Genomic DNA, 57,671 nt, shown 5'->3' on the forward strand with positions numbered 1-57,671 from the left:
CCCGCGAACCTCATGAGGTGCTGTCCAGCGCCTGATGGCATGATCGATGCGTGATCAGTGAACGCGGCCGCTCCAGTGCGAAGCGGTATGTCCTGTTCGATGTCGATGGCACGTTGATGGATGCCGTGGACAATCAGCGCCTGGTCTGGCGTACGTGGGCAGAGCGGTACGGACTCGACCCTGACGAGGTCCACCGAGTGGCGCTGCGGACACGGCCGACGGAGACGTTCGCGCAGGTTGCCCCGGATCGGGACCCGCGCGAGTGCTTGGCCGCACTGCACGAGTTGGAGGACGAAGATGTCCGGACCGGCACATACGCTGCTTTCGACGGTGCCTCGGAACTGCTGAACGCCTTGGAGCCCGGGTGCTGGGCGTTTGTGACCTCGAACTACGAGCACCGGGTACGTGGACGGTTCGCACGGACGGGCTTGCCGGTGCCGAAGGTCGTCGTGGATGCGGCCGCCGTCGCGGACGGCAAGCCGTCGCCCGTGCCGTACCTGCAGGCAGCCGCGCAACTCGGTGCCGAACCGGAGAACTGTCTGGTCATCGAGGACGCCCTCTCGGGGGTGCAGTCCGGGCTGCGCGCCGGGATGACGGTGTGGGGCGTCAACACCCCCGCGGCGGTCGATGGCGTGCATCTTCACTTCAGCAGTCTGCGGGAGGCGGCCCCGAAGATCCTTGCCTTCGCGTCCGGGGCCGATCCCGACCGGCTGGAGGCCCCGGCCACAGTGGAATGATCTTCCTGTGGCTGGTGTGATCACGGTGTCGCAGCCGTCGTCGATGTTCCCTCCACCGGGTTGAACCCGCGCTGCGCCGGCAAGTTGATGACCATGGGCGCATGGTTCCGGACGCGCCGCGGCACGGATCGCCCTGGAGCCTGCCGTCGGAAGACCGAGCGCTGCTGGTGGCTGCCGATCGGCGCACGAACTTGACGCTGCGCCAACCCACGACGCCGTTCGGCGTCACCGAGTCCGCCGCCGCCGAAATCGTCGCGCCCGTCATCGCGTGGAACGCCGGCTCATCCCCGGAGACACAAGTACTCCGGCCCGGCCCCCGACAACCGGGACATCAAGATCCAGACATGTGCGACGCGGTCGGAGCCCACCGTCTACGCGTACGTGGTGTGCCCGGCGGCAGTCGGGTTGCTGCGGAGCGGGCCGGACGGGACGGCGTGGGCGAGAAATGGATGGCCGGGGGCGCGCCGGACCCGGCAGGATGCGTCGTATGACGCTGCCGACCCCCGAGCTGCACACCGCCCGTCTGCGGCTGCGGCCGTTCACCGACGCCGACGCGGCGCCGCTGTACGCGCTGCACAGCAGCGCTCACGTGCTGCGTTACTGGGATTCACCGCCGTGGACCGAACCGGCCCGTGCCCAGCGCTTCCTCACGACCTGCCGGACCATCGAGGAGGAGGGCACAGGAGCGCGGGTCGCCGTCGACCGCGCCTGCGACTGGGTGTTCATCGGCTGGTGCGGCCTGACCAGTTGGAACCCGGACTTCCGCAGCGCGTCCCTCGGCTACGTCTTCGACGCCGCCGCATGGGGCCACGGCTATGCCACGGAGACCGCGCACGCCGTCCTGCGGTGGGCGTTCGACACCCTCAACCTGAACCGCGTCCAAGCCGAGACGGACACCCGCAACCTGGCGTCCGCCCGGGTCCTGGAGAAACTCGGCTTCGCCCGCGAAGGCACCCTCCGCGAGGACTGCGTCGTCAACGGCGACGTCTCCGACTCCTGGGTCTTCGGCCTCCTCCGCCGGGAATGGCACCCGACGGCCACACCGACGGCCGACCGCCGGACGGTGTCTGATCGCTCCACCTCGCCGACGACCTGACGATCATGGTCACCACGTACCGAGGACCCGGACGGCTACGCCCTCACTCCCAGGACGGCGAGGGTGTAGCCGCCGAAACGACCTTGGCGGGCTGTTGGCGCGCAACGTACGTCCGTCCCCACCGACTCAGGGTCCGGTATGCCCTCGCCTCCGCCATGGGCCGCGGTTGAACCTGCGATCCACCGGCCGTGCCGGAGGCGGTGATCGGTCCGGACGTGGTCGAGGAATCCGCGGTCGCACTCACCGTGGCCCGGCAGTTCTGAAGCAGGCCCTCGGCCGGCCTGCGGTCTCTTTCAAGTAGTACAGCAGTGCGCCGGTCCACTGAGGGGAGTGTTCCTGGCGCCCCGCGCTCCGCCGTTCAGGTGGATCCGGAAAGGGCCGTATTGACTTCTCTGATGGGATCGAAGCCCGGTGATCACAGCCGGGCACATCCCCTCAGGAGGGCAGTTCGTGTCTCACGGCCAGCACCACCAAGTCCGGCTGATCTGTGCGCCGGCAGCAGCCACCCTCGGCACCGACAGTCACCTTTCCGGGGACCGGCACCTGTCATCGCGTGGGCCCGGGCAGGTCTTCATGATGGGCGACAACCCCAGGCTGCCCGTGATGCCCGCAGAGCCGACTCTGGCCGACTTCTTCCAACTCAGGCTCATGCTCGATCCATTCACCACCCGGCACATGCTGCAAAGCGCCCGCCGAGCCCGTCTGCAGGGCATGGACGACAAGATCGTGCTGGCCTGCCTGCTCCACGACATCTCCGTAGCCGGGCTGCTGCGCAGCCAGCACGGGCACTGGGGCGCGCAACTCGTTGAACCGTACGTGGATCCGGAGGTGGCCTGGGCCATCCGCCAGCACGAGATCCTGCGCTACTTCCCCGACGAGAGCGTCGGCTACGGCTATCCCGAGGCGTACGACGACTTCTTCGGCGTCGAGTACCAGCCCCCCGCCCACACCCAGGCCGCCTTCCTCGCCGCCCGCAAGCACCGCTGGTACATGTCCGCGCGGATCGTCACCATCAATGACGTCTACACCTTCGACCCCGACGAGGACGTCGACTTCCAGGAGTTCGAAGACATCGTCGGCCGCCATTTCCGCCAGCCCGCTGACGGCCTCGGCTTCGACGACTCGCCCGTCGCACACATGTGGCGCACCATGATCTGGCCCAACAACTTCCTGTGACCCGGTCGCATGGCACGTTCAGCGCGTTGTCTTCGTGGCCGTTGATCCGAGCGCTGCCCGCACATCACCCTCGCGAGGCGCCGCCTCCGGCCCCCGCAGCCGCTCGTGGAGCGAAGCACTCATGGAGGGAAGGGGCCCGGCACCTGCCCACAGGAGGCATACGGCGGGATCAGGGCCCCCCAGGAGGTCACGGTATGCGACTCACCCCGGCGGTGTACGTCTCCGGCTCTGCCTTCCCAGACGCCTTCGCAGTCGCCTTCGAGGACCCGTCCGGGGAAGTGCCGACCGCCGGTCCGTTGGTGCGGACGAGGTCGGTGGTGAGGGCGACGAGGCGGTCGACGACCCCGGGGGCGATGTGGTGGCCCATGCCGGGGATCTCCGTGTGGCGCGCACCGCTTATCGCCGCCGCCGTCGCGCGGCCACCGCTGCAGTGGACGACGAGGTCGGCGTCCCCGTGGACGACCAGGGTCGGCGCGGTGACCCGGCGCACCTGTGCGGTACGGTCGCCGGACGCCTGGATGGCGCTCAACTGGCGGGCGGTACCGACGACGGCCATGGCGCCGTCGCCGCGGTCCCACTTGCCGGCGGCCCAGGCCCGTTCCACGGCCTCGTCGGGCGGGAAGACGGTCGAGCCGATGTGGCGCATCAGGGCGAGGTGGCTGTCGACGGCCTCTTCGCGGGTGCGCGGCGGCCGGCTCCTCAGCCGCATCAGCGTCGTCGACAGGGCGGTCTGCCCGACTCCCCTCTGTCCGGTGGTCGAGAAGAGCGACGTGAGGGTGGCGACCCGGTCGGGATGCTGGGCGGCGACGGTCTGCGCGATCATCCCGCCCATCGACATGCCGAACAGGTTCGCACGCTCGATGCCGAGGTGGTCGAGCAGCCCGAGGGTGTCGGCCGCCATGTCGGCGATGCGGTAGGAGTCCGGCCGCGGCCGGGCACGCAGCAGCTGGAGTTTGGTCGGGGGCGGTGTCGCGATCCGGCTGGACCGGCCGACGTCCCGGTTGTCGAACCGGATCACCCGGAAGCCGTTCGCGATGAAGGCGTCGACCATAGTCCGGGGCCAGGAGGTGAGGTCCAGTCCCAGACCGGCGATGAGCACCAGCGGGGTCCCGGCGCCGGGTCCGTCGATCCTGTAGCAGATCCGGGGCCCGTCCGGCAGGTCCACGAAGCGGTCCTCGGACGCGTCGGACGCGTCCTGGGGTGTGATGGATGCCGGCTCCCGGCGGGATCCACCGGGGCCGGAGAAGACCAGGGCCGGGTCGGCCACGCCGCCATGGCGCAGGAGCTCGACGTCGGCGGCGTACTCCATGGGGGTCACCCAGGGGGCGGTGGTGCCCTGGCGGGGCAGACGGAGCACGGCGCGCTGGATGTAGCCGGCGGCGAAGTCGAGGAGCGGCCGGGTGGGCATGGCCGGGTCAGGTGTACGGGGTCGGCAGACGGTGTGGCCGTGGGTGTCCATGTGGGCCAGCAGGCGGCAGAAGTGCTCGCAGAGCAGGCCGACCTTGAGGGTCCACGACGAGTTGAGGTAGCCCATGACGTAGGCGAAGTTGGGCACGCCCGACAGCATCATGCCCTTGTAGGAGACCGTGTCCGGCAGGGACACCGGCTCGCCGTCGACGGTGAGGCTGATGCCCCCGAAGGGCTGCAGGTTCAGGCCGGTGGCGGTGACGATGATGTCGGCCGGCAGCGTCCGCCCGGATTCCAGTCGCACGCCGTGCTCGGTGAACGCGGCGATCCGGTCGGTGACGACGGAGGCCTTGCCCGCGCTGATGGCGGTGAACAGGTCACCGTCCGGGGCGACGCAGAGTCGCTGCTCCCACGGGTTGTACGGCGGGCTGAAGTGCTTGTCGACGGGGTAGCCCTCGGGCAGTCGCTTGGCGTTGGCCCGGTGGATGATCCGGCGGGCCGCCTTGGGGTGCTGCTTGCAGAACCGCCAGACCCTGCGCTGTCGGACGACATTCTTGCGCCGGGCGAGGGCGGCGCCGCGCTCGTCCCCGAGGACTGCCCTGAGGGCGTTGGCCACCTTGTCCCGCTTCGGGTACGGGAGGACGTAGGTCGGCGTCCGCTGGAGCATGGTCACGTGCTCGGCGGTGGCGGCCATGGCGGGTACCAAGGTGATCGCGGTGGCGCCGCTGCCGATGACGACCACGCGCTTACCCGCGTGGTCGAGGTCCTCCGGCCACTTCTGCGGGTGCACGATCGGGCCGGTGAACCGTTCCTGCTCCTCGAAGCGCGGAGTGAAGCCCTCGTCGTACCGGTAGTAGCCGCCGGCGCAGAACAGCCAGCCCGCCGTCAGCCGCACCGGCTCGCCGGTGTCCGTACGCACGGCGTCGACGGTCCACCGGGCGTCCGCCGAGGACCATGCCGCGCGGATAACCTTGTGGTGGTAGCGGATCGTGGCGTCGAGCCCGTTCTCGGTCACCGTCTCGCGCAGGTAGGCCAGGATCCGCGGCGCGGAAGCGATGGCTTCCTTGTCGCGCCAGGGCTTGAACGCGTAGGCGAAGGTGTGCAGGTCGGAGTCCGAACGGACGCCGGGGTACCGGAACAGGTCCCAGGTACCGCCGGGCGCGCCCCTGGCCTCCAGGATCCCGAAGCTCTTCGTGGGCAGTTCCGTCTTGATGTATCGACCGGCCCCGATTCCGGAGATGCCGGCGCCGACGATGAGGACGTCGAGGTGCTCGGGATGCGTGGATGTCATGGCTGCTCCTGCAGGCCTGGGTGGGAGGTGGCGCGGCCCGGTCCGCGGCGTACGCGCGGCAACGGGCCGGTGCCCCGGTCGGTGACCGGCCAACAGCGGAGGGTGTCGGACCGGTGGGTGCACCGGCAGTGGATTCCGACGGGTGTGGCAGCGGGTTCACTCCTCGTACGTGGCTTCGTGGACCACACTCACCGCATTCCGCCCGCCCCGGTATCCCCCAAAGCGCCTCAACCAATCGGTCGACCTCACACCCCGGGAACCGCCGCCGGGGCGGAACGGCGGGCTGTGCAGGCCGGTGCCGACGATCTCCTCCAGGACCTGCTCACCCATCGCACCGAACGAGCGGCGCGACGCGACGCACGCACCCCCTCGACACGCTGCGGGCAGCCGTCCCTGGCTCATCGGCGACTGCCGTACCGCTGCGCTGGACCTCGCGGACCTGACTCCGACGTCGTTACGGCATCGATGCCCGGTGGGAGGCTCCGTCCTGTCGACGGCTTCGGCAGCTGCCCTATCGGACCCGGGTGGCAAATGCTGATGCGGTGCGAAAGAGGTGCCGTGGGCTCTCCTGTGGTGCTGGGTATCGACGCCTGCGGAGCACCAGCACGAGGCCCCGCAGGGCGCGCCGCTGCTGCCGCTGGATGCCGGGGCAGCCCGCGGCCGACCACCCCGGAGCCGCGTCGTCCCGGGGCCACCGCCGATGGCGGTGCGTCAGACGGTCCAAGTGCTCATTTCCACCCGGAGGGTCCCATCCTCCAGGGGCCAGGCGTTGATCGAGGTGGCATCCGCGATGTGCCGTCTGACGATGCCCTTGGAATCCGGCGGCGTGTCGTCGGCGGGCATGTCGATATCCGCGCACAGGTCGGCCACAGGGGTGCAGGGGCGGAGCGGCGGCGCTGTGGGGTAGGAGGCCCGGAGCCAGGCGTCGAAGTCCGCGCGCGGGATGCGGAACTCGGCTCCGTACTGGATGCCCAGCCACTGACCGTGCAGACATTCGGCGTTGCGCGCGGAGGCGGGCAGCGGCTGGGCAGCGGCGAACCGCGTGGCATCGCCGCAGGGAACGCGCATGGTCCCCTTGGCGAGTTGAACAGCGCCGTGGACGAACCACACACCGGCGCCGAGAACACCCAGGACCACAACACCGACGACGCTCCAGATCGTCACGGGCCGTCGCAGGACGCGTTTCAGGCGGCCCGCCGGCGCTGATCCGGTTGCGGTCGTCACTTCGGTCATGATGGCGCAGCTCCTCGCATGATGCTCCCCGCAGGTGCGGGTGATCCAATTGAACAAGTTCAGTATGAACGCGTTCAATATAGCCCCACTTCGCCACCCCCTGAACCCAACTGGCGCCCGCGTCTGCCGGGTTCGCTGCCCGGATCCGCATCCACAGCCGTGATCGGCGAGGTGGAGCCGAAGGCGCGCAGGCGCCGCGACGGAGCCCGGGGAACGGCTTCCGGCTGATCGGGGGGAGGACGTCACGGCGCCCCCACGTGGCCTCGAACCGGGCGCCGACCCACGGGCGTCCGGGGTAGGCCAGGGTCGGGTGCTCGGCGGCCTGGCGGGCCTGCTCCAGCCCGGTGGGCGCCGCGCCGCACGCCTGCGCCGCAAGCGGCGGCCGGCTCGGTGAGCGGCCAGGCCGTCACCCGGTGGGCACCAGCCCCGGCTGTGTCGCGGGGAATCTCAGCTGCGGTGGCGGACGCGGCGGGGCTAGCGTGGTGCCCTTTGGGAGTGGGAGGGGATCGCGGTGCTGGTCATGCCCGGGCGGCGGACGTCGACGATGGAATTGTTGGCCGTGGAGGCGGCGGGCCGTGGGATGTCGGTCAGGGCTGCTGAGGAGCCCGACCTGGCGGGCCCGGCGTACTGGTACGGCGGGCCGGTCGCGGGTGCCGGGCTGGCGGGCCGGCTCGCGTTCGCACTGCTGGAGCCCACGGACAACTGGCTCGCCGAGCTGCCGGAGGAGTTCATCGGCCGCCGGATTCGGGCTGCGACAGTGGCGGACGCGTGGGCGCTCGACCGGCCGACGTTCGTCAAACCTCCCCGTGACAAGTCCTTTCCCCCCGCCGTCCACACCGATGGTTCGCGGCTGCCGTCCGACCTGGACCCGGCACTGCCGGTGCTGCTGTCCGAGGTGGTGACCTTCGCCGCGGAGTACCGGCTGTTCCTGTTGGACGGCCGGATCGCTGCGGCGAGCCGGTACGCGGTCTTCGGCCGGCTCGACCCCCGTCCGCTCGGTACGGAACTGGCGGAACGGGTGGTCGCAGCGGAGATCACGGAGTTCACCGACCGCCTGGTCGCCGAGGTCGGCCACACGTTGCCGAGCGCCGTCGTCGTCGACGTCGGGCAGTTGCTCGACCCGTACCGCCCGGGCCACCGCTGGGCCGTGGTGGAGGCCAACATGGCGTGGTTCTCGCACGCCTACGCCGCCGACCCGGCACGGGTGCTGGACGTGGTCCTGCGGGCGGCGGGCCCCCGCGAGCATGTGCAGCCTCGGGACCTGGCCTTCGAACGGCACTGACCCACACCGCTCGACCCCGAGCTCGCCGTGGTCAGCCCGGATTCCAGGAACCGGAACTTCCATTCGTGCCAGGTCGCCCACCAGCGAACAAACCCGGTCCCGGTGATCACTCGTCCGGGTGTTCCCGGGACGGCGGAGCGGTCTTCGGCGAGGTTGGCCCAGGCTTCGGAGCAGTGGGCAGGGCTTCGGAGCAGTGGGCAAGGCTTCGTAGACGCGGTCCAGGAGGCGCCGGTGGAGCGTGTGCCGGCCGTGGGTTCGTTCGACCGCCCACCGTTTCTGCTGAGGTTTTCAGGGCGGGGTCGGTGGTGTGAGGGTAAGGCGGCGGCCAAGTGGGTGTTGAGAGGCGAGGCTATGCACGGCGTGCTTCCTGCCACACGTGTCGACTCAGCCCCTGGCTGTCCAGCCAAGTCCGCAGGGCGATGATGTCGCCGAGGTCCATCAGAGCGGGATCGACGGTCGTGCGCAGCTGGTACTGCACACCTGAGTCGAGCAGGAGCCGTAGGCTGCGTCCCGCGGGTGAGTACGCGTTGCGTGCGCCCGTGATCCTTGCGTAGGTGTCCGGGTGGGCCTTGACGTCGAAGCCCACCCAATCGAGGAGCCCCGCGGACAGCAGTTCCTCGAAGCGGCGGGGGTAGGCGCCACCGGTGTGCAGGCCCACGGCGAAGCCCATGTCCCGGGCTGCGCGGGCCGCGTCGGCGATGCGTGCTTGGAGCAGGGGTTCGCCGCCGGAGAGCACGATGCCGTCGAGGAGACCGCGGCGGCGGGCCAGGTGGTCGGTCACGGTGGGCCAGGTGATCTTCGGCGGCGCCTGGGCGTCGAGCAGTTCGGGGTTGTGGCAGTAGCCGCAGCGTCAGGGGCAGCCCTGGCAGAAGACGGTGGTGACGAGGCGTCCCGGCCAGTCGCAGGTCGACAGTCGGGACCAGCCGCCGATGCGGATCACGCGGGGGTTGCCGAGGTGGCGCCTCAGCCGAAGTTCAGCGAGTCCCGGTCCCCTCGCGGATTTCGAACAGGGGCAGCACACCCGTCATATCCAGCAGCCGCCGCAGCTGACTCGGCAGCGGGCCGGCAAGCACCAGCGGACGGGCGTGGCGCAGACGCACCAGGACGCCGAGGAACGCGGAGTCCGCGAATGCCAGCTCGGCGACGTCGACGACCAGGAGCTCGGCGCCCGCGGCCTCGCGGTCGCAGGCGTCCGCGAGCAGGCCGACCGAGTCCAGGTCGAACTCGCCCGAGCACACCACCCTGCACGCGCCGTCCGACTCGAACCGCACTTCCACCGTGGGTGACTCCATCACCGACCCCCTTCATCAGGATTGCCTTGCCCGACCGTACGTCGTCACCGGCCGAAGCGGTAGAAAGCCCGGCGCCGGAAGGCCGCTCGGTACTGAATGCCGCGGCCGGTCCGCCCCCGTACAGGACGGCAAGCCTCCCCCGGCGGGAGAGAGGGACGCCACCCCGGCGGAGCGGTGAAACACATCGGTCGGGGTGGGCCGACGGCCGGAGCGAGGCCGTGCAGCCCTGAGGGCCGCCTCCCGGCTCCGGGAGGCGGCCCTCGGTCGGCCGGGCCTACGATCGGGCCGCCGGCCGCCTTTGGATGCGCGCGCAGCGTGAAGCGCGTGCCGCGATGAGCATCGTGGGGGTTGCGAGTGTGGTCGTCAGCCCGGGCACTGCAGGCCGGTCCGGGCGGACTGCACCGCGGTGTTCAGCATCTCGGCCTGCGGCTTCAGCTTGGTGGCGGCCTCGGTGCCGGTGGTGTTGTCCGGCAGGTCGTCCCAGGTCTTCTTCAGACCGTCCGCCGCGGACTTCACGGCGTCCTTCTGGGCCGCTTCCCAGGTGGCCGTGGACTTCCCGACCGTGTCCCAGCCTTCCTTGACGTCGTCGTACGCGTCCTTGACCTGGTCCTTCGTCGCCGAGGCCGGATCCAGACCGGACAACGCCGTCGCGTCGGAACGGAGCTTGTTCAGGTCGGTGCACAACTGCACAGCCGCTTCACTGGAGTTGGGGCTCGGATCGACCGCGAAGGCGGGAGCAGCCGCGCCGGCGGACAGGAGCAGCGCTGCGGCCGCGCTCACGAAAGTACGCGGAACGTGCCTCATGGGGTTTCCCCTCGTTCGGGATTCCTCGGGTCGTCCCCGCCCCTGACATCCCCGAGCTTCCGGCACACCACGCTGACACAGCCCACCGGACCCCGCAATCCGCGACTGCCACACCCTCGCAGTTGCATGGCCCGCGCGAGAGGAGCAGGAGTCGCTCGCCTCCGCGGGTGCCGTTGCCGGGGCGTCGGAAACCGACCCGGGCGGTCGCCGAACGGCCCGGAAGCGGCATGCACGCCCATTCTGCGCTCCACCGAACGGGTGAAGTCCGACCGGCAGGGGGGTCAATCCGCCACCGCACGATCGCCGCTGTCGGCGGGAACGGTGGGCACGACCGCGCCCACGCCTCGGTCAGCGCTCACAGCAGGAAATTCAGCTCGCTGTTCACCCACCGTGTGCCCCTGCGCCTGATGGTCGCGATGCGTTTCGAGGCGGCGCGGCGGGGTCTCGTCGGTGGCAGCAGCGGCCGGTTCTCCGCCGCGGAGGGCGGAAGGCCGACCCTGCGGCCAGGTTTGGTATCGAAGTGGTCACGGTCGGTGTTCGGGACGTTCGGGTGGGCACGTGAGCGTCATGTCCGTCGTCCACGCTCGTCTCCGGATCCCCTTCGTGCGTCTCGCTCACGCGGTCGTGGTGTCGTCACCAGCGGCCGGGCGCAGACGGCGCGCGGGTGTCGGCACACGGCTGCGGCGCAGGATTCGCGCCCATCGTGACATCGAGATCTTGTCGGCTCGGATCCCGGGCTCCGCGGGTGGCTCGGGCGTTGTCGATTGCCTGCTGCTGGTTCAGGTCCGCAGGGTCGTGGGGCAGATTCACTACCGGGCCTGCGTCGATTGCGGTGTAGGCGTCATCACTGCTGTGGACCTTGACGACCCCTACCATTCACACAGGCCGTATTTCCACAGTCGCGCCCTCTCCCACCTGCGATTCCGCCATCCTCAGTTCGCGTGGCACAACACCACGACCGAACGCAGGACGCGCCGCCTTTTCCCCCGCGTCAGCGCTTTGGCACCTCTCCCCAGCAGCGAGTGCGTCCACCCGGCTCCATAGCCCTCGCTCAGGGGCGGTGTGGGACACGGGCCTTCCGGTGGCGGTGTCGGTCCCTGTGTGCCGGGCGGTGTGGGTCGACCCGCGAGCCGGAACCGAGGCGACTCTCGAAGCGCCGGCGGAGGCCGTCGCCCGCTTCCGGGCGGTCCGGCCGGTGGGGCGTCGAGCCTGGTCGGCGCGGATGCGGTCGGCCCGAACCGCTCGCGGTCACGGTGGGCGTTGCCCACCCAGCGCGGCTGCGCACGTCCGGGTTTCACCCGGTCGGCGCACAGCCGCAGAGCGTCGAAGCGCTTTGCGGGGGCATACGAGGAGCGTCGCCCACCCCGCCGTTTTCCAAGATTGGATCCTGTGGACGCCCCTTCTCGCTCGGGCTCGGCCCGCCGCGATGCCTGCTGGTCCACCGTCGCCCGCCAGTACCTCCCCCACGAGGCTGAGGCGCGGACTGTCCCGGTGACCTTCACCTACCGGCGCAGCGACCCCCTGTGCGTCCGCGCCGTCTTCCACTGTCCCCAGGGCAACGACGTCTCCTGGATCCTGGGACGCGACCTGTTGGCCGGCGCCACCCGCACACTCACCGGCAACAGCGATGTCATCGGCTGGCCCGACCCCGTCGACAGCCGACTGTGGCTGCGCCTGGGACCCGCACCGGAGCACGCCCTTCTCAGCCTCGATCTGCAGCAGTTGACCGAATGGCTGCAGATCACCTACGTCCTCCTCCCGTCCGGCTCCGAGGAGGACCACCTGGATTGGACGCCCATCCACGAGCTCCTGGACCGCTGAGAAACCGGCGCGTCACCGGCGATCGCTTGGTCGTCCAGGTCGTTGGTCGGTTCGTCCAGGAGTAGAAGTTCCGGTTGGGACGCGAGCGTGGCGGCCAGTGCCAAGCGGGCTCGTTCTCCGCCGGACAGGGTGTCGAGCGAACGGTCCTGATCCAGGTGTGGCAGGCCGAGGCCGTGGAGCGCGATGCCCACGCGGGTATCGGCCTGGCCTGCTGCCGTCAGGTCGTGTCCGACGGGCGCCGGTTGCGTTCAGCCGAGGAAGCGTTTGATCCTGGGAAACTTCGCGGTGGTGTCGACGTAGTACTTGCGGACCAGCGGGCCGAAGCCCGTGTCCCCCTCGCCGAGAATCATCGCCTTGATGACCCCCAGGCTCTTCGCCGCCGTGAACTCCTCCGGCTTCGTCTCGGGCTCACCCGCGACCAGCGCCTTCCACGCCTCCCGGGACTTCGTCGTGGCGCTGACGTCCGGGTCCAGGCCCAAGTAGTAGACGGTCCCGTCGTCTTCCTTCCCGACTGCCAGGAAGACGATCACGTGAAATCCGGTGGTGAAATGACTCTCCGCCCCGCCCACGTGATCGGCCGGACCGTTGACATACACGGCACGGCCCGCCTTGAGGGCCTTGTCGATGCCGGCCCACGCGGCCGGGGCGCTGATCACCGACCCGAGGTCGGCGGGCGTGAAGAGCCCGCCCTCCGCAGGGCTCAGCAGCGTGCCGACCGACTTGGCTCGCACCTTGCAGTCGGAGTCCATCATGTTCTTGAACGTGGAATCGACCGGCATCTGGAGCCAGCACGCGAGGCGCTTGAGGCCGGTGCTGCCCTCCGTCGCGGCCACCTTCGTCGCGATCCGGTCCCTGATGTCCTTGAGCGACGGCTCGGGCTTGTCGCCGGCCTGAACGTACGCCTGCTCGATCACGACGCATCCCCCCGGATCCGGGCCCCTCGGCCCCCTGTGACGCACGGAGCGTACCCGGAAAGGAGCGGACCGTGAAGACCGCAGGCGCCCAACTCCACTTCATGGCAACGCTGTTGAGGGGATCCGCCATCGAATGCGTGGCTGCCGACAGCACGTGATGGGGAGAGTCGAACGAGGTGGAGCGGATCGTGACGGACCGGGACCCGACCGGGACCCCCGGCCCAGCAGCACGCTCCGGGCGACGCGACGCCACGTGACGTGACGCGACGGCACGTGACGTGACGCGTCGGCCGGGCCGGATCAGGTCGTCGACGCGAGCAATGCGCTGTGGAGGATCACCGGTCGCCAGGACATCCTGGTCGCCGCGCTAACCCGTACGGAGTGTAGTCACCCATCACCCGTAGCCCCCCGGCGGCGTTGGCGGCGGTAGGCGTGACGAGCGGTGTAGGAAGAACGGGAATGTTCATCGTGAGCCGCGAGTGATGGTGAGGTGCGGGTGTGAACGAGTTGCCTGCCGATCTGCAGTCCCTGGCCCGCGAGGCGTACGTGTACCTGTACCCGCTGGTCATGATGGACGTCACGCGTCGGCAGTCGACCGCTCCGCCTGCGGACGTCAGACCGGGCTACGGACCACCGAACCGGTTCCATCACGCGCGCGCGTTCCCCAGGGCAGATTTCCGCGCGGTGGTACGGCCCAACTTCGACACCCTGTACTCCACCGCCTGGCTCGATCTGACCGCCGGACCGGTGGCGCTGCACGTCTCCGGCCCTGCGGACCGCTACTACATGCTGCCGCTGTTGGACATGTGGACCGACGTGTTCGCCACCATCGGTCAGCACACCACCGGCGCCGGTGAACAGGACTACCTCATCGTCGGCCCCGGTTACGAGGGCGAGGGCCGGGGCGGGGCAGTGGTGCTGCGCGCGCCGACTCCGTACGTGTGGATCATCGGGCGGACCCAGACCAACGGAACGACCGACTACGAGGCCGTCCACGAGATCCAGGACGGCTACGCGCTCACCCCGCTGACCCCCACCGAGCACGCGCCGTCACCCGACGTGGACATCCGGACCAACGCGCTCACCCTGGTCAACGGCCTCGATGCCGTCGCGTTCTTCACCCACGCCGCACGGGCCTTGGCCGTCAACCCGCCCCATGCGACGGACTTCTCCGTCCTGACCCGCATCGCCAGGCTGGGCATCGTCCCGGGCCGCGGCTTCGAACCCGGACGCTTCGACGCCACCGGCATCGCGGAACTCCAAGCCGGTACGAGCGCCGCCTTCGACGCGATCCGCGGCGCCCTGGCCTCCTTCGGCACCGCCGTGAACGGCTGGCGCACCTCCATCGACAGCATGGGCGTGTACGGCAACAGTTACCTCAAACGCGCCGCCCTCGCCGCAGGAGGTCTCGGCGCGAACCCGCCCGAGGACGCCGTCTACCCCGTCCTGATCACCGACGCCGACGGCGACCCCATGACCGGGGAGAACAGCTACCTCCTCCACTTCGCCGCCGACGCGCTGCCACCCGCCGACGCGTTCTGGTCCATCACCATGTACGACGCCGAAGGCTTCCAGGCGGCCAACGAACTCGACCGCTTCGCCCTCGGCGACCGGGACCCACTGGTCCACAACACCGACGGATCCCTCGACATCTTCATCTCCCCGCACAATCCGGGCCCGGACCGGGAGGCGAACTGGCTCCCTGCTCCACCCGGACCGCTCGGGATCACCATGCGGCTGTACGCGCCCCGGCCCGAGGCACTCGACGGACGCTGGCACCCGCCCCCGGTCCGCAGGACGAACTGACCCGAGCACGACGACACGATGAGCCGGCTGACGCCCGGCCCGTTCCGCGGTCCTCAAAGTTCCCTACGTTTGTTCGCGGGACCGGGCGAGCCCTTCGTACGGTTGGCCAACCCAGGGGCGTCGGGTGAGCTTTCAGAGTTCTGCCGCTTGTGCCTTCGATCGATTGGCCGCCCGACGCACCACGACGACTCGGCTGCCAATGAGGAATTGCGAATGATCGCTCCGTGGGAATCGACAGCGAGGTCGTCGAGCCCGAACTCCTCGAACGCCTCAACGACGTCCTGGCCCTGGGCGATCAGGTGACCTGGCGAATCGACCTGGCCGACGGCGGAGCCGCCCCGGCCATCGGCATCCTCCTCAACCACGACCAGCCGGTGAACCACATCTCCGGCCGGGCCATCCACCGCGCCTCCGAGAGCTACCGGGGCGAGGGCAGGACCGACGCCAAGGACGCCGCGGTCATCGCCGACCAGGTCCGTATCAGGCGTGACCCGAACCCCTTACGCGCCGGCGACGAAACCGTCATCGATCTCAAGGTCCTCACCGGTCGCCGCATGGATCTCGTCGCCGACCGGACCCGCATCATCCACCGACGCCGGGCCAAGTTTCCGGAATCTTCCCGGGCCTGGAACGGGCCCTGGACCTCACCAACAAAGGAACCGTAAGGTCCTCCGCCGCTCGACATCGGGTCAACGTCCCACGGGCCCTCCTGCGTGACGGCCGGTGCCACGAGCCGGCCCCGCCGGCAAGGGCTGCCGCGCAGGAACCGACGCGACACGTTCCGCGCCGTGCGGTCGATCCGGCACGTTGGGTCAGACCAGGCAGAACTCGTTACCTTCAGGGTCTGCCATCACCACGTGATCCGGCCTGCCCTGCAACTCCTCCTCGCGGACCACAGTCGCACCCGCCGTGGTCAACCGCTCGACCGCCTCGACCACACGCGGCCAGCGGATCTCCCACGGTGTTTCGCGGCCGCCACCGACTTGCACGTCGAGGTGCAACCGGTTCTTCACCGACTTCGGCTCCGGCACCTTCAAGAAGGACAAGGTGGGGCCCACGCCGTCCGGATCCGAGAGATACGCCCCGTCATCCCACTCGTCCTCCGGAACGCCATGGTGCGAGAACCACTCCTCCCAGCTCCCGAACCCTGCGGGCGCCGGCTTCTCCGCATAGCCCAATGCCAGTGCCCAGAACGCGGCCAGCTTGGCCGGGTACGCGCAGTCGATCGTCAAGCTCCACTTGGTCGCCATGAGACCTCCCCAGTCCGATGAACGGACCGTACCGGGCACCTCTGACAATCACCGGCCTGCCACCTCGTGCGTGCCCTGCGGCTTGACGAACGGCATGAGGAATCCATCGGCGGTCCACGGAATCCCGCTACCCCGCTGCCCGGCCCCTGCCCGGTCACGCCGACAACCTCAGGCGATGGACCGGCAAACGGCCGGTCGGGGCGTCCCATCCGTCATGCCGGCCACCCCGTGTGTCCCGCTGGGAACCAGGGGCTTGGGGGTTTCGGGCGCTCGGGGGTTTCGGGCCCCCCGCCATCGCGGGTCCGGCGGAGAGGCCGGCGGGTCAGAAGCGGACCCAGAGGACATAGACGTCCGGGCGGCTGGTGCTGAAGGGCTCGCAGAGGTACAACGCGCCCCAGATCGGACGGCCGGCGATACCCGCGGCCTGGCATTCCGCGTACGAGGAATGGTGGCTGCGGGCGTAGAAGCCGGGCCCCGCGGCCTGAGCGGTACCCGTGGCCCCCAAAGCGAGTGCTCCAGCGGCGATCGTGGAAGCAAGCGCGGCTGCGACGCGACGGTACATGGCATGTCCTCCTGAATGAACGATGCAATGTGATGCAGTGCGTGACGGTGGTGCCGTACGACTCGTACCGGCTGCGCAGCCGTCAGGAACGGTACCGGCGGGGATCCCCGCAAGCAATGGTCCAGACCAAAATGGCAGGTCCTGTTCTGCTGCGGTGGCCGCTTCCTTCACATGGGGAGCGAGAGCAGCCGTACTGGCCCGGCGGGCCAACGGGCGTTGTCGCGCAGGGGCGTCACCATGGTCCGCAGCGGCATCGTCACCAGGCGTCCTTCGGGTTGTTCGACGAGTACATCGCCGCCGAGCGGGTGCCATCCGAGGCGCTCGTAGAGCGACACCAAGGGAGGGCGGCAGAACAGGAGTGCGTGCTGCGGGCCCATCGTGCGCGCGTGTTCCAGGGCGGTGGCAACGACCAGCCGAGCCAGGCCCCGACCTTGCATGCCGGGTGCCACGGCCACGCCGCCGACGCCCACCACTTCCATCTCGGCGTCGCCGATCGCGACAGGCAGTCGCCGCAGGCCGGCGTGTGCAACGAGCCGGCCCTCGTGTCGGATGCCGAAGTGTTCTTCTTTCGGCAGCCAGGTCAGGCCGGTCGAGGCGACACCGAAGGGATCCTCGTTCCGGCCAAGGATCTCTTCCTGGTCCGCCTTCGTGTATTGCGGAAGTCGCACCACAGTGGGCGCCACAGTGGGTTGGGGCTCGGACATTCCCCCATGATGATCTCTCCGCCGCGCTCCGGCCAGGCGATTCCCCGCCGAAACCGGGCGCTTCCCCTCGTGGCTGCTCCCGCGTCGCCCAGGGCGCCGGGGGTGGTCCTCGGTGGCCGCGCGGTCTCGCGGGTCCCGGCCGCGACGGAAACGGAACTTGATATGGACCTGACAGGACAGCTCGGCTAGCGTGATTCCCGACATTCTGTGAGAGCGCTCTCAAGCGTTCGATCCCCGCATAGGAGGTCCCGTGAAACACGCCATCCCCTTACGCGCCGCCGTCGCCGCCCTGCTCCTGTCCGTGAGCCTCAGCACCGCGCACGCCGGCGTGGCGGGCGCGGTCCCGCTGCCGGAGTCCGTCGAGGCACCGACCGCCGCCACGACGTCCGCCTCGGCCGGCCTGCTCGACGCGATGCGCCGGGACCTCGGGCTCACCGCCTTCCAGACCGAGGAACGACTGAGCCAGGAACGGGCCGCCGCTGCCACGGAAAAGGCCGCACGACGGACCGCGGGAGGCGCGTACGGCGGCTCGTGGTACGAGCCGTCCACCGGCCGACTCGTCGTCGCGGTGACCGAACGGGCGAAGGAGTCCGAGGTGCGGGCACTGGGCGCAGACACCCGCCTCGTCCGGAACAGCGCCACCGCACTGGACGACGCCAAAGCGCGACTGGACACCCTCCGCGCCCCCACCGGAGTAGCCGGCTGGCACGTCGACCCGCGCACCAACAGCGTCGTCGTCACGGTCGTACGTACCGAGCGGGAGGCCCCCGACGTACGGGCGTTCCTCGACCGGGCCCGGGCCGGCGGCCCCGTCACGGTCGCCGAGACGGCGCAGGCGCCCCGTACCTACGCCGCGGGTACCGTCGGCGGCGACCCGTACTACACCGGCAACGTCCGCTGTTCGATTGGTTTCTCGGTGTACGGCGGCTTCGTGACGGCCGGCCACTGCGGGCAGACGGGTGCCGCCGTGCGCGGCTGGGACGGATCCGCGATGGGCACCTTCCAGGGATCCTCGTTCCCCGGCAACGACTACGCGTACGTCGGCATCCACAGCGGCTGGTGGACCGTACCGGTGGTGCTCGGCTGGGGCACGATCCCGGACCAGTTGGTACGCGGCTCCGCCGAGGCACCCATGGGCGCCTCGATCTGCCGGTCGGGATCCACGACGCGCTGGCACTGCGGCACCGTCCTCGCCAAGAACGAGACCGTCAACTACAGCCAGGGCGCCGTCCACCAGATGACGAAGACCAGCGTCTGCGCGGAGGGAGGAGACTCCGGCGGCTCGTTCCTCAGCGGAGACCAGGCACAGGGCGTCACCTCCGGCGGTTGGGGCAACTGCTCGTCCGGCGGCCAGACGTGGTTCCAGCCGATCAACGAGATCCTCGGCCGCTACGGCCTGACGCTTCACACCACCTGACACCGAATACCGGAAACCGGCCGACCCTGCACGCGCCTGGGGTCGGCACCCCATCAGGTCCTTCCGGGCGCGAGCACCTGGAAGGACCTGCCCGGCCGGCTTCCGTCGCGGAGCCGGCCGCACCGCTCATCGAGGTGTCCGGTGTCGCGGGCCAACCCCGGCGCACCGATCGACGGCCTGTGCGCCGCCGAACTCCCCCGCATCGACGAAGAACCGTCGGCCGGGGCCGGGGCCGGAGCCGGAGCCGGGTTCATGGCGGGGAGCACGCCGTCCGGACGCCCGCGAGTCACCGCGACGGGAGCCAGCCCGGCGACCACGCCGCGTGAGGCTCCGATGCGCGCCGCTCTACATCAAGCCAGCCTTAAGGGGACGTTAAGCCGAAGGCCGCGAGAGAAAACCGCAGTTCAGAGGCATGCGGCCGGTAAGCACTGATGTTGCCATGACAGTTACCTCTCCGTGATACTCGCCGCACCGGGTGACGTTGCGTCACACCTGAGAGCGCTCTCGCCCCCCTCTTGTCACTCTTCACGGTTCGCCCGGCCCGGCCCCCTCCTCCCCCAACCCAGACAAGGAGCCACGCCCATGGCCGCCGCTCATCGCGCACGTCGCCACTCGCTCGGCGGAGTGGTGCTCCTCGTGACCGCTGTTCTGGTCGCGACGGTACTCATGTCCCTCACCCGTTCGGTCACCCCGCACGCCAGTGCCGCAATGGTCACGCAGACCTGGTCGGACGAATTCGAGGGCGCGGCCGGCCGCGCTCCTGACACCGCCAAGTGGACCCTGGAGACGGGTGGTTCAGGCTTCGGCAACCACGAGCTGCAGTACTACACCAACAGCGCCTCGAACGCCGCGCTCGACGGACGGGGCAACCTCGTCATCACCGCGCGGAAGAACACCGACGCCGGCCTCGGCTGCTGGTACGGGCAGTGCCAGTACACCTCGGCCCGGCTGAACACCGCCACAACCTTCACCCGGGCCTACGGACGCTTCGAGGCCCGCATCAAGGTCCCGCGCGGCCAGGGCATGTGGCCCGCCTTCTGGATGCTGGGCAACGACCTCGGAAGCGTGGGCTGGCCCAACAGCGGCGAGATCGACATCATGGAGAACATCGGCCGCGAGCCCAACACCGTGCACGGTACGGTCCACGGCCCCGGGTACTCCGGAGCAGGCGGCCTCGGCGCCGCGTACAACCTGCCCGACGGCCGCGCCTTCGCCGACGACTTTCACGTGTTCGCCGTCGACTGGAGCCCGAACGCACTCGTCTGGTCGGTGGACGGCACCACCTACAAGACCCTCACGCCGGCCGACACCGGCGGCAACAAGTGGGTCTTCGACCACCCGTTCTTCGTCATCCTCAACCTGGCGGTCGGTGGGGACTGGCCCGGCACCCCGGACGCCTCCACGTCCTTCCCGCAGACGATGACCGTCGACTACGTCCGCGTCTCCTCCGCAGGCGCCCCCGCCACGCGCCAGATCCGTGGCATCGGCGGCATGTGCGTCGATGTCGCCGGCGGCTCCGACACCGATCGCACCCCCATCCAGCTGCATGACTGCACCGGCGGCCCGGCGCAGCGGTGGACCATCGGCGGTGACGGCACCGTCCGCGCCCTCGGCAAGTGCCTGGACGTCGCGGGCGGCTCCCCCGCCGACGGCACCGCCGTCCAGCTCTACACCTGCAACGGCACCAACGCCCAGAGGTGGACGTACACCGCCAACCGTGAACTCATCAACAGCGGTGCGGGCAAGTGCCTGGATGCCAAGGGCAACTCCTCCGCCGACGGCACCCGGTTGCAGACCTGGACCTGCACCGGCGCCGCCAACCAGAAGTGGACGGTCGGCTGACCCACCGGCCCCCGCCCTCCCCTGGCCCCCGCCCCAGCATCCGACTGCTCTGCTCCTCCACCCGACCTCACGAAGAACGGACTCCACCGTGACGGCTCGCCACCAACGAACCATGCCCCGTAGAAAACTCCTCGCCGTGACGGCGGGCCTGGCGCTGGCCGTGCCCGCCGCGGCGGCCTGGCTCGAAATGAGCGCCAGCGCGTCCACCACCCCGACGCTCCCCCTGGACCTGGTGAACACCACCGGCAACGACACGGTGTACGCCTATGTCCTCGGCCGTGACCCCGCGGCGGGCGGCACCTGGGCCTTCATCCAGGCCAACGGCTCCAGCCTGTACCACCCGCCGGCTCCGGCCAACGACCAGACCCCGCTCGGGGTCGACTGTGCCATCCCGCTCCAGGCGTCCGGCGCCGGAGCACGGAGGGTTACGTTGCCGCGTCTGGACAGCGGCCGCATCTACTTCTCCGTCGGCACGAAGCTCACCTTCCTGGTGAACCGCGGCGGTGGTTTGGCTCTGCCGTCGGTGAGCAACCCCACCGACCCCAACGCGAACGTCCCCCACGACTTCTGCGAATTCACCTTCAACAGCGACCAGTTGTACGCCAACATCACCTTCGTCGACATGGTGTCGCTGCCGATCGCCTTCCGACTGGAGACCGGTCAGGGCGTCCAGAACGTGCGCGGGCTGCCCGCCGACGGGCTGTCCCGTGTCGCCGCCGCGCTGCGGGCCCAGTCCGTTGCCGACGGCGGCGACTGGAGCCGACTGATCGTCACCTCGGGTGGACGCGACCTGCGCGTGCTCAGCCCCAACCTGGCGATCCGCGGCAACAACACCTTGTTCCGCGGCTACTTCGACGGCTACGTCGACGAAGTGTGGAACAAGTACCGCTCCACGGACCTTCGCATCGACACCCAGTTCACCTGGGGAACCGTCACCGGCCGGGTGAACGGCGACGTCCTCGCCTTCCCCGGAGTCGGCAGCTTCGCCAAGCCGTCCACCCTTTCGATCTTCTCCTGCAGCGACGCGCCGTTCACCACGGGCAACGACCTGATGGGCAATCTCAGCGCGCGGCTCGCCGCCGCCTTCAACCGCACCACTCTGCTCGACAACCCGCACCAGCCGACCGCCGAAAATCCCGCCGCCTTCTACACCCGGCCGCGCACGAACCACTACGCACGCATCCTGCACGCCACGACCCCCGACCACCTCGGGTACGCCTTTCCGTACGACGACGTGCATCCGGCCGGCGTCGACTTCGAGGGCAAGGTGCAGTCCGGCAGCCCCGGCCGCTGGACCATCACGGTCGGCGGTGTGGCCGGCGGCGGCACTCCGACCCCGACGTCGACCGCTACCGCCCCGGGCGGCGGGGGCAGCGCCTTCACCACCATCCAGGCCGAGTCGTTCAGCGCCCAAGCCGGAGCACGGGTCGAAGCCTGCTCCGACGGTGGGGGCGGATCCGCCGTCGGCCATCTGGCCAACGGCGACTGGCTCAAGTTCACGGCCGTCGCCTTCGGCTCCACCGGCGCCACCCGCTTCGACGCCCGCGTCGCTTCCGGGGCGGCCGGCGGAGTCAGCGGCCTGGTCCAGGTACGCCTCGACAGCCCCACGGCGACCCCGATCGGCGGCTTCGCCGTCGCCAACACCGGCGGATGGCAGGCCTGGCGGACCGTCCCCGCCGACATCGGCCGTACCACGGGAACCCACGACGTCTACCTGACCTTCGACAGCGGCCAGCCCGCCGACTTCGTCAACGTCAACTGGTTCTCCTTCGCCTGAGTACTTCAGCAAGGCGCGCTTGACCTGGGGAAACGTCAAACGGTGGGAGTGTTGCGGGCAGGATCGCGTCACGGTCGGATGCTGCCCGCCCACCTCTCCAAGGACGGCCGGGGGATCGATCGTGGCAGTGGCCGGCCGCTGCTTGGCGGTGTCGACGGCAGAGTGACCGGTTCGGTGTGTGAGCCGGGGCCCAGGGGTGCCGGGGTGCGTGGGCTGCCGGAAGGCGCCCCGCTTCTGTCGCGGGCCGGCGCCGCCCGGTCAGGGGTGTTGCGGGGTGGGCTGATGGTGCGGCGCGCGGCGTCGGTGCCTCCGGGTTGCCCGCCTCTGCTCCGCCGGGTCGGTACGGTCGGCTCATGACGACCGCTCAGGGCCATGTCGAGGAACTGCTGTCCAGGATCGCCGCCGCCGGGGAGGAGAACGGCGGCAAGATCCTTGCCGATCACTACGACATGCCCAGGGCTGCCCGGGCCGCCCTGGGCGCGGCGAGTCGCAGCCTGAACAAGGCGGACCTGGAGGAGTACGTCGCAGCCTACGCCTGCTACACGGCGCGGCAGTTGCAGGTGTTGGCGAGGGATCTCGCCGGCCCGGTCGAGATCCTCGACAGCGTCGCCCTGTACGCACAGGAGGAGAGGGTGGTCACGCGGGTGTCCGGAGCAGACGGCCATCCGGTCAAGGTCGTGTTCGATGTCGTGCCCGGCCCGCCGTGGAAGGTCATCGACATCGCGGTCGAAACCGTGTCGATGACCGGCGCGCAACAGGGCGAGTTCCTCGCCGCTGTGCGGGACGGCGGCATGCCCGCCCTACTGACCACCCTCCGCGAAAGCGCTTGATCGGTTGAGGGCGAGCTCGTCCAAGGCGTGGGGAATTTCGTCGGGTCAGCTCCAGGGGTGGACGATCGCGCGCTCGGCCCGTCTGCGAACGACGCGCGAGGCGCAGGCCAGGACCCCGCTCACGATGATCAGGGCCGGACCACCGATGAGGGCGGCCTCGCCCGCCGCCCTGACCATTGTGGGGTCCCCCTCCGCGCCAACGACGCGGTACTGCACCGCCGAGAGGGGGAACGTTCCGGTCTCGGCGGTCGATGGCGTTCCCTCTTCGGCTTCGAACTGGTCACTGACCGGAGTGCGGCGGCTGTCCCCCAGAACGATCAGTCGCCCTTCGGGGACCGTCACCTCGAAGTCGGCCGAGCCCCCACTCACGACCGAGTGATCCACGTGCGGTTCGACGAGGGCCTTCCCGTTCAGCGTCAGATTGCCGTCACCGCCCCGGTAGGCCAGCGTGTCCCCTGCCAGCGCGACCACCCTGCCGATCGCCCATCCCCCGCCGGGCTGCTCGACCGTCACGTCGAAACCGACGACGTCCCCGTGCCGCACCTCATCCCCCCTGACGGTTTCCGCGTAGAAGACCTCGCCCTGCGGGTAGGCCGGGGCCATGGAATCGTCACCCATCCGGTTGGTGAAGGTGTACGAGTGCGCGAAGAAGGAATGCACGAACCCGAAACAGAGACCGACCATGCCCACGACGAGCGTCGAGACGGCCGCACGACGCAGCCCTCGCCCCGGTCTGCGTACGTCGACGTCTTCGGACCGCCCCATGTCATGCCCCTTCTCCCGGTGATGCGGGAACCCTACGACCTGGCCCCAACCCACTTGACGGCGGGAGCGGCAGCAGGACCCCGACCTCCCGCCAAGCCTCTCGCGGGGTTCCGGTTCGAGCGATGGAGAGCAAGAGGGCCGGTCGCGCCGACCATGGCTGTCCTGTGCCCCTGCCGGGCATTCCGGAGCTGCGGCGGTCCCCAGCCACGCGGGTGCGCGCCGTGGGCTGACGCTGTCCGGCGCGCGGAGAAGGCCGAGGCGGGTTGGGCCCGAGTGCGCGGGGGGAGGTTCGTCCTGCGGTGCGCCGGTGGGCACGGAACATCCCTTCGTGACGTGAGCAACGGCCTTCCGGCGCTGGGGACTTATCGGAGACGGAGTGGTGCACGTGGTGGAACGACGGATGCCGATCGCGACGCACTGGGGCAGCTTCAACGCAGTGGTCGATTCCGGGCGGCTGGTACGGATCGAGCCGCGGGAGGATGATCCCGCACCGTCACCGATCGGGCCGGGAATGGTGCGGGCGGCCGACGACAGTGCCCGCGTGCTGCGCCCGGCGGTGCGCAAGGGCTGGCTGGAGGGTGCGCCGCGCACAGGGGCCACGGCCAGGGGCTCGGACGTGTTCGTGGAGGTCGGCTGGGACGAGGCGATCGGCCTGGTGGGCGATGAGCTGCAGCGGGTGCGGGCGCGGCACGGGGACAGTGCGGTGTTCGGCGGTTCGTACGGGTGGGCGAGTGCGGGCGCGTTCCACAACGCGCAGAACCAGCTGCACCGGTTTCTGGCATTGGGCGGGGGATACAGCGATTCCCGCAACACGTACAGCACGGCGGCGCTGGAGGTGATTCTCCCCCATGTGATCGGCGGGCATCCGTGGAGCTATCAGGCGCGGATGCCGATGTGGGAGGAGATTGCCGAACACTGCGAGTTGGTGGTGGCGTTCGGCGGTCTCGCGTTGAAGAACAGCCAGATCAATCCCGGCGGGCTGGCCCGGCATCAGACGCAGGAGTTGCAGCGTCGGTGCCGGCGGGCGGGGGTGCGGTTCGTCAACGTGAGCCCGATCCGCAGCGACACCGCCGGGTTCCTCGACGCCGAGTGGCTGCCCGTGGTCCCCAACACCGATACCGCGGCGATGCTCGGTATCGCGCACACGATGCTGGTCAACGGCTGGCACGATGCGGACTTCCTGCGCCGGTGCTGTGTCGGGTTCGACCGCTTCGCCGCCTACCTGACCGGCGATCTCGACGGTGTCGTCAAGGACGCCGCGTGGGCGGCCGGGATCACCGGCATCAGCCGTGAGACGCTCACCGACCTGGCCCGGCGCCTGACCTCGCAGCGTTCTCTGATCATGGTCAACTATGCGATACAGCGTGCGGACCACGGCGAGCAGCCGATCTGGATGTCGGTGGTCCTGGCCGCCATGTCGGGGTCGATGGGCCGGTCCGGCTGCGGCTGGGGCGCCGGCTACGCGACGATGGATGCGACCGGAGTGGCCAGGGGCCGCCCGCCGGTGGCGTCGATCCCTCCGGTCGCCAACCGGGTGCCGGATTTCATTCCGGTCGCCAGGATCGCGGACACGCTGCTGCACCCGGGCCGGATCATCGACTACGACGGCCGGCGCCTGACCCTTCCCGAGCTGCGCCTGGTCTACTGGTGCGGCGGGAATCCCTTCCACCATCACCAGGACCTGCACCGGCTGGCCCGGGCCTGGCAGGCCCCCGACACCGTGGTGGTCCACGAGGCGTGGTGGAACACGACCGCCAAGTTCGCGGACATCGTCCTTCCCGCCGCCACGGGCCTGGAGCGCAACGACTTCGCCGCCGGGTTCTGCGACCCCCATCTCGTGCCGATGCCGAAGGTCCGTGAGCCGGAGGGCGAGGGGCGTACGGATCACGACATCTTCGCCGCCCTCGCGGACCGGCTCGGATACGGCAAGGAGTTCACGCAAGGCCGCTCCGAGCTCGAATGGCTCCGCCACCTCTACGAGGAGACGAGGTCCGGGCTGGGCGACGAAGGTGCCCGTCTGCCGGGGTTCGAGGAGTTCTGGCGGGGCTCGGGAGTCGAGCTGCCCGCGATCAGCGGGCCGGTCGCGGGGAGCTTCGAGGCGCTGCGTACGGATCCGCAACGGTTTCCCCTGAGCACGCCGTCGGGGCGGATCGAAATCTTCTGCGAGGAGATCGATTCGTTCGGCTACGACGATTGTGCCGGGCATCCTCGCTGGTTCGAGCCGGTGGAGTGGCTGGGGGCCGGCCTCTCGCGGCGGTTCCCACTGCATCTGATCTCCAATCAGCCGGCCTCTCGTCTGCACAGCCAGTACGACAACGGCGGCCACAGCCTGGACTCGAAGATCTTTGGCCGTGAGCCGGTGACGATCAACCCCGCGGACGCGGCCGCGCGCGGCATCGAGGACGGCATGATCGTGCGCGTCCACAACGACCGCGGCGGTTGTCTGGCCGGGGCGATCCTGTCGGACTCGGTCATGCCGGGCGTCATCCAGCTGTCCACCGGGGCGTGGTGGGACCCGGTGGCGGCCGGTCTGAGCGGCACCCTGGACCGACACGGCAACCCGAACGTCCTGACGGCCGACCGGCCGTGCTCCCGCCTGTCCCAGGGACCGAGCGCCCACAGCGCCCTCGTCGACGTCGAACCCTATGCGGAGGCCGTGCCCGGCGTCCTGGCGTTCACACCGCCACACCTCGAACACTGACACGACCGCGTACGGCCCACCCGAGGGAAAGCCCATGCCGCGACGGTGAGGCGCCCGGCAGCCGCCGCCGCTGCCGGGCGTCCCTCCCACACGCACGCGAAGCCGGGGCAAGGCAATGAATACGCTGCGTGTTCATGACCGCACTTCAAAGGCTCAAGTATCGCCAGTGGTTCAAGGGAGCCGACGTCGACGGCGACGGGTTCATCACCCAGCAGGACGTCCGCATGATGAGCGAGCGCTACATCTCCGCCCGCAACACCGCCCCCGACTCCACCACCGCCCGCCGCCTCACCCAGGGCATGGACGATTTCTGGACCAACGTCATCGCTCCCCTCGACCAGGACGGGGACGGCCGTGTCGACCTCCACGAGATGACCGCAGGGTTCAAGCGGGCCCTGACCGACCCGGCCCAGTTCCCCCACCAGATCGGACCCGTCACCGACTGCTTCTTCGACCTCGTCGACCTCAACGGGAACGGCAAGATCGAACAGGACGAGTTCCAGCTCATGTTCGATTCGATCTCCGGCGTGCCCGGCGACGACTGCGCCGAGGTCTTCACCGCCCTCGACCGGGACGGCTCCGGCGCCCTGGACCGTACCGAATTCCAGCGGGCCGTCGCGGAATTCTTCTACGGCAACGACCCCGACGCCCCCGCCAACCACCTCTTCGGCAAGATCAACCCCTGACGGCACCGACCGCAGGCCTCGGGCCCGCCCCCTCACAGGATCGGGCGACGTCCTCGGCCGGCGCTTCGAGCGTCGCCTCGATCTCCGCGTCCTGGAGGCCCAGGGCAGCCATCGACGAGGGGTCCATGGAGACGCGCAGGACGCTGCCGGTCGGGGACACTTCCCGCACATAGCCGTACGCGGTTCCCTGACCTGCGGTCACAAGGCCCGCCTCGACGAAGTAGCCGTCGGGGTCGATCTCCGCACCGGCTGCCCGGGCGACGAAGCGAAGAGCCATTGGTGTGCTGCGTGTGCTGCGTGTGCTGCGTGTGCTGCGCTGTCGGCGGTCAGCCGGAGCTGCCGGCGCCCGTGGCCGGCTGACTGAACTCGGGCATGGCTTCGCGGTCGGCGACGGTGTCGAGGGTGTCAAGGGTGTCAAAGGTGTCGAGGATGGTCCGATCACCCAGGGGATTGGAGAAGCCGGCGTTCGCCCGTTCCCTCCCGTCATCGGCGTAGCCCTTGACGCACTTCGCGCGGGCCCACTTGCCGGTGTCGACGGTGTCGGCGGTGAAGTCCTGGAAGGTGGCTCCGTTACCCGCCGCGAAGTCCTCATGCCCGGTGGGGACCTCGCAGTAGAGACGAACGATGGTCTTCGCTCTCTCGTGGGCGGGCCGATCGACCCTGACCGAAGCGATCTTCGCCAGGCCCGTCGCCTTCAAGGAGTAGGTGGAACCATCCAGCGGCAGAACACAGCTGTCACCCGTGTGGCCGGAACCGCTGAACAAGGTGACCTCGGGCCCCACCGTCTGCCGTGCAGATTCGGACATGATCTTCCTCCAGTATCGGGAACCTCACCCTTACCCCCTCAGGCACTCTCCGTAACGAGGGAACACATTGCGTGAAAGCGGGTGCGCGTCGGGCCCACCTTCGGAAGCCGGCCCGGTTTCACGGCCCGGCCGGGGGCAGGCGGCATCATCGTGGCCCCCGTCGATGGGCGACGGCATACCCTTCCGTCACCCGCCGAGGGGCCGCACGAGTTCACCCGCCTGATCGCGCACCACGCCGACCTGGAACCCACCGCCCGGCCGGACAGAGACCTTGACGCCATGACGCCGTGCGCCCGGCGACGCCCGGGCCGCTCGTACGAGCCGCCCGGGCACCGAGGGGAACCCCGACATGCCTGTACACCGCCCCTGGGACACTCCGCGCAGGCCAGGACCACACCGACCCGACCGGTCGAGGCTCGCCATCCCGCCGACCAAACGGCCTTTCAGCTCGCGGCAGTTCGCGACGCAGAAGTCCCGCCCCCGGACAAGCGGGGGCGGGACGCCACCATGAACGATCTCTGACACCGACCGGCCAACACCTCAACCCTGAGGGCCCTTCCATGACGGCCCCATCGATGTCGTGCCAGGCTGGAAACCGCTGCAGGTCACGACGTTCGGACGTGGCGCGTGTGCGCGGATCGGCAGACCGGGACGCTCCCGCCATCCGCCGCCCCGAAACGGTTGGCGTACTCCTCGTTCGACAGAATGAGCAGTACGATCGCGTCGGCGAAGTGTGGGTCGGTCAGGCCTTGGAGCTTGATGGGCAGGGCGGAGCCGGGCAGGACGATGGTCTCGTCAGGTCCTGAGCAGTGCAGGGTCCAGCCCTCTGCCGGGTCCAGGTCCGCGTTCTCGCCTGCGGTATGGCTGGTGAGTTCGGCGACCGCTTCGGTGAGGGTGTCGGTGCGGGCGACGCGTTCGGGGGATGCCTGGTCGAGGCCGGCGGCCGTGTCGGCCAGGGCGGTGATCTCCAGGTGGCCGGGCAGCGGGGTGCTCGCGAGTTCGACCGCGATGGCTTGCAGGACGTGGCGGGCTTGGTCGGCGTCGCCACCCAAGTGCAGCACACCGACGTGCTCCAGGTCGACGAGGACCAGGTGGCCGGCGCCGTCCCAGCCCAGTGAGACCAGCGCCGGGTAGGGCGCGTCTGCGCCTTGGAGGGCGTCGGTGTCGGCAAGGTCGGGGTTGGAGGCCGGGCATGTCCACAGGTCGGTCCGGCCGGCGGTGCCCGAGAAGGGGCTCATCGGTGTGGTGTCCTGGTCGAGGTGCAGTTCGACCTTTTGCTCGTGCAGGACGACGGCGGTGACCACCGGCAGTTCACGTTCGGCCGAGGCGAGGTTGAGAGCGAGGGTGCGCAGGGCGGTGTCGAGCAGGTCGAATCCGGTGGGGTGCTGGGCGGAGCGCAGGCCCTGTTCGGTGGCGGCGGCGCTGCCGGTGGGCATGGGGATGCGGCGGCCAGGCCGTCGGCGGCGCTGCTGGAGGATGCGGCGGGTGGCGAGCGTGCCGATGAGGGCGGCCGCCAGGGCACCTGCGCCCATCCAGACGGCAGCGGGCGCCAGGGTCTCGTCAGGGTCCTGCGCCAGCTTGGCGTTGTCCGTCGATTTCGGCCTCCCGCGCCACCAAGGTTTCCTCCAGCCTGCTCAGGGTCTCCTCGATATCGCGGGCTTCGTCGAAGGCGGCCCGCATGTCGTCCAGGCTGATGCCGACCGCTGCCATCTTGCGGATCCATAGCAGGCGGATCATGTCGGCGTAGCCGTAGCGGCGGCGGCCGTCTCCCCCTCGCGCCGGCTCCGGCAGCAGGCCGATCTGGTGGTAGTGGCGGATGGCGCGTGGGGTGGTCCCGGCGAAGGCGGCCGCATCACCGATCTTGACCTGACGGGGAGGCGTGATGGAGGGGTACATGAGACGGAGCCTTTCGTGCTGTGGTGCCTCGACCACACCACATGCCGCTACGGCAGGTGCAACAGCACCGTCCGGGTTCCACCGGAGCCCGGCCCCGGCTGCCGCGGTATCCGATCAACAACGACGAAGCATCCGACAACGCGGAGCGACCGTCGGCGGCCGGATTCCTCCCCGCCCAGTGGCCGCCACCAGGGATTCCCAACTGGCCGCCGCCAGACACCTTCGAGGACGGCACCACCGTCTACCGCATCCGGTGCGTCAGCAGCGAGAGCGGCGACGGGGGCCGGGCCTGCGCCGGCGGCCCACGGTCTTCGCGTGGCGGGCGGTGCGCTTCGCCACGCTGTTCCTACCTTCGGGCCGGGCCGGCCCGGGCCCATTCCAAGAACAACTCCGCCGCGCGCCGCCATCGGGCTCGCCTCTTCGCCGAGTGCGTCGACATCAGCTACGCCGAGGCCCTTCACCGCCTGGACGACGCCCACACCGCGGCCTCCGACCACCAGCACGACTCTCCCGACATCACCTTCCTCACCCCACAGCCCGACGGCGGCGGCCACACCGTGAATACCGACCTCGCCGCCCGCCGGATCGGAGCCGCGCAGCGGGAGTTGTCGTTGCGATTCTCAAGCTGTGGGTGATCGTTTACCGCCGAGTATCCATTTGTCCGGGCATGGCGCCGGCGTTCGAAGAGATACCACTTGGCCTGTCCCGGCAGTTGGCTGCGCCAGAGCCACCAGGGCAGATCGCGGCGTGGGACGAAGGCCCACAGATCGTCGTCGGCTTCGTTGCCACGTGCCTGAGTGCGCAGCAGGGCAAGGCATTCCCGATCGACGGTGCGGTGCAGTCGCGCGACGTGCGCAAGCGCCACTGTGCCTTGATGCCGCCGCGCGGGGTCGGTGGCGCGGAGCGCCTGGGCGACGCGGGGCAGGATGGTCCCGGGATCGGGGTGGTGCAGGGCGAGCCCGATGACGGCGATGCCGACGTGGCGTTCACCGCGTTCGAAGGCCGCGTCGACGATGGCCGGGTCATGGACGCCGATCAGTCCGGTCCCATGCTCCCAGTCGAGGGTTGTGGGTTGGGTCTCCGGGATCTCCTCGTGCGCCATGACCGGACAATAGGTCGAGCGGCGTGATGCGAGCCATCGGGTATCGGAGGCGCCGCAGCGCGGCAGACCTCTTTGGCCCTCCGACGAAGAGCAAGCGGCCCATGGAGCACCTCCTGCACTGCGTGCCTCGCCACCTCGGCCTCGCCGCCCCCTCCGTAATCTTCGGCGTTGACGCGCTGCGCTTCCTCGAGCTGGTCCTCCAGGACCACGATCCGGCAGGCGAGCCCGTCGGGATTTCGGCGGTGCTCGCCGCCTATGGGCGCGTGCCTGCTGTTCGGGTGAACCAGTCGGGCAGCACGGCCTGCAAGGGGGGTAGCGGACGCCTGGCGCGCGGGTCCTCGGGCAGGGTTGAGGACGGGCGGGCCCATTGTGGCGGAGGAGGGAGAGGAACGGTCATGACCTCACCTGAGCAGGGAGATCCAGGTGCCCGGCATCGGCGCGGCGGCGGGCAGCCGGCCGAGATGGACCTTGCGGGCACGCTCGCGGCAGCGGAATCCGCTTCCCCCGTCGAGTCACTGGACGTCGTCGCGCGGATGCTCAGGGACCGCTTGGACGCTGCTGCGGTCTCCTTCCTGATCGTGGACTTCACCGGATCGTCCGTGGTGCGGCTGGGAGCGGCCGACTCCGTCGAGTCCGGCGAGCCGCCTGCGCGCGTCGCTCTGCCCGGCACCCTTTACGCGGACGTGCTGCGCACCCAGCGGCAGGCCCTTCAGCGAGAGGGCGACCGACTGATCAGGGTCGTGGCGCCCGTCACCAACCGCGGCGACGCCATCGGACTGCTCGAACTGTTCCTGCAAGTTCCGCCCGACGACGACGCGTTGAGGCAGATCGGCGCGACCGCGCACGCCCTTGCATACATTGTCATCGCCAACCGGTCCTTCACCGATGTATATCAATGGGGCCGCCGTACCCGACCCCTGAGCCTGGCCGCGGAAATCCAGCACCGGCTCCTGCCTGCCTCGCTGGCCTGCGAAGCAGCCCAGTTCACGGTCGCCGGAGCCTTGGAACCGGCGACCCATGTCGGCGGTGACACCTTCGACTACGTCGTGGACCGCGACACCATGCAGTTGTCCGTCACGGACGCCATGGGTCACGACGTGGAAGCCGCGCTCCTCGCCACCCTGGCCGTGGGTGCCCTCCGTAGGGCCCGACGTGCCGGCGCCCCCCTTGAAGAACAGGCCTTCGAGGCCAACCAGGCCCTCATCGACAACGGTAGGCGGGGGTTCGTCACCGGGCAGCTCCTGCGCGTCAGCCTGCTCGACGGGAGCACCCAATTCGTCAACGCGGGGCATCCCCGGCCGCTGCGCCTGAGAAGGGGAAGCGTCGAGGAACTGGTGCCCGAGGTGGGTCTCCCCTTCGGTATCCAGCCGCTCACCTCCTACCGGGTGCAGCGACTGGACCTGCAACCGGGTGACCGGCTCGTGATGCTGACCGACGGCATGCTCGAACGTCGCGCTGTGGAGGTGAACCTGTCCTCCCTGATCGTGCGCACGGCCGACCTCCACCCCCGCGAGGCCTCCCGTGCCCTGGTCGCCGAGGTCTTGCGCGCTCACGACGGACGTCTTCAGGACGACGCGACGGTCATGTGCTTGGACTGGCACGGCACCCACCTGGCCACGCGAAGCGCTGACGCCGGGGCGGACCTCGATGAAGCATCACAGTCGGAGTAGGACCCGGTGGGCCGGCCGCTCAGCTCCGGTCGGGCGCGAGCCTCGTGGTCGGCGTGGTGTCGCTCCGTGCAGGGGTGATCTGCTGCTCGGAAGCGGGGACGCCCGGCCTGCCCTGCGGTGGTACGGATCCGAATTCCGCCGCTCGGCCGTGCGCGGGCCGCCATGTCCCCGTGCGTCGTGCGGCGCGTCGCCACAGGCGCGGCAGGAAGGCGTAGAACCGGTCGGGAAGGAAGACGGCGTCCGCGATGATCATCGCGCCGGAGAAGAGGGGCAGTCCCAGGAGCACCGCGATGCCGACGTGCATGCCCAGCAGCACGGCCAGTACGGGGTACTTGAGCTTCCCGAAGAGCACGAACGGGAAGGCGACCTGCAGGAGCACCGTCACGTAGCCGGCGATCGCGATCACCATCGGGTAATCGTCCACGAGGTGGGAGAGCGCGGGCCAGGGCTGGAAGAGTTCGAGGTTCAGCGCGTAGTGGAGAGCGGTGCCGCCGCCCCAGGTGGGTCCTGGATCTTGTACAGACCGGCTGATCCGTAGAGGAAACAGACCTGTGCCGCGATGACGAGCATGCCGCAGTTGTGCACCACAGTGGTCAAGATGGTTCGGGCGTCGAGGAGCTGCCGTACGTAGGGGCTCCGCACCGGCTCCGGAGCGTCGTCCGCGCGAGCCGTCCTGAGCCGCTCTCGGCGTGCGTCCAGGGACCAGCGCCGACCGCACGCGGTGAGGACGAGGTAGAGGGCCATCAGCAGGATCAGGTTGTCGCCCCCGTCCGTCATGAAGATCGACCTGGCATGGAACGAGGCGTTCTGGTAGAGGGGTCTCCCTCGGCGATCCGGAGTTGGCGATCACGACCGCGGGCGCGCCGGGCGTCGGTCACGGCTGTCGGCGCGCGGCGCATGGCTTTGTCATCGGTGACGTCCGCCTCGTGGTAGTGGGCTTCGACCGGCAGGCGGCGAGCGACCCGCTCCAAGTCTCCATGCCTGCGTCCCCCCATGCGGTCGCCGTCCTGTCCGAGCAGCGCCACGCGCTTGCGGCGTCGCGATACGCGGCAGCCTCCGGTCGGGTTGTCCCGCTCATCCCGCGCTACGGGTACCAGGAGGGGCCTGCGGGTCGACACCGGTGATGGCGGAGGCGTCCTTGGTCTCGCTGGGGCGCTTGGAGCGGCCCTTGGGGCCGAGGTCGTGCATCCCCTGGTCGCCGGAGCCCGTGACGCTAGGCGCGCGGCTGTCGGATCCTCCTGCGGCCCCCGTGTTCAGGAGTCGTATCGGACCGGTTCCGCTCCCGTTTGGATCAGGAAGTCGGTGAGTGCTTCGGCCAGTCGTTCGGTTTGGTCCCCGGGGATGAGGGTGGACGAGTCGGCGATGTCGATCAGCCGTCCCTGCGGGTACAGCTCGGCCAGCAGGGGCCCGTGCTCACGCGGCATCAACCGGTCCTCGGTCGCCCAGACGACCAATAGGGGGTGGAGACCGTCGGTTCCGAATCTGCCATGTCGTGTGATGCGCTTGCCGCAGGGCGATTCGGGCAGGCGCGGAGGGAACCACCGTGTCGAGCGCCGCCGCCAGCAGTTCGCCCTCGGGCGACAGCCCCCTCAGCGTGCGCGGCGCCGCACCGCTCTGGAGGTTTCGCATGCCCCTCTCCGCTGAATCCGGCCCGCTCGCCGACCTGTCCGCGGCCGGCGTATCGATCTGGCTCGATGACCTGTCCCGTGAACTCCTTGCCGGCGGAGAACTGAGGAACCTGATCGCGGACAAGCACGTCGTCGGAGTGACGACGAACCCCACGATCTTCGCCTCCGCCCTCTCCAAGGGTGACCGCTACAACGAGCAGCTCCGCAGCCTGGGTGAGAAGGGAGGCAGCGTGGATGACGCGGTCTTCGCCCTCACTACCGACGACGTGCGCAACGCCTGTGACGTCCTCGGCCCCGTCCATGAGCGAACCGCGGGTATCGATGGGCGGGTCTCCATCGAGGTGGACCCACGGTTGGCGCAGGACGCCGATGCCACCGTTGCCATGGCCCGCAAGCTCTGGGACACGGTCGGCCGGCCGAACCTGTTCGTCAAGATTCCGGCCACCCGCGAAGGGCTGGAGGCCATCACCGCCGTCACCGCCGAGGGCATCAGCGTCAACGTCACGCTGATCTTCTCCCTGGAACGCTATCGCGACGTGATGCACGCCTACATGCGTGGCCTGGAGCAGGCTCAGACCGCAGGCCGCGACCTGGTGACCATCCACTCGGTGGCCTCGTTCTTCGTCTCCCGCGTCGACACCGAGGTCAGCCGGCGTCTCGACGCGATCGGCACCCCTGAGGCCCTGGCGCTCAAGGGCAAGGCCGCGGTCGACAACGCGCGGCTGGCGTTCCAGGCCTACGAACAGATGCTCCTCGACCCGCGGTGGCAGCGGCTCGCCTCGGCGGGAGCCCGCACGCAGCGCCCGCTGTGGGCCTCCACCGGGGTGAAGGACCCCTCCTACCCCGACACCATGTACGTCAGCGAACTCGCGATCGCGGGCACGGTCAACACCATGCCCGGCGCCACGCTGGCCGCCTTCTCCGACCACGGCACCCTTCCCACGCACGCGCCCACCGAGGACGACTTCACGGCCGCCAAGGCCCACTTCACGGCGCTGGAACGGGTCGGCATCGACTTCACCGACGTCACCGACACGCTGGAACACGAAGGCCTGACCAAATTCGAAAACAGCTGGAGCGAGCTCGGAGAATCGGTCGCCCGCGAAATGCGTGCCAAGACCCGCGCGACGGACAACGCCGGCAGCCCCGGCGGCGACTCCGAGGACGCCAAGCTCCTGGCGATCTACCTCAATGACCACTACGCCGCCGCCACCGCGGGCCTGGAGCTGTTCCGACGGGCCGCGGACGCCCGCAAGGAGGAACAGGAAGGCCGCGCACTCGCCGACCTGGCCCACGAGATCAACGACGACCGTGACGCCTTGGCCCGGATCATGACCGCCCTGGGGGTGCCCACCAGTCAGTCCAAGTCGGCCATGGGCTGGCTCGCGGAAAAGGCCGGCCGCCTGAAGACCAACGGGCACTTCCTCTCTCGCTCCGCGCTCAGCGACGTGCTGGAAGCGGAGTCCATGCTCATGGGCGTCCAGGGCAAAGCCGCCTGCTGGCGCACCCTCCGAGCCCTGGCCGAAACCGACGAACGGTTCTCCGCCGACGACCTGGACATGCTGCTGGACCGAGCCGAGCAGCAGAGCACCACATTGGAGAAGCTGCGCTCCGCCGCGGCAGCCCGAACGATGGGGTTCCGGCCGCCGGCCACGCGGTGACGACGGGGAGGGCACCAGCGGGTGCCGACCGGCAAAGGCGAATGGGCGCATCCTCCGATGGGTGGCCCGCAGGGAGGTCCGTCCGCTTGACGAAGGGGCCATCGTCCAGACCGCCGGGGGTCTCGACAGGCCGCAGGGGATGCGCCAACTGCTGAAACCCGTCCGCACCCATACCGGCTTGCGCGTGCAGGCGAACCTCGGCCCCTCAGGGGCTGAGGCTCGCTGGGACGCTCTCAAGCACGGCACGCCCAGTTTCCTCGGGACCTGCGTCAGCGGGGACGATCGGCTGGGGGTGGCCGGCGGTTCATCAGGAGCGCTGAGCACGGATGAGTGCGAGTTCTTCCCGTTCCTCAGCCTCGTCTGCCAGGCCCTGGCGCTCCAGCCAGGCTCGCCGGGAGCGCAGGACGGGCCAGCGCCTCGGCGAGAAGCCGGGTGTCGGCCCGCGGACGGTGGACCGTGGGCAGGGCGATCAGACCAGCAGGCAATGTGCCCAGGGTCAGTGCCGTACTCGACATCATGACCTCCGTGTTCGGCAGCACGGCAACCCCAGCCGCTGCATCGACCATTTCGCCGACACCATGCGGGTGCCCCGCAGGCTCTCCCCATGCGGCCTTGACGATCCCGTGTGCTGGTGGGACGTTGGCTCAGGCGCAGGTCAGCGCGCGAGGAAGTGCTTCCGGGCTGGGCCCGGCGAGGGCGTCGCGCTGTTGCCGCGCCGGAATGGTCAGCCGGCGAGCGCGACGGGCTCGGAGTACCTCAGTTAGTCCGTCCGCCCGGCTCTGAGATGAACGGGGACACCCGGTGAGACGTCCCTTGAGCACCTCGAAACTGTCGGTGTAGGACTGCTCCTTCGCCGCAGCGTCCGGCGGGGCCCAGAGGATCACCATGCGTTGATGTCGCCGTGCGCCTTCGCGGGTCGCGAAGGCCAGTTCGTGGACCACCAGACGCATGTCATCCGGGGGCAGGGCCTGGAGCAGCTCATCGTGCGTGAGGTTTCCCTCCTTCCAGCCCGCCCGATCGCGTGAGACGCAGGATCACGGTGGTGACCTCCCGTGTCGTCTCCAGACGTCGCAAGGCATCCCGGGCCCTCCACGGAGAGGGCGGGCGGATTGCTCGTCGCCCCTCCTTCGACCGTCGGTCCGGGCTGGGGCTCAGCGACGCCGGTCATGATGAGGACGAGACGGTCCGCTCCGTTGGCGTCGCGTCTCGGCACCGGCACCGGCACCGGCTGCGTTCATCAGCTCGAGCATCCGATCGGACACGGATTCGAACTCGTGCCATCGATCCCATCCCTCGGCACCTGAAGCGTCCGCGGTGTGGGAAGGGTTCGTTGGTGACGGTGTCATGGAACGCCTCGTGTCCGGTCGGCAGTAATCCGGTCGGCAGTGCGGGGAGAGGATCCGACCGTCGCATCCGGCGCCTTCCCCCCGGACAAGGCGCTCGTGCCGGCGCCCGATCCATATCGCACGGTGGGCTTGGCCAAGCCGGTGGCGCTGGGCGAGTGAGTGCCGCGGCCGGGGCCGGCGGAATTGCCGGGGGCGTGGCGGAGCGCCGACGGGCGACACTCCTTCCCCGTCGCCCGAGGCGTGAGGGGTGCTGCCGGCCGGCGCAGAAGGCCGGCACGGGCATCGGCTGTCGACGTACCCGCAGAGGCGCTTCACATGGTCAGGAGCATCGATATTCCGGTCCGCCCAGGGCCGCTATCGCTACCGCGGCCGAAGCGTACGCTCCTGACGCGCGGAGCCGGAGCAGGCGATGAACCCGAGTACGGGCTGCGCCGCCCCCGCTGCGGGATGGGTATCTCCTACTGGGCCATGCCGGGCTGACCGTGGGGCGGGTGTGGGTGTGGACGTGGGTCTTCGAGGGTCCAGCGGCGTCCAATTTTTCCGATCGGGCGGAAGAACAGGCACTGCAGGCGGAGTGCGTTTGTCCTTCCCGGGGCCTCGGCCAGCCGGGGCCTGCCGGTTCCCGGTACTCGCAGGGGTCGTTTTCCGGGTGGTGGGTCACGAACTGGTCGGCGACGTCGTAGGCCACCTCCACGAGTACAGCGCCGATGGCACCTCCCGTGTGTGTCAGGTGGTCCAGCTGTTCGCGACGGTCGTCCTCCGTGGTCGTGAGCCCGGGCAGAAACAGGAAGCCATGCGGGTCGAGCGGGAGCATGATGTCGCTCACTGCGACGGCGCGTATCCGGTTGTCCTCGTCGGGGATCCCTGACGCTGCTGTTGTCCCACGGGTCGAACCAGACGGCTTCCCGAAGGTCGCCCTCACAGCGAACGGCCCCCCGTACGGGCGGCCTCGACGGGCACCCGCCTCCGGACGGAAGGAGGATCAGTGCGGGGCACGCGACGGGAGCCGAGCAAGGATGCCGAACACCGCCGGTCACTCGAAGAGGGCGCGCATCGTCCTGTCAGGTGTGCTGCTCCTCGCCGGGGTCGTCCCGACCGGTTGCAGCGGCGAGGCCCGGGACACCGGGCAGGAACCTGGAGCGGGGCCCCACCCCCAGGCGGCGCGCTCCGGCAGAGTCACGGTCGTCTACGAGGCCCAAACGGTCAAACCGGAGGACCGGGAGGCCGTGGCACTCATCCGGAACTCCCATGTACTGGAGCGTACGGCCGACTGGGTGAACAAATCGCTCACCCTCCCGCACGACATGGTCGTGAAGGTCACCGCCGCTGTGCCGCCCGGCGTGACCGACGCCGTCACCCAGCCCGACGGGAGGACGATCTTCGTCCCGCCGCCGTTCCTGACCGAGATCGACAAGGCCCTCGCCGACGTCGTGAAGACCGTCGAGCGGCCTGCCCCGTTCCCCGCGTCCGAGTACAACACCGACGGCCTGACCATTTTGTCGACCGAGTTCATCTTCGGCCACGAGATGGGCCATGCCCTGCAGCGCCAGCTCCTCCTGGCCAACCTCGGTCTCGAAGAGGACGCGGCGGACGGCTTCGCGTCCTTCTACACCGTCAACGAGGTCGGGCCGGGCCCGTCGCTGGCCGCCGCGATCCTCTTCGACGAGATCGCACGCAAGGAAGGCACACCGACCCTGGAGGGCATGTCGAGCGACCACCCCGTCACCCAGCAGAGGGCGTTCAACTTCCTGTGCTACCTGGAGGGCAGCGATCCGAAGAAGTACCAGCGGTCCCTGGTCGACAGCGGGTATCTCCCGAAGACCCGCGCCCTCCTCTGCCCGCAGGCGTGGGCAATGCTGGACTACGGCTGGTGGACCCAGCTCCAACCCCACTTCAGCGGGACGTTCAGGGCCCAGGGTGCCGAGGAGCAGAAGAAGGCGCACGGGCGGCTGGTCGCGGAGACACAGGCTCTGGCGAAGCACATCGACGAGATCCGCAGCGGTCAATGAGGTAAATGAGGCAAATGACGCGCACCCCGTCGATCTCGTACGCGTCGTCGCGCAGCAGGGTTCCACGGGCTATCGCGGGATCGGCGCCGAAGCGGGGTGCGACGCTCCACGCCACGAGCCCGGAAGGGCTCAGTGGGTCGGGCGCCGTGGGGCGCTCGCCACCCCTGAAGCCCGGCCGCTCAGTGCGGCGTCCAGCGTCTCCTGGGCCATGCGCATCGCCTCCGCGTACCTCGGCTCGAACATGCGCTCCCATGCCCGTTCCGGTGCGACATCCTCAACCCGGCTCACCACCCACCAGATGTTGCCGAACGGATCCCGCACCCGGCCACCGCGATCCCCCCACGCACTGTCAGCGGCCTCGGTGACCAACTGAGCCCCCTCTGCAACAGCGGCGGCCATGGCGGCGTCCGCGTCCGGAACGTAGACCCGCAACAGCGAGGGCATGACCGGCCAGTCGGACCGTCGATCGAAGGCCAGCACCACCGTGTCGCCGACACGGATCTCACCGTGGCCGATGGTGCCGTCCTCGACCGGAACCCGTGCGATCTCCTCGCCACCGAACGCGGCAGTGATGAAGTCGAGCAGCGCACCGGTGTCATCGGTGACCACCCACGGTGCAACGCTCGTGTACCCCTCGGGCGCGGTGTGCCTCATCAGTCTCGTCCTCTCGTGCGGTCCTTCGTGATGCCACGAATCTAGGGCCCAATTAGGTCAACTGTGGACCTAGAACGGGCGCGAGACCAGCACCATCCTTATCGGGGCTCTGACCATGCTCCTCAGGCGGCAGCGAGCGGTGAGGGAGGGCGTGCAGTGAGCGGACCTCAGCGGGCGGATGAGACGTGCCCGCATCCTGATCGGCTCCTGATCGACGCCATCCCGCCGGCGAATGCCGAAGAGACACGCTCCAGCAGCACCGGTGTCGGGCCCCGCGATGACCGAGGTCCGCAAGGACGATGCCGCGACGCCGCACACGAACGGAAACGAACCGGCCCGAGTCGGGTATGCCCCTGAGCAGGTCGCGGGCCGGGTCCCGGCCGCGAGGCAGGCCTCTCCAGCGGTGCGGACGGGGCGAGTCGCCGGCGCTCCTGAGGAGGGGTCAGGGACAGGCGATGCTCCCAGAGGCCGGTCTGACATCGACCCCCGCCCCGGCGCCGTGTGCGTCCCGTCCGATGAATGAGGAACGCACCCGGAAGCTGTTCATCCAGGAGAAGGCGTCGCTGCCGATCTCGACACAGAGCGCCGCGTTCGGCGGCAAGTACATCGGTGTGGACAAGCTGATGTGGCTCGTGCGCACCCTGATGGCCTGGGACGAGTACGGCGAGGACTGTCCCCCGCCCTCCCGCAGATCACCCGACTTGGACCCGTGGCGCGCACGGTGGACGGCGATCACCGCCCTGCAGGCAACGCGTCGCCGGCACCCCGTCGTCACCGCGACGACGGCCTCCACGGATCAGGAGAAGACGGCCGAGGAACAGGTCGTTCAGGAGAATTGTCCACTGCCGTTCGTGAACTCCCTCGCCGTCCGGTCGGTCTTGAGCGCCGTGCGCCAAGGGAAGCAGGTGGTCTTCTCCCTTCCTCAAGACGCTGCGGTCGCATCGTTGGCCTTCTCACCGAACGGCTACTTGATGGCTACCGGCCACGACGACGGAACGGCCCGGATATGAAATACGGGCACCCTGCAGCCGATCGGCAAACCCCTCACCGGCCACACCCACTTGGTCGGATCTGTGGGGTTCTCCTGCGACGGACGGCTACTGGCCACGGCCGGCGACGACGGGACGGTACGGCTGTGGCACCCCTCACCCAGCAACGGGTCGGTCTGCCCCTCACCGGCCACACGAGTGGCGTCCTGTCGGTGGCATTCTCACCAGACGGGTATCGGATCGCCACCGGCAGCAGGGACAAGACCGTGCGGCTGTGGGACCCTGCCACCGGGCAACCCGTCGGCGAACCCCTCACCGGCCACGCCGGATCGGTCTGGTCGGTGGCCTTCGCACCTGGCGGCCGGGTCCTGGCCACCGCCGGTGCCAGGGACGAGGTGCGGCTGTGGGACTTCGCCGCCCCCCAGCCGGTCAGCCGACCCCTCACCGGCCACTTCAGATCGTTTTGGTCGGTGGCGTTCTCCCCCGACGGACGGATACCGGCCGCCGCCGGCGACGACAAGACGGTGCCGCGCCGGCCGGGCTCGGCGCACCGGGCGGCGGCGGTTCCCCGGGAAGCTCCTACGGGCGGCTTACGGTGGCGGGCCCGAGCCGAGGAGGTGCCGTGGAGCACGCGGTGGAGCGATCCGGGGACGCGAACCCGCCCGGTCCGGTACGGGAGGCTGAGCCGGGGCATGAACGCGCACCGGGAGGGGAGCCCGTGCCGGGGTCGGCGGCGGAGGCCGTCGCGGGGCGGGGGCCCGCACCGGGGTCAAGTCCAGGGCTCGTGCCGGATCCCGGGACGGAGGATGTACGGCCCGTGCCCGAGTCGGGTCCCGTGGCAGCACCCGGGCGGGGCGTCGGACTGGAGCCAGGGCCTGCCCCCGCCCCCGGCGCCCCGCCCGTGGCGCGGGATGGGGTCGGGCGGCGGAAGGTGCTGGGGATGGCGGCTGCGCTGGCCGTCGGTGCGAGCGCCGGGTACCCCGGCCGGGTGGCCGCTGCCGGGCGGCCCGACGGATCCGGGCGCCGCGTGGGCGGGGCCGCGGGGGCGTCCGCTTCCGCCGCAGCGGGCGGGCTCGGCTTCGGGGGGTGCCTCGACGTCCGAGCGGAGAACCGTCTGCCCGGCGCGGCCGACTGGCGGATCATCACCCCCGGTACGGCCCGCGCCATCGAAGGCTTCGCCGAGCGTTGCTCGGTGCTCCCCGGCGAGACGGTCGGGCTGCGCGTGTCAACGACCGCGCCCCGCTTCACCGTGTCGGCCTTCCGCATCGGCTGGTACGGGGGTGCCGGGGCCCGCCTGGTGTGGCGTTCGGCGGAGTTGCCCGGGCTGCTCCAGCGGCCGGTGCGTACCGACCCTGTCACCCGGGCAACGCGCGCCGACTGGGAGCGGACCGCGGAACTCCGTACCGACGGCTGGCCGGAGGGCTGCTACTTGCTGCGCCTCGACGCGGTGGGCTCGCCGAAGCCGGCCCAGCGGTACGTGCCGCTGACCGTCCGTTCGGCCTCGACGGCCGGCCGGTCCGTGTTCGTCAACGCCGTCGGCACCTGGCACGCGTACAACCGATGGGGCGACGCGGACCTCTACCACGGCGCCGACGGCCGGGACTCGACCCGCTCCCTCGCCGTCAGCTTCGACCGGCCGTACCGCAGCGCGAACGGCGCCGGGCAGTTCCCCCGGTACGAGGAGCCCTTGCTGCGGCTGGCCGAGCGGATCGGGCTGCCGCTGGCCTACGCGACGGGCCCGGACCTGGCGGCGGAACCGGAACTGCTGTGCGGGGCGCGGTCGCTGCTCTCCCCCGGGCACGACGAGTACTGGAGCCCCGAGCAGCGCCGCAACGTGACCGCGGCTCGCGACCGGGGCATGAACCTGGCCGTGTTCGGGGCGAACTGCTGTTACCGCCGGGTCCGCTTCGAGCCCTCAGCCGTCGGCCCGGACCGGGTGATGGTCTGCCACCGGGGGGACTATGCGCAGGACCCCGGCTTCCGGCGGGGACTGCCGCCGACGAACGAGTTCCGCCGCGCGCCCTTGCCGGAGCCGGAGAGCGCGCTGCTGGGGGTGCTGTACGACGGCTACCCGGTGGACGCGCCGTACGTGGTCACCGAGCCGGGGCACTGGCTGCTGGCGGGCACCGGCGCGGCGGCCGGGGAGTCCTTCGCGCACCTGGTCGGCGTCGAGTACGACCGGATCGACCTGCGCTACCCGACCCCGCGGCCGGTGCAGATCCTGGCCCACTCCGCCGTGGTGTGCAAGGGCCGGGCGAGTTCCGCGGACACGGTGTACGCCTCCCTGCCCTCGGGCGCGGGCCTCTTCGCGACCGGGACGATGCGGTGGGTGGAGTCGCTGGAGGCCCGGGGCCCGGCCGGCGGGAAGGGCAACCACGGTCTCGACGGGCGGGCGGGGGCGTTCACGCGGATCGTGACGGAGAACGTGTTGCGGGCCTTCGCCGTGGGCCCGGCGGGGCGAGCGCGGCCTGCCGAGGACAACGTGGCCCGGCACTACGGCGGGTCCCTACCGGCACCCGCCGTCGGGGCCGGAGGCGGGGCCGTGGCCGCGGACCGCGGCGGCAACGGCAACGGCACAAACGCCGACACCGGACCCGACGGCTGCCACGGGGACGCCCCGCTCGCCCCGGACGGCGCCCCCGCCGTGCTGCCGTCCCGTGGTCTGCTGCACACCGGCGGGGACTGACACGGGCTGGATACGGCCCCATCGCGCCGGGCGACGGACGAGTGCACGCCCTCACAACGCCGGTCCGTGTCCCCGGTGGCTCTGTCGTGGCGACGGCTTCGACGGCTTCCCCATTGCAGATGGGTGGCAACCGCTGATGCTGTGCTGTACGAAAGAGGTCGCCTTGGGCTCTCCTGTGGTGCTGGGTATCGACACCTGGAGGGCACCGGCGCGAGGCCCCGTGGAGCGCGCCGCTGTTGCCGCTGGATTTCGCGGAGCAGCCCGGCACCCGGATGTGCTCGCTGTGCGGGCAGGGCAGGAAGTGGACCGGCGATGGGCCGCGCACCCGGAGGCGTTCGTGGAGCAGCAGCGCGCCCGCCCGGAGGAGTTGCTGCGCGCGTGCGGGCAGGTTGGCCAGCCCGCTCGCACGGGCCGTACGCGCTCAAAGGGCAGGCAGCCCGGGACCGCCGCCCGGAACGGAGACCGTCCCGACGCTCGCGCGCGGCCGGTGGGAGAAGGAGTTGGAGAAAGGCATGCGGGACTACCCGGGGACCGCTTGGCGGCACCGCTGTTCCCCGGCCATGACGACCACCCCGAACACCGCTTCCGTGACAGCACCCGAATCGGCTCCCGGCCACACGACCGGCACGAGCACGCCAGGCCGACGACACCGGAGCCGCGTCGTCCCGGGGCCACCGCCGATGGCGGTGCGTCAGACGGTCCACGTCCTCATTTCCACCCGGAGGGTCCCATCGTCCAGGGGCCAGGCCTTGATCGAGGTGGCATCCGCGATGTGCCGTCCGACGATGCCCTCGGAATCCGACGGCGTGTCGTCGGCGGGCATGTCGACCTCCGCGCACAGGTCGGCCACAGGGGTGCGGGCCGGCCCGTCCGCAGCCGGCCCGCATCGAGTCGGCCATGGTTCAGACCGCCGTGCGTCGTTCCGTGCCCACGCCGATGCTCGGGCACTGGCGTCAGGTCAATCGGAGGCTCACCGCATCTCGCTCGTGGCCGCCGGAGAGCTCGCCATGGGTGACAAGAATCCCGGTAGGGGCTCTGCCGCAGTACGTCCGGTGGTTCCGCGGCAGGTGTGGTGAGTCGTCAGGGTGTGGCAGTAGGCCGGTCAATGGTGAAATGGCACAGTATGTGGTTATGAAGATTGCGAGTCCGTCGTTCCAGGATGGTGGCTGGATCCCTGTCGAGCACTCGGTGGACGGTGTCGAGTCCCAGGTGCCGCTGGAGTTCGACGAGGTGCCGGCAGGGGCGGTGACCCTCGCGTTGGTGGTGCACGATCCGGATGTGCCACGGGAGAGGCGGCCGGACGGGAACTTCGACCACTGGGTGGTGTGGAACGTTCCCGCCGGACAGCGCCGCCTGTCCGAAGCCGATGAGAAGTCGGGCGTGGTAGGGGTCACGACGAGGGGTACGAACACCTGGATCGGTCCGGCCCCGCCGCCCGGCGACGGCCCGCACCGGTATTTCTTCACTCTCCATGCGCTGGATGTCGTCCTGGACCTGCCGCCCTCCGCGGGGCGTGCGGAGCTCGAAACGGCCATGGATGGCCATGTCCTGGAGCGGGCGGTGCTGATGGGCCGGTTCCAGCGGGGTTGAGAGTGCTCCGACGCTGGGACTGGCTGTCCGGTTTGTTCGCTCCGGCCGAGGGCAGCAGGCCCGCGGCCGGAGCGGGGCTGATCAACGGGGTGGCCGTCGGCCTGCCCCTGCTGGCGGGTGTGTTGGCCGGCGATCCCGAGGCCGGGGCGCTGGCGTGCCTGGGTGCCTATGTGGGTGCGTTCACCAACAAGGGCGGTCCCCGACGGCAGCGGACGGCGGGACTGGTGGTGGCCGGTGTCGTCAACGCGCTCGCGTTCTGGGCCGGGGAACTGGCTACCGGGTTGTTCCTGCTTGCTCTTGCCCTCCTGATGGTGCTGGTCTTCCTCGCCGCCATGGGCGAAGCGGTGCACGGGACCGTGGCCCGACTGGGCACCATGCCGGCCACCGCCCTGCTGGCCGGAGCCGGCCAGAGCAGCTCCGGGCCGTCGGACGGCACGTTGCGCGCCGCGCTTCTCGTACTGGCCGGTGGCCTCTGGTACGCCGCCGCCACGGGCGTGCTCACCCCGGCCCCCCGCCTGCGCAGCGTCCTGGCCGCCGCGGCCGAGCCCTATCGGGAAACCGGCCAACACCTCACCTGGATCGCTGCCGGATCCGGCCGGGACGGCAGCGGCGCGAGCATGGTTCCCGCGTTGCGCAGAGCGGAGCGGACTGCCCTGACCTTGCACGGCCCGGGTGGCGATGAGGGCTTGGCGGCCCGGGTCGATCCGTTGCTGCGCCAAGCGGCCCTGTTGGCGGACCTCACTGCGGCACTGGATCGGACCGGCACCGCGCCGCCGCCCGTACGGCGCCAGTTCACCGCAGCCACCCGGGCACTGGCCGGCCACCTCTCCCAGACCGCGCACCGGCTCGCCCGTCCCGGCCGTCCAGCCCCTGCGCCCGATACGACCCGGAGGTTGAAGGACCTCGCCCTCGCCTGCGACGCCATGCGCTCACGGACCGCCCTCGGTCAGGAGCCGTACGCGATGCTCGCCACGGCGGCGCGCCAACGCCGGCTCCTGGACCGTATCCACAGCGCCGCCCTCACCGCGCACCGCCAAGCCGGAGCTCTCGCGGCTGCCGCCTCCGCCCGGCTCCACCCGGCGCCACCGCGCAAGATCGGCTTCGACGCGGCACGCCTGCGCGCCGCGATGACGCTCAGCTCCTCCGACTACCGCCATGCCCTGCGCGTCACGGCAGTCTGCGCCATCGTGCTCATCCTGGTCACGCTGACGGGCCTTCCGCACGGGGAGTGGGCGACCCTTGCCGTCCTGCGGGTCCTGCGTCCGCAGTACGGCACCACCCTCGAACGCGCCGGACAGCGCATCGCCGGCAACCTCATCGGCGGCACCTGCGCCGCACTCCTGATCGCGGGAGTCGAAGACCCCGCGACTCTCGCGGTCCTGATCTTCGCGGTCATCAGCGCGGGGTTCGCCCTCAGACCCGTCAACTACGCGTTCTGGGTCCTCTTCGGCACCCCCCTGGTCCTGCTGATCGGCGACATCGCCCAGCCCGGTGACTGGACAACGGCCCTCGAACGCATCGCCATGACCGTCCTCGGCAGCGCCGCGGCACTCCTGGGCGGCTACCTCCTGTGGCCCTCCTGGGACCACGACCGCCTCACCCAGCACACCACCCGGGCGACACAAGCCGCCGCCGACCACCTGGACGCAGCCCTGCATCTGCTCACCGACCCCCAGGCACCCTCCGCAGACCCTGTCCGCCGCGCGGCGGAAGACGCCCTCGCCAAAGCCCGGGCCACACTTCAGCACGCCGGAAGGGAACCCGGCCGCAACACCGACAGCCTGACGCACGCGTCCGCCACCCTCACCGCACTGGCTCCACTCATCGAACACATCGGGGCTCTGACCACCCAGGCCACACCACGTGCCGCGCTCATCCCCGGCCTCGCCGACTACCGCACACACGCCCGCGCAGCCCTGACGGCATCACAGCCCGACGAGCAGGACACACACACGCAAGCCCTGACCGACACCCTCGACACCATGCGCCTCTACCTCGCACGGATTCACCGCCAGCGCCTCGACGAACTGCCCGGGCACCAGAAGGACGACACCCGGGCACGCGGCGCGGTCCGTGACAACGAACCCGTCATCGGACTGCTCACGCACATCGCAGCGTGCGTCGCACGGCTCCCCCACCCCATGCGGTAGGAACACCGCGCCGCCCCGTGGACGGCAGCTCCCCTCCAGCCCTCCACGCCGAGGCGCACCGCCCCGGCGGAGGTTTCAGCGGGTGTGCACCGGCACTCCCATGGTGAGGCTGTCGGCCCCCACGCCCATCACGGAAATCCGTTCGCCGGCACCGGGGTTGCTCCGCGGGCCGAAGCCGGTACCACGCGCGCCGCTTTCACCAGGACGATCCGGGCGAGGTTCTGCGGCGAATCCTGCCGTTCGCGCCAGTACGTTGTCCGTCGAGGGCCCTTCTCGGCGGGTGTCGGATCCGCTGTGCTCCGAGGGCGGTTGGTCATGATGGCCGTTCGGACCTCGCCATCGTCGCCACCATCCGCTCCAGGCGGGCCAGCCGGGTCTTCTCGGTCCGGGCGGTGACCAGGCGGAGATACAGGGCGAACCGGTCGGACTTGCCGAGCGTCTCGTAGAACGCCCGCGCCGTCGGGTTCGCGTCGAGCGCCTCGACCAGGTCCGGCGGTGCGGTGGCGTTCTTCTGCGAGGCGTATGCCGTCGCCCAGCGGCCGTCCGCCCGCGCCGCCTCGACCTCGGCGAGGCCGCGGGGCCGCATCCGTCCCTCGGCGATCAGAGCCTCGGCCTTGTCGACGTTCACCTGCGACCAGGGCGATCGAGGGCGGCGCGGTGTCGTGCGCTGCAGGAAGTACGTGTCGTCGAAGCCGCGCCGCAGACCGTCGATCCAGCCGAAGCAGAGCACCGTGTCGACCATCTCTTCCCAGGTGAGCGACGGGATGCCGGTGTGCTTCTTGGCGATCTTCACCCAGAGCGCGGTCCGCTCCCCGTGATGCTCGTCGAGCCATGCCTCCAACTCGGCCGGACTCGTGGGGACCAGAATCTCGACGCCGTCCTCGTATTTCTGCATGAACCGCAGACTAGAGATTATGTAGGACAGGTTTTGACCTACTTCGGCCGCCGCCCGTCGCCGAAGTTCACGGCTGCCGCCGGGGCCCGGCCGCCGACGTCGAGCTCCTTGCGGATTGACCTGCGGCATTGGGCTGCGGATGCAGGCTCCTCCGAACGGGATCCGGCTGAGCTCGGGCCCACGTACGCCATCACTGCGGCGTGATGACAGGCCGAGCCCGAGTGCCGCCGTCCGACCAGGCCGGCAAGCGGCGTCGAGCGCGTCGGCCCGGCGCGCTGCTTCGACCGGCTCAAGCGATCCGTCGCCACACGCTGCGACAGGCTCGCCGCCCGCCCCGGGAGGCTGGACCGCGTCTGAATTCGCTCGTCTTGTGGCTACGCCGTCCAATGCCGTGGCCACCGAGCGAACAGATCTCCTCTCCTGCGAGGTTGAGTCGTGAACGCCGCTCGCGGAACACCGGGCGCGTCGGGCCGTGACATGAGCTGCACCTCTTGCTCCGGTGTGACGGCGATCCCGCGGGAACGATTCGGCTCAGCGCCGTTCAGCGCGGCAGGAGCAGTGAATCCGCCGGCGCCGGCAGTGCGTCATCGGCCCCTTGGAATCATTCATCCCTTCAGGGCTGCCGCCCCGACGGGCTCAAGTCGAAGTTGCTGTGGGGGCGACTTGAGCCGGGTCGAGAGGTCCGGGAGGTGTGGCGCGCGTCCGGCCGTGAACCAGAGCAGAACGTCCGCATCGGTCCGGATCGGAAGTGCGGGGAAGGTGTTCTCCGCGTGCTCGGAGCGGTGCACGGCCTGCGCGGGGGTTCCGGCAGCGGTCAGAGCGGGGCGCAGGTGTCGCTCGAAGTGGTCGGCGAAGGCCGCGGGGTCCACGGGGTGGCAGATGGTTGCGACGACGGGTCCCGTGCTGCTCGGGGCAGCGAGGCCCGGTCCGCGCAGCAGGAGCACATCATCCGAGTCGATCATGGTCGCGTTGGCCCTCTCGCGATGCGCCTGCCAGACGGGGCCGCGGTAGAAGGCGTGCAGCGCCCGCTCGCGTGTCGCCATGTCCGGGAAGCCGCGTAGCCATACGAAACGGTCCGGGTCGTCGAGATCCAGGAACCGTGCGCCCACGGTGATGCCGGCCGCTTCCTGCCCCGTGACGAATTCCCGTTCGAAGAGGTCGACCAGGGTGTCCCGGGCGCCCGAGTGGAGTGTGTATTGGCGGAGCTCGACGATGTCGTTCGTGACCTGGGGGCTGTTCATGACCGAGAGGCTAGGGCCGGTCCACTGACACCTCCTGTCAGTGGACCGGCCCCTCGGTTCGGTGTCGCTCATCGTCTTGCAGGCTTGCGCGCCGCGGTGGCCGCGTTCGCCCGGCGGCTGCGAGCTGGACGGTCGTGATGTCGGTGGACCCGGCCCGCCCGGCCCGCCCTGCAGGTCGGCGTTCCTTCCGCACGGTGCCTCGGGGGGACCGTACGTCGGGGCCCGGGTGGAGGTGACACGATGGGTGCGCGGTCCCGGGGCCGCACGGTGGCGGCAGGCGGGATGCGGTGTGGAGGACAAGTGGCTATCGGAGCGGCTGGTGGCGGCGGAGTCCGCCGTCGGCGGCGGGTTCGACCTGTCGGAGTGCGTGCGGGAACCGATTCACCTCCTGGGGGGAATCCAGTCGTACGGGACGCTCATCGCGGTTGAGCCGATCTCCGGCGTGATCGACACCGTGGGCGGCAACGCGGGGGACCTCCTGGGCCTGCCCGCCGCGGAACTCGTGGGCGAGTCCGTGGAGAGGGTGCTGGATCCGGGGACCTGGAGCGAGATCCTCGACGCCACGGCCGAGGCCGGCACGGGTCAGGTGGCGCTGCCGGTGCGGGTGGGGGCGCAGGCGCGACGGTTCACCGTATCGGCGCACCGCCGTGATGACGTCGTGGTGATGGAGTTCGAGCCCTCGACGGGAGAACAAGCGTTCGAGTTCTCGCCCTTCTACCAGCGGGTCCGGCGCGCGTTGGTGCGGCTGCGGTCCGCGTCGAGCGTCACGGAGTGCTGTGAGCTGGCGGTGCGGGAGATCCGGGCGCTGACGGGCTACGACCGGGTGGTGGCCTACCGGTTCGACGGTCCGCAGGGGCCGGGGCAGGTGGTGGCCGAGGACGTGCTGGACGGGAAGGAGCCCTGGCTGGGCCTGTGGTTTCCGGCGACGGACATTCCTCCGCAGGCGCGTCGGCTGTACGAGGAGAACTGGATCCGGGTGATCGCGGATGTGGAGGACCCCTCGGCCGGCTTGGTGCCGGCGGTGCGGCAGGCCACGGGAAGGCCGCTGGACCTGTCGGGGGCCGCACTGCGGACGGTCTCCGGTTTCCACCTGGAGTACCTGCGCAACATCGGTGTCGCCTCGTCGATGTCGGTCAGCGTGCTGCGTGACGAGGAGCTGTGGGGGCTGATCGCCTGCCATGGTGACCGGCCCGTCCGGTTGAGCCCGGAGCTGCGCTCGGCGTGCGAGTTCTTCGGTGTCGCGTTCTCTCTGCAACTGATGGCGTTCGAGGAGCGGGAGCACGCCACGGCCCTCGCGGAATCGCGCCGGCGGATGTCGCTCCTGCTGCACGATCTCACCCCGGACCTGGTGACGTCGGTGCGGGAGCGGGGCGGGCAGATGCGGGAGTTGTTGGACGCCGACGCCGTCCTTCTCGTACGGGACGGGTGCACGACAGTTTCCGGTGCGCCGGTGCCGGAGTCCGCCGTGGCCGTACTTCGACGGCGGGCGGGCGGGATGTCGGCGGGCGCCGTGTGGAGCACCGACCGCATGGCCGAGGACTTGGGCGGCCCCGGGGCACCCGGTGAGGAAGCCGGATCCGACGCGTACGCGGTGTGGTCGGCGGCCGACGACGGCTCCACGTCCGCGGAGCGCGAGGCTGCGGATCCGCTCGGCGCGGGGGCGGGGACGGAGGCCTGGGACACGGCGGTGGCGGGTGTGGTGCTGATCGCGCTCGACGCCACGGGGGACTTCTTGGCCTGGATCAGGCGGGAGCGGCCCACCAGCCGAAGCTGGGCGGCCGATCCGGCGCTGCCGGTGCGGCTGGGGCCGCGCGGTGAGCGCCTGACCCCTCGCGGTTCGTCGGCGGTGTTCCGGGCGGCGATGCGGGGGCGGAGCATGCCGTGGACGGCAGCGGACGAGGCGACGGCCCGGGAGTTCTGGCACGCTCTCAGCGGACTGTTGCTGCGGCACGCCGACGAGTTGAGGGCGGTCAACGAGGAATTGCGGGCCCTCAACCTGGATCTGGACTCCTTCGCGCATGCGGCGGCGCACGATCTGAAGGAGCCGTTGCGGGGCATCTCGAACGCGGCGACGTTCGTGTTGGAGGACGCGGCGGGAAGCCTGGACGCGGTGACCGTGCGGCGATTGGAGACGACGCGACGTCTGGCGGGCCGGATGGACGAGTTGTTGAACTCACTGCTGCACTACGCGCGGCTGGGCCGGGCCGGGCTGGAGCGTTCCTGGGTGGGCCTGGACGAGGTGCTCGATCAGGCGCTGGAGGTCGCGGGTGAGCGTCTGACGGAAGCCCGGGTGCGGGTGGAGCGCCCCGAGGACCTCCCGCAGGTGTGGGCGGATCCGCACCGGCTCTACGAGGTCCTGGTGAACCTGCTGGTCAACGCGGCCAAGTATGCCGGTGATCATGATGATCGGTGGGTGAGGGTCTCGGTCGAGCGGGTGGTGGCACCGTCGGGGACCGCGCCGGTGGACTGCGTCATCGTGCGGGACAACGGGATCGGGATCGCCGTCGAGCGGCACGCGGAGGTGTTCCAGCTGTTCCGCCGGCTGCACCAGGTGGGCGAGCGCGGCGGGGGCACGGGGGTGGGACTCGCGGTGGTGCAGCGGATCGTCGAACGTCATGGCGGACAGCTGTGGCTGACCAGCGAGCCGGGACGAGGAACATCCATCCACTTCACGTTGGGCGAGGGCGCCGACGCCGCCGACCGTTGAGGCCTATCGGGGCTCCGCCCACCCGGGGCCGGGCTCGCGCGAGGATCGGGCAGGTGGGGCGAGTGGTTCAGGCGGAGGGCTGCGGGGTCTGGGACTGCCAGTAGTCGACGGCGCCCTTGAGCACGGTGCGGAAGAGGTCGAAGTTGACGGGCTTGTAGATGTAGCTGTCGGCTCCGGCCGCGTAGCAGGCGTCCACTTCGGCGGAGGCGGTGGAGGAGGTGAAGACCACCACGGTGACTTCGTCGAAGCGGGGCCGGGAGCGCAGGGAGGCGAGGACTTCGTGCCCGCTCATTCCGGGCATGTTCAGGTCTAGCAGGATCATGCCGGGCAGTCGGACGGCCTTCTCCAAGCGGGCGACCAGGCCCGCGCCGTCAGCCGTGAATTCCAGGCTCAGGTGCGGGTGGGAACAACTCAAGGCGCGTTCGATGGCCTCCGCGTCCTCGGCGGAGTCCTCGACGACGAGGATCGACCGGTGGTCGAGGGGGCTCTCGGTGAAGGGTCCACCACCGGCGCCCGCCCCGGACTCGGACGGTACGTGCGGGATGTCCCCGATGCCGCTCACTGTTCTCCTCCTACGGTGACCACCAGAACCGCGATGTCGTCCACGCCGGTACTGCGGAAGGACGCAGCCGCGTCGATCAGACCGGCGGCCAACCGGGCCGCGCCACCTTCCCGGGCGTCCGCGTGGTCGGCGATCCACGCGGGCAGCAGGCTTTCGAAGAAGGTGTCGTCATCGGCGCGTGATTCGGTCAGTCCATCGGTGTAGAGGACCAGTGTCTCCCCCGGCTCCATCCGGAAGGTGGTCGGGGGGTGATCGGTCTCCGCCATGACACCGAGCATCATGCCGTGGACGGCGACCTCCTCGACCGTGCCGTCGACGCGGCGCAGCAGTGGGACCGGGTGTCCGGCGGAGGCGAGGCGGACCCGTACGGCGCCGGTGCCGTCGTCGACCTGTTCGCAGGTCGCGACAGCCGCGGTCAGGAAGCGTGAGGCCCGTTGCGCGCGCAGGACGTGGTTGAGCCGGGCCAGGGCCCGCTCGGGCGGGTGGCCGTCCTCCAGGAGGATGCGCAGGGTGTGGCGGGCGAGGCCGGTCAGGGCGGCGGCTTCCGCGCCACGACCGCAGACGTCGCCGATGAACAAGGACACGGCGCCCTTCCCGTCGGGTACGGCGTCGTAGAAGTCGCCGCCGACTTCGAGGCTGGCGTCCGCCACCCCGTAGGCGGCTCCGAGGTCCAGACCGGGCACGCCCGGGAGTTGGGGAGGGAGGAGGTGACGCTGGAGGGAGACCATGTCCTGGCGGCGTTGTTCGTAGAGCAGGCTCGTGTCGATGGCGAGCGCCGCGCGGCGGGCCAGGTCGGCCAGGAACCAGGGGGCCGCGGTGGCGGGCCGCTCGCGTTGGTAGAGGAACGTGAGGGTGCCCAGGACGCGTCCGCGGGCGCGCAAGGGGCTGACGCTGAGGGAGCGGACGTTCAGCCCGGCGGCGCTACCGCCGGGGCCGAAGGGTCCTGCGGCGAGTCCGCTCGTGCCGAGGACGAGTCCGTGGTCGCCTTCGACGGCGCGTGCCAGCAGTTCCTCGAACCAGGGCTCCGTCGCGTACTGGTCGAGCCGGCGTTGCTCCGCAGCCGCGACGTGGGCGGTGGCCACCAGTTCCAGGCGTCTGTTGCGCAGCAGGTGCAGGATGCAGCCTTCGGCCATGGCGGGTACGGCGAGGCGGGCCACCCTGCGCAGGGTTTCCTCGGCATGGAGGGAGGTGTCCATCTGCAGGGAGGCTTCGGCGAGGAAGGCGTCGGCGACCTGCCGGCGTTCGATCTCGTGCTGGGCCAGCAGACGGCGTTGGCAGGACATGACGATCTCGGCCGCCTGACGCAGCCTGGTGCGCAGGACGCCGTCGTCGGCGGGGGTCGATGCCAGACCGAGGGTGAGGGCGGCCCAGTCCTCGGGGTCGAGCCGAAAGTCGCAGACCAGGGCGGAGCGCGCGCCCGCTTCGGCGAGCGGGGTCGCTTCGGGCCAGGTGGGGTCGTCGGCGTTCGGCAGGGTCGTGGAGCGAACGTGTGCCGTGTCGCCCGGTACGCGACTCGGTGCCGGCGCGTGGTCCTGTCCGTCGCGGAAGCGCTGGTGGGGGCCGGGGTCGCGGCGGGTGCTCCACCGCAGGTAGGTCAGCCGGCCATCGCTCCAGCGGCTTCCCGTGACGGCGACGACGCCGGACTGGGCGAGCAGGATGTCGTAGATGCGGGAGGCGAGCGCGGTGACGTCCTGGGCCGACTCGGCCAGGGACCACAGCTCGTGGAGGCTCTGCGACCACTCCTGGTCGTCATGGAGCATGTGCGAACGTTCCCTTCCCGCTATCCGGCCCTCGTGCCTCCTCCCCTCGTGGGCAGGCGTTCCGCACGGGTCGATCGCCCCGTTCCCGGCACGGTACCCGACTGCCGGTCGACCGGGGGGGGGGACGAGGGCGCGAGGGGGCGGCGCGATGACGGTGTGCGGTGTGCGGTGTGCGGTGGAGCCGATCCGACCTGGGTGCGGGAGCCGAAGCCCCGCCCGAGTGTTTCACCGCCGCCAACAGGCACGGCCGCATCTCCGTCCGACCCGCCGGTTTCCCGCACGTCACCGGGACCAACCCGACGGTGCGCCTCCCCGACCCGATGGCCGCCGCTGGACGGTGACCGCGGGGGGCCACCTCCGGATTCGGTCATGGGGCGCATCACCGAATCGGGGGCGCCACCGCATCGCAGGTACCGCCGACACGCCGCAGCGCCGCAGCGCCGGACCCACTGTGGCCGATCGGCCGATGTGACGGCACGGCCGTACTCCATAGCCTGAGAACGTTCCCGGAAAGCGGTGGCGCAGGGCGTCGAGAGCGGTGGCGCAGGGCGTCGTGGGCCGTTCGCCGGGGCCCCAAGCCCCGGACACAGACCGAAGGCCGTTCCATGGACCGCTCCTCCCGCTTCTCGTCACGCCCGCGCCCGCTGCGCCGCGCCGGCGCGGCAGCCGCCGTGGTCCTGGTCACGGCGGCGACCGCTTGCGCGCCGTCGCTGCCGGGGGGCGCGGGCGCCGCCTTCGCGGGCGGCTCCCGACCGGCCCTGCACGTCGCCCCGGTATCCGCCGCGCCCGCCATCTCCGTACCGGCCGTCCCCGTACCCGGCGCCGCGGTGCCGGCTCGTGGTGGCGCTGCGGCGCGGGTCGTCGACGTGGTCGCCCACCCCGACGACGACCTGTATTTCATGAACCCTGACATCCGCCAGTCGATCACCGCCGGCGAGCAGCTCACGACGGTCTACCTGACCGCGGGTGAGGCGGACGGGCGCAACATCGACGAGCGCGCCGAGGCCCGGCCGGGTACCGGGGGTGGGCTGCCGCTCGCCGACCGACCGGGTTACGCGCTGGCCCGTCAGAACGGGATCTGCGCGGCCTACGCGCAGATGGCCACCGGTGACCGGACCAGTGCCTGGACGCGTACGGCCGTCCCCACCGCGGGTGGCGGTACGGCGGAGCTGGACGTACTGCGGGCCCGTCCGGGTGTGCGCCTGCTGTGGCTGGAGATGCGCGAGGCCGAATCCGTCCACGGGGACGCGCCCGTGAGTCTGCGCGCGCTGTGGAACGGCCGCACGGGTGCGATCACCGCCCAGGCCGTGGCGGCCGGTCCGGTGACGCGGCCGTTCTCCTACACCCGCGCCCAGGTCGTGAACTCCCTGGCCGGGGTGTTCGGTTCCATCCGTCCGACCTTCGTGCGCGTCCAGGACCCGACGCCCGGTGGTGACCCGAACGCCGATCACCAGGACCACGTGTACGGTGCGCGGTTCGCTCAGGAGGCCCTCGCACGCTATGCCGCGGCCGTTCCCGCGCGGCTGCGGCCCCACTTCACCGTGCAGGCGTATCTGGGGTATCAGAGCGGCGAGTTCGGCCCGGCGCTCGCCGCGGACGCGGCCCGCCTCAAGCTCCGGTCACTGCTCACCTACGGCTGGAGCGACCATCAGGACTACTGCGGCAGCAGCGCGGGCTGCGGCGACTTGAAGATCGACGCGCATCCGCAGGGCTACGGGGACTGGGCGGGAACGATCCGCTACGCCCGCGGCACCACCACGTCCTGGCTGACGACCGGAGCGGACGGATCCGCCGGGGCGTTCGGGGTCCTCGACGGCCGGGCGGCGGCATGGGAACGCCCCGGCCTCCACGCCCCCTGGTCGGCACCGACACTGCTCCCGGGCACCGGGATCGACCAGATCGCCTCGGCCGTACGCCTTCCCGACGGCGGCACCGCCCTGTTCGCCACGCGCACGACGGGCGGCGGCGCGACGGACTACCGCCGCGAGGTCGTCTACGCGGTCCGGGACGCACGGGCGACGAACTTCGGACCCTGGCACTCCCTTTCCTCCCCCCAGGTCACCAACCCACAGGCCACCCTCGACATCAGCGCGCCGGCCGTGACGGTGGATACCGCGGGGCGGTTGCACGCGTTCGTCCGGGACGGCGACTTCACGCTGCGCGAGCGCACCGGCTCGGCGGACGGCTCCTGGGGACCCTGGACGCACTGCGGGGGCCGTGAGGTACGCGGTACGCCGGTGGCGGTGGAGGCCGGGGGGCGCACGTTCGTCTTCGCCAGCACCAGGCGGTCGGTGCTGGCCTGGGCCGGTGAGGGTCCAGGGGCGGAGCTCGGTCCGGCGACGCCGACCGGTCTTCCCGCGACCACGCTTCCGCTCACCGCGTCCGTATCGGGCGCCGACGCCCGCCTCCTGTACCGCCGCCCCGTCCCCGACAGCGGGCAGGTCCTGACGGCCGTGGTGCGGTCCGGACCGACCGGACCGAACGGACCGACCGGACCGGCAGTCGTGGCGGTCTCCACCCGCGACGGGGCCCAGGGCTACGGCCCCGTGGCCGTGGCGGGCGGTGTCCTGGCCGGCCGGATGGGCACCGGAGCACTCGGCACCACGGGGCCCGGTATACCGGGTTGGGGTGCGGTCGGCGACGGCGGGCCGTTCAGCGGCGAACCCTCCGCCGCCCCGGACGGCTCCTCGGCGGCCATCGCGGTCATCGGCGCCGACGCACGGCTCCACGTGACCTCCGCACCGCGATAGGACACGAACCCGGACCGCCCCACGGCCCGCCCCGGCCTCCCGCCGGTCCTGTTGGGTGGGGCGGGGGCAGGGCGGATCAAGTCGGTTCGGGTCGGGTCGGGTCAGCTCTGCGCCGTCGGCCGGACCACGATCTCGTTGACGTCCACGTCCGCCGGCTGCTCGATCGCGTACGCGAC

41 protein-coding genes and 9 pseudogenes (1 of these 50 only partly in view) are annotated in these 57,671 nt (G+C 70.4%); 25 read left to right on the forward strand and 25 right to left on the reverse strand.

Features of this window, described 5'->3' with window-relative positions; all coding sequences use genetic code 11:
- The first annotated feature begins 50 nt into the window (after positions 1-50).
- From ACZ58N_RS20275 to ACZ58N_RS20290, 4 genes and pseudogenes are all read left to right on the forward strand, one after another.
- Positions 51-737, forward strand: a complete 687-nt coding sequence (locus ACZ58N_RS20275) for an HAD-IA family hydrolase (protein ID WP_471161584.1) — start codon at positions 51-53, stop codon at positions 735-737.
- A 7-nt stretch (positions 738-744) separates the two neighbouring features.
- Positions 745-991 (forward strand): annotated as a pseudogene (locus ACZ58N_RS20280) (IS5/IS1182 family transposase); the annotation flags it as partial.
- A 233-nt stretch (positions 992-1,224) separates the two neighbouring features.
- Entirely contained in the window at positions 1,225-1,833 is a 609-nt protein-coding gene (locus ACZ58N_RS20285; protein ID WP_471161587.1) for a GNAT family N-acetyltransferase, read from the forward strand.
- Between the two features lie 603 nt (positions 1,834-2,436).
- Positions 2,437-3,009, forward strand: a complete 573-nt coding sequence (locus tag ACZ58N_RS20290; RefSeq protein ID WP_471161590.1) for an HD domain-containing protein — start codon at positions 2,437-2,439, stop codon at positions 3,007-3,009.
- Between the two features lie 187 nt (positions 3,010-3,196).
- Here the strand turns inward: ACZ58N_RS20290 and ACZ58N_RS20295 are convergent, their stop codons facing one another.
- On the reverse strand, positions 3,197-5,707 hold the full coding sequence (locus tag ACZ58N_RS20295; protein ID WP_471161593.1) for an alpha/beta fold hydrolase: 2,511 nt from the start codon (positions 5,705-5,707) through the stop codon (positions 3,197-3,199).
- A 711-nt stretch (positions 5,708-6,418) separates the two neighbouring features.
- A complete protein-coding gene (locus tag ACZ58N_RS20300) occupies positions 6,419-6,940 on the reverse strand; it encodes a hypothetical protein (RefSeq protein WP_471161596.1) in 522 nt (173 codons plus the stop codon).
- 544 nt (positions 6,941-7,484) lie between these two features.
- Between ACZ58N_RS20300 and ACZ58N_RS20305 the strand changes: the two genes are divergently transcribed.
- Entirely contained in the window at positions 7,485-8,222 is a 738-nt protein-coding gene (locus tag ACZ58N_RS20305) for an ATP-grasp domain-containing protein (RefSeq protein ID WP_471162032.1), read from the forward strand.
- 349 nt (positions 8,223-8,571) lie between these two features.
- Here ACZ58N_RS20305 and ACZ58N_RS20310 read toward each other — a convergent pair.
- The 3 genes and pseudogenes from ACZ58N_RS20310 to ACZ58N_RS20320 form a co-directional block, all read right to left on the reverse strand.
- Positions 8,572-9,060: pseudogene (locus tag ACZ58N_RS20310) on the reverse strand (anaerobic ribonucleoside-triphosphate reductase activating protein); the annotation flags it as partial.
- Between the two features lie 136 nt (positions 9,061-9,196).
- A complete protein-coding gene (locus ACZ58N_RS20315; protein WP_471161598.1) occupies positions 9,197-9,514 on the reverse strand; it encodes an STAS domain-containing protein in 318 nt (105 codons plus the stop codon).
- 363 nt (positions 9,515-9,877) lie between these two features.
- Positions 9,878-10,318, reverse strand: a complete 441-nt coding sequence (locus ACZ58N_RS20320; protein WP_471161600.1) for a hypothetical protein — start codon at positions 10,316-10,318, stop codon at positions 9,878-9,880.
- Positions 10,319-11,707: 1,389 nt separating this feature from the next.
- Between ACZ58N_RS20320 and ACZ58N_RS20325 the strand changes: the two genes are divergently transcribed.
- Positions 11,708-12,139: an SsgA family sporulation/cell division regulator gene (locus ACZ58N_RS20325; protein WP_471161603.1), complete on the forward strand. Its 432-nt coding sequence runs from the start codon at positions 11,708-11,710 to the stop codon at positions 12,137-12,139.
- A 20-nt stretch (positions 12,140-12,159) separates the two neighbouring features.
- On the opposite strand, the pseudogene ACZ58N_RS20330 reads toward ACZ58N_RS20325, so the two are convergent.
- Together ACZ58N_RS20330 and ACZ58N_RS20335 are read right to left on the reverse strand one after the other, a co-directional pair.
- Positions 12,160-12,345, reverse strand: a pseudogene (locus tag ACZ58N_RS20330) (ATP-binding cassette domain-containing protein); the annotation flags it as partial.
- 42 nt (positions 12,346-12,387) lie between these two features.
- Positions 12,388-13,053: a hypothetical protein gene (locus tag ACZ58N_RS20335; protein ID WP_471161606.1), complete on the reverse strand. Its 666-nt coding sequence runs from the start codon at positions 13,051-13,053 to the stop codon at positions 12,388-12,390.
- Positions 13,054-13,551: 498 nt separating this feature from the next.
- On the opposite strand from ACZ58N_RS20335, the gene ACZ58N_RS20340 reads away from it, so the two are divergent.
- Positions 13,552-14,859, forward strand: coding sequence for a DUF1254 domain-containing protein (locus ACZ58N_RS20340; protein ID WP_471161609.1), 1,308 nt, complete (start codon positions 13,552-13,554; stop codon positions 14,857-14,859).
- A 248-nt stretch (positions 14,860-15,107) separates the two neighbouring features.
- A pseudogene (locus tag ACZ58N_RS20345) lies at positions 15,108-15,517 on the forward strand (IS110 family transposase); the annotation flags it as partial.
- Between the two features lie 154 nt (positions 15,518-15,671).
- Here ACZ58N_RS20345 and ACZ58N_RS20350 read toward each other — a convergent pair.
- From ACZ58N_RS20350 to ACZ58N_RS20360, 3 genes are all read right to left on the reverse strand, one after another.
- The gene (locus ACZ58N_RS20350) at positions 15,672-16,109 is read right to left on the reverse strand and encodes a VOC family protein (protein WP_471161612.1); all 438 of its coding nucleotides are present in this window, start codon (positions 16,107-16,109) and stop codon (positions 15,672-15,674) included.
- A gap of 322 nt (positions 16,110-16,431) precedes the next feature.
- Entirely contained in the window at positions 16,432-16,671 is a 240-nt protein-coding gene (locus tag ACZ58N_RS20355; protein ID WP_471161615.1) for a hypothetical protein, read from the reverse strand.
- Between the two features lie 167 nt (positions 16,672-16,838).
- Complete coding sequence (locus ACZ58N_RS20360; RefSeq protein ID WP_471161618.1) at positions 16,839-17,375, reverse strand: GNAT family N-acetyltransferase; 537 nt, start codon at positions 17,373-17,375, stop codon at positions 16,839-16,841.
- A gap of 250 nt (positions 17,376-17,625) precedes the next feature.
- On the opposite strand from ACZ58N_RS20360, the gene ACZ58N_RS20365 reads away from it, so the two are divergent.
- The 4 genes from ACZ58N_RS20365 (at position 17,626) to ACZ58N_RS20380 (ending at position 23,241) form a co-directional block, all read left to right on the forward strand.
- A complete protein-coding gene (locus ACZ58N_RS20365) occupies positions 17,626-18,792 on the forward strand; it encodes a S1 family peptidase (protein WP_471161621.1) in 1,167 nt (388 codons plus the stop codon).
- Between the two features lie 582 nt (positions 18,793-19,374).
- Positions 19,375-20,634: a ricin-type beta-trefoil lectin domain protein gene (locus ACZ58N_RS20370; RefSeq protein ID WP_471161624.1), complete on the forward strand. Its 1,260-nt coding sequence runs from the start codon at positions 19,375-19,377 to the stop codon at positions 20,632-20,634.
- 112 nt (positions 20,635-20,746) lie between these two features.
- Positions 20,747-22,411, forward strand: a complete 1,665-nt coding sequence (locus tag ACZ58N_RS20375; RefSeq protein WP_471161627.1) for a glycoside hydrolase family 64 protein — start codon at positions 20,747-20,749, stop codon at positions 22,409-22,411.
- 353 nt (positions 22,412-22,764) lie between these two features.
- Positions 22,765-23,241 (forward strand): ABC transporter substrate-binding protein, encoded by a 477-nt coding sequence (locus ACZ58N_RS20380; protein WP_471161630.1) that lies wholly within the window; start codon positions 22,765-22,767, stop codon positions 23,239-23,241.
- Positions 23,242-23,286: 45 nt separating this feature from the next.
- Here the strand turns inward: ACZ58N_RS20380 and lepB are convergent, their stop codons facing one another.
- Entirely contained in the window at positions 23,287-24,006 is a 720-nt protein-coding gene (gene lepB / locus ACZ58N_RS20385; RefSeq protein ID WP_471161632.1) for a signal peptidase I, read from the reverse strand.
- Between the two features lie 400 nt (positions 24,007-24,406).
- On the opposite strand from lepB, the gene ACZ58N_RS20390 reads away from it, so the two are divergent.
- Positions 24,407-26,707: a molybdopterin-dependent oxidoreductase gene (locus ACZ58N_RS20390; RefSeq protein WP_471161635.1), complete on the forward strand. Its 2,301-nt coding sequence runs from the start codon at positions 24,407-24,409 to the stop codon at positions 26,705-26,707.
- 134 nt (positions 26,708-26,841) lie between these two features.
- Positions 26,842-27,393 (forward strand): EF-hand domain-containing protein, encoded by a 552-nt coding sequence (locus ACZ58N_RS20395; RefSeq protein ID WP_471161638.1) that lies wholly within the window; start codon positions 26,842-26,844, stop codon positions 27,391-27,393.
- On the opposite strand, the gene ACZ58N_RS20400 is transcribed toward ACZ58N_RS20395, so the two are convergent.
- The 5 genes and pseudogenes from ACZ58N_RS20400 to ACZ58N_RS20420 form a co-directional block, all read right to left on the reverse strand.
- Positions 27,383-27,670, reverse strand: coding sequence for a hypothetical protein (locus tag ACZ58N_RS20400; RefSeq protein ID WP_471161641.1), 288 nt, complete (start codon positions 27,668-27,670; stop codon positions 27,383-27,385). The genes ACZ58N_RS20395 and ACZ58N_RS20400 overlap by 11 nt on opposite strands.
- A 49-nt stretch (positions 27,671-27,719) precedes the next feature.
- A complete protein-coding gene (locus tag ACZ58N_RS20405) occupies positions 27,720-28,199 on the reverse strand; it encodes a hypothetical protein (RefSeq protein WP_471161644.1) in 480 nt (159 codons plus the stop codon).
- 605 nt (positions 28,200-28,804) lie between these two features.
- Positions 28,805-29,731 (reverse strand): hypothetical protein, encoded by a 927-nt coding sequence (locus ACZ58N_RS20410; RefSeq protein ID WP_471161647.1) that lies wholly within the window; start codon positions 29,729-29,731, stop codon positions 28,805-28,807.
- Positions 29,732-29,774: 43 nt separating this feature from the next.
- Positions 29,775-30,095 (reverse strand): annotated as a pseudogene (locus ACZ58N_RS20415) (MerR family transcriptional regulator); the annotation flags it as partial.
- 457 nt (positions 30,096-30,552) lie between these two features.
- Positions 30,553-31,197 (reverse strand): hypothetical protein, encoded by a 645-nt coding sequence (locus ACZ58N_RS20420; RefSeq protein ID WP_471161650.1) that lies wholly within the window; start codon positions 31,195-31,197, stop codon positions 30,553-30,555.
- Positions 31,198-31,658: 461 nt separating this feature from the next.
- On the opposite strand from ACZ58N_RS20420, the gene ACZ58N_RS20425 reads away from it, so the two are divergent.
- Positions 31,659-32,867 (forward strand): PP2C family protein-serine/threonine phosphatase, encoded by a 1,209-nt coding sequence (locus tag ACZ58N_RS20425; RefSeq protein ID WP_471162034.1) that lies wholly within the window; start codon positions 31,659-31,661, stop codon positions 32,865-32,867.
- Between the two features lie 19 nt (positions 32,868-32,886).
- Here the strand turns inward: ACZ58N_RS20425 and ACZ58N_RS20430 are convergent.
- Together ACZ58N_RS20430 and ACZ58N_RS20435 are read right to left on the reverse strand one after the other, a co-directional pair.
- Positions 32,887-33,668, reverse strand: a pseudogene (locus ACZ58N_RS20430) (HTTM domain-containing protein); the annotation flags it as partial.
- 452 nt (positions 33,669-34,120) lie between these two features.
- Positions 34,121-34,327 (reverse strand): annotated as a pseudogene (locus tag ACZ58N_RS20435) (alpha/beta fold hydrolase); the annotation flags it as partial.
- Between the two features lie 167 nt (positions 34,328-34,494).
- Between ACZ58N_RS20435 and tal the strand changes: the two are divergent.
- Positions 34,495-36,156: a transaldolase gene (tal, locus tag ACZ58N_RS20440; RefSeq protein ID WP_471161653.1), complete on the forward strand. Its 1,662-nt coding sequence runs from the start codon at positions 34,495-34,497 to the stop codon at positions 36,154-36,156.
- 2,362 nt (positions 36,157-38,518) lie between these two features.
- Positions 38,519-39,511, forward strand: coding sequence for a DUF4344 domain-containing metallopeptidase (locus ACZ58N_RS20445; RefSeq protein WP_471161655.1), 993 nt, complete (start codon positions 38,519-38,521; stop codon positions 39,509-39,511).
- 129 nt (positions 39,512-39,640) lie between these two features.
- Here the strand turns inward: ACZ58N_RS20445 and ACZ58N_RS20450 are convergent, their stop codons facing one another.
- Positions 39,641-40,165, reverse strand: coding sequence for a VOC family protein (locus ACZ58N_RS20450; RefSeq protein WP_471161658.1), 525 nt, complete (start codon positions 40,163-40,165; stop codon positions 39,641-39,643).
- Positions 40,166-40,680: 515 nt separating this feature from the next.
- Between ACZ58N_RS20450 and ACZ58N_RS20455 the strand changes: the two genes are divergently transcribed.
- From ACZ58N_RS20455 to ACZ58N_RS20470, 4 genes and pseudogenes are all read left to right on the forward strand, one after another.
- Positions 40,681-41,175: a hypothetical protein gene (locus tag ACZ58N_RS20455; protein ID WP_471161661.1), complete on the forward strand. Its 495-nt coding sequence runs from the start codon at positions 40,681-40,683 to the stop codon at positions 41,173-41,175.
- A gap of 21 nt (positions 41,176-41,196) precedes the next feature.
- A pseudogene (locus ACZ58N_RS20460) lies at positions 41,197-41,292 on the forward strand (hypothetical protein); the annotation flags it as partial.
- Positions 41,293-41,300: 8 nt separating this feature from the next.
- Positions 41,301-41,669, forward strand: a pseudogene (locus ACZ58N_RS20465) (WD40 repeat domain-containing protein); the annotation flags it as partial.
- Positions 41,670-42,094: 425 nt separating this feature from the next.
- Complete coding sequence (locus tag ACZ58N_RS20470; RefSeq protein ID WP_471161664.1) at positions 42,095-43,840, forward strand: N,N-dimethylformamidase beta subunit family domain-containing protein; 1,746 nt, start codon at positions 42,095-42,097, stop codon at positions 43,838-43,840.
- A gap of 691 nt (positions 43,841-44,531) precedes the next feature.
- Here the strand turns inward: ACZ58N_RS20470 and ACZ58N_RS20475 are convergent.
- A complete protein-coding gene (locus tag ACZ58N_RS20475) occupies positions 44,532-44,663 on the reverse strand; it encodes a hypothetical protein (RefSeq protein ID WP_471161666.1) in 132 nt (43 codons plus the stop codon).
- Positions 44,664-44,953: 290 nt separating this feature from the next.
- On the opposite strand from ACZ58N_RS20475, the gene ACZ58N_RS20480 reads away from it, so the two are divergent.
- The gene (locus tag ACZ58N_RS20480) at positions 44,954-45,430 is read left to right on the forward strand and encodes a YbhB/YbcL family Raf kinase inhibitor-like protein (RefSeq protein ID WP_471161669.1); all 477 of its coding nucleotides are present in this window, start codon (positions 44,954-44,956) and stop codon (positions 45,428-45,430) included.
- Positions 45,431-45,432: 2 nt separating this feature from the next.
- A complete protein-coding gene (locus tag ACZ58N_RS20485) occupies positions 45,433-47,580 on the forward strand; it encodes an FUSC family protein (RefSeq protein WP_471161672.1) in 2,148 nt (715 codons plus the stop codon).
- A 313-nt stretch (positions 47,581-47,893) separates the two neighbouring features.
- Here the strand turns inward: ACZ58N_RS20485 and ACZ58N_RS20490 are convergent, their stop codons facing one another.
- Positions 47,894-48,475, reverse strand: coding sequence for a YdeI/OmpD-associated family protein (locus tag ACZ58N_RS20490; RefSeq protein WP_471161675.1), 582 nt, complete (start codon positions 48,473-48,475; stop codon positions 47,894-47,896).
- 605 nt (positions 48,476-49,080) lie between these two features.
- Entirely contained in the window at positions 49,081-49,716 is a 636-nt protein-coding gene (locus ACZ58N_RS20495) for an NIPSNAP family protein (protein ID WP_471161678.1), read from the reverse strand.
- A gap of 289 nt (positions 49,717-50,005) precedes the next feature.
- Here ACZ58N_RS20495 and ACZ58N_RS20500 point away from each other — a divergent pair, with 289 nt between their 5' ends.
- On the forward strand, positions 50,006-52,423 hold the full coding sequence (locus tag ACZ58N_RS20500; protein ID WP_471161681.1) for an ATP-binding protein: 2,418 nt from the start codon (positions 50,006-50,008) through the stop codon (positions 52,421-52,423).
- Between the two features lie 67 nt (positions 52,424-52,490).
- Here the strand turns inward: ACZ58N_RS20500 and ACZ58N_RS20505 are convergent, their stop codons facing one another.
- Complete coding sequence (locus ACZ58N_RS20505) at positions 52,491-52,889, reverse strand: response regulator (RefSeq protein ID WP_471162037.1); 399 nt, start codon at positions 52,887-52,889, stop codon at positions 52,491-52,493.
- 92 nt (positions 52,890-52,981) lie between these two features.
- Entirely contained in the window at positions 52,982-54,745 is a 1,764-nt protein-coding gene (locus tag ACZ58N_RS20510) for a PP2C family protein-serine/threonine phosphatase (RefSeq protein ID WP_471161684.1), read from the reverse strand.
- 605 nt (positions 54,746-55,350) lie between these two features.
- Here ACZ58N_RS20510 and ACZ58N_RS20515 point away from each other — a divergent pair.
- On the forward strand, positions 55,351-57,495 hold the full coding sequence (locus ACZ58N_RS20515) for a PIG-L family deacetylase (RefSeq protein ID WP_471161687.1): 2,145 nt from the start codon (positions 55,351-55,353) through the stop codon (positions 57,493-57,495).
- A 101-nt stretch (positions 57,496-57,596) separates the two neighbouring features.
- Here the strand turns inward: ACZ58N_RS20515 and ACZ58N_RS20520 are convergent, their stop codons facing one another.
- Positions 57,597-57,671, reverse strand: the 3' portion of a protein-coding gene (locus ACZ58N_RS20520; RefSeq protein WP_471161690.1) for an SDR family oxidoreductase. 663 nt of this gene lie beyond the right edge of the window; the window shows 75 of its 738 coding nt (coding positions 664-738); the start codon falls outside the window, past its right edge; its stop codon occupies positions 57,597-57,599.

This window comes from Streptomyces sp. NPDC040432, assembly GCF_055595445.1.

What these genes read in the sequence shown, in the direction of transcription:
- ACZ58N_RS20425 (WP_471162034.1), top strand. Translation starts at nt 31,659, where the DNA reads ATGGACCTTGCGGGCACGCTCGCGGCAGCGGAATCCGCTTCCCCCGTC.
- ACZ58N_RS20295 (WP_471161593.1), bottom strand. Translation starts at nt 5,707, where the DNA reads ATGACATCCACGCATCCCGAGCACCTCGACGTCCTCATCGTCGGCGCC.
- ACZ58N_RS20450 (WP_471161658.1), bottom strand. Translation starts at nt 40,165, where the DNA reads ATGAGGCACACCGCGCCCGAGGGGTACACGAGCGTTGCACCGTGGGTG.
- ACZ58N_RS20510 (WP_471161684.1), bottom strand. Translation starts at nt 54,745, where the DNA reads ATGCTCCATGACGACCAGGAGTGGTCGCAGAGCCTCCACGAGCTGTGG.
- ACZ58N_RS20475 (WP_471161666.1), bottom strand. Translation starts at nt 44,663, where the DNA reads ATGCCCGCCGACGACACGCCGTCGGATTCCGAGGGCATCGTCGGACGG.
- tal (WP_471161653.1), top strand. Translation starts at nt 34,495, where the DNA reads ATGCCCCTCTCCGCTGAATCCGGCCCGCTCGCCGACCTGTCCGCGGCC.
- ACZ58N_RS20355 (WP_471161615.1), bottom strand. Translation starts at nt 16,671, where the DNA reads ATGTACCGTCGCGTCGCAGCCGCGCTTGCTTCCACGATCGCCGCTGGA.
- lepB (WP_471161632.1), bottom strand. Translation starts at nt 24,006, where the DNA reads ATGGGGCGGTCCGAAGACGTCGACGTACGCAGACCGGGGCGAGGGCTG.
- ACZ58N_RS20480 (WP_471161669.1), top strand. Translation starts at nt 44,954, where the DNA reads ATGGCACAGTATGTGGTTATGAAGATTGCGAGTCCGTCGTTCCAGGAT.
- ACZ58N_RS20315 (WP_471161598.1), bottom strand. Translation starts at nt 9,514, where the DNA reads ATGGAGTCACCCACGGTGGAAGTGCGGTTCGAGTCGGACGGCGCGTGC.
- ACZ58N_RS20390 (WP_471161635.1), top strand. Translation starts at nt 24,407, where the DNA reads ATGCCGATCGCGACGCACTGGGGCAGCTTCAACGCAGTGGTCGATTCC.
- ACZ58N_RS20455 (WP_471161661.1), top strand. Translation starts at nt 40,681, where the DNA reads ATGAATGAGGAACGCACCCGGAAGCTGTTCATCCAGGAGAAGGCGTCG.
- ACZ58N_RS20515 (WP_471161687.1), top strand. Translation starts at nt 55,351, where the DNA reads ATGGACCGCTCCTCCCGCTTCTCGTCACGCCCGCGCCCGCTGCGCCGC.
- ACZ58N_RS20445 (WP_471161655.1), top strand. Translation starts at nt 38,519, where the DNA reads ATGCCGAACACCGCCGGTCACTCGAAGAGGGCGCGCATCGTCCTGTCA.
- ACZ58N_RS20490 (WP_471161675.1), bottom strand. Translation starts at nt 48,475, where the DNA reads ATGCAGAAATACGAGGACGGCGTCGAGATTCTGGTCCCCACGAGTCCG.
- ACZ58N_RS20360 (WP_471161618.1), bottom strand. Translation starts at nt 17,375, where the DNA reads ATGTCCGAGCCCCAACCCACTGTGGCGCCCACTGTGGTGCGACTTCCG.
- ACZ58N_RS20320 (WP_471161600.1), bottom strand. Translation starts at nt 10,318, where the DNA reads ATGAGGCACGTTCCGCGTACTTTCGTGAGCGCGGCCGCAGCGCTGCTC.
- ACZ58N_RS20470 (WP_471161664.1), top strand. Translation starts at nt 42,095, where the DNA reads ATGGCGGCTGCGCTGGCCGTCGGTGCGAGCGCCGGGTACCCCGGCCGG.
- ACZ58N_RS20495 (WP_471161678.1), bottom strand. Translation starts at nt 49,716, where the DNA reads ATGAACAGCCCCCAGGTCACGAACGACATCGTCGAGCTCCGCCAATAC.
- ACZ58N_RS20290 (WP_471161590.1), top strand. Translation starts at nt 2,437, where the DNA reads ATGCCCGCAGAGCCGACTCTGGCCGACTTCTTCCAACTCAGGCTCATG.
- ACZ58N_RS20380 (WP_471161630.1), top strand. Translation starts at nt 22,765, where the DNA reads ATGACGACCGCTCAGGGCCATGTCGAGGAACTGCTGTCCAGGATCGCC.
- ACZ58N_RS20350 (WP_471161612.1), bottom strand. Translation starts at nt 16,109, where the DNA reads ATGGCGACCAAGTGGAGCTTGACGATCGACTGCGCGTACCCGGCCAAG.
- ACZ58N_RS20395 (WP_471161638.1), top strand. Translation starts at nt 26,842, where the DNA reads ATGACCGCACTTCAAAGGCTCAAGTATCGCCAGTGGTTCAAGGGAGCC.
- ACZ58N_RS20410 (WP_471161647.1), bottom strand. Translation starts at nt 29,731, where the DNA reads ATGGGCGCAGGTGCCCTGGCGGCCGCCCTCATCGGCACGCTCGCCACC.
- ACZ58N_RS20405 (WP_471161644.1), bottom strand. Translation starts at nt 28,199, where the DNA reads ATGTCCGAATCTGCACGGCAGACGGTGGGGCCCGAGGTCACCTTGTTC.
- ACZ58N_RS20420 (WP_471161650.1), bottom strand. Translation starts at nt 31,197, where the DNA reads ATGGCGCACGAGGAGATCCCGGAGACCCAACCCACAACCCTCGACTGG.
- ACZ58N_RS20375 (WP_471161627.1), top strand. Translation starts at nt 20,747, where the DNA reads ATGCCCCGTAGAAAACTCCTCGCCGTGACGGCGGGCCTGGCGCTGGCC.
- ACZ58N_RS20300 (WP_471161596.1), bottom strand. Translation starts at nt 6,940, where the DNA reads ATGACCGAAGTGACGACCGCAACCGGATCAGCGCCGGCGGGCCGCCTG.
- ACZ58N_RS20285 (WP_471161587.1), top strand. Translation starts at nt 1,225, where the DNA reads ATGACGCTGCCGACCCCCGAGCTGCACACCGCCCGTCTGCGGCTGCGG.
- ACZ58N_RS20305 (WP_471162032.1), top strand. Translation starts at nt 7,485, where the DNA reads ATGGAATTGTTGGCCGTGGAGGCGGCGGGCCGTGGGATGTCGGTCAGG.
- ACZ58N_RS20400 (WP_471161641.1), bottom strand. Translation starts at nt 27,670, where the DNA reads ATGGCTCTTCGCTTCGTCGCCCGGGCAGCCGGTGCGGAGATCGACCCC.
- ACZ58N_RS20370 (WP_471161624.1), top strand. Translation starts at nt 19,375, where the DNA reads ATGGCCGCCGCTCATCGCGCACGTCGCCACTCGCTCGGCGGAGTGGTG.